Origin of the sequence: Pseudoclavibacter sp. CFCC 13611, from assembly GCF_008831225.1 — a bacterium.
GTDB lineage: Bacteria > Actinomycetota > Actinomycetes > Actinomycetales > Microbacteriaceae > Pseudoclavibacter_A.
The window spans coordinates 1-57,671 of record NZ_WBKE01000001.1 but is presented as its reverse complement, the minus strand read 5'-3'; the positions used below and the strand labels follow the sequence as shown (position 1 = coordinate 57,671).

Below are 57,671 nucleotides of genomic sequence, written 5' to 3'. Positions count from 1 at the left end.
CACACCTGCTCGCGAAGATGCTCGGTGTTGGCCGTGATGCCGACGATGCAGCGATCGGTCAGTGTGCGCAGAGCGCGTTCGAGATGACGAATCTCTTCGAAGAGCGAGTGCGCGATGATCGGCTCGAAGGCATTCAGCTGCAGCTGCCCGCCTTCGGCTGCGAGCGAGATGGTCACGTCGTGGCCGATGATCTCGTACGCGACCTGGTTGACCACCTCGGGAATCACCGGGTTCACTTTGCCGGGCATGATCGACGAACCAGCCTGCACCGGAGGCAGGTTGATCTCGCCCAGGCCCGAACGCGGGCCGCTCGACAGCAGCCGCAGATCGTTGCAGACCTTCGAGATCTTGACCGCGATGCGTTTGAGCACGCCTGAGAGCTGCACGAAACCGCCGACGTCCTGTGTCGCCTCGACGAGGTTGCCGGCGCCCAAGAGACCGAGCCCGGTCAGTCGGTTCAGCTCGACGATCATCGCCGACGCGTACTCCGGTGGAGTGTTGATGCCGGTGCCGATGGCAGTGCCGCCGATGTTCAGCTCTTTGAGCAGCGCACGTGCGGCCGCCAGCACCTTGATGTCAGCGCGGATCATCTCTGCATAGGTGCCGAACTCCTGGCCGAGCGTCATCGGCACGGCATCCTGCAGCTGGGTGCGACCGAGCTTGAGCACATGCGCGAACTCGCTCTCTTTGACCGCGAAGGCATCGGCTGTATAGGCCAACGCCTCGCTGAGCTCGTCGAGCATCAGCAGCAGGGCGATCTTGATGGCGCTGGGGTAGACGTCGTTGGTCGACTGGCAGCAGTTGACGTCATTGTGCGGGTCGATCAGATCGTAGCGTCCCTTTGCGGCACCGATCTCTTCGAGGGCGGCATTGGCCACGACCTCATTGGCATTCATGTTGGTCGACGTGCCAGCGCCGCCCTGGATCATGCCGACGGCGAACTCATCGTGCAGCGCTCCCGAGCGGATGCGCTCACAGGCGTCGACGATCGCTTTCGAGGTGTCGGGTTTGATGAGCCCCAGACGGGCGTTCACCGAGGCCGCAGCCTCTTTCAGCACGGCCAGAGCATTGACGAATTCCGGATAGTTGCCGACTGATTTGTGCGTGATCGGAAAGTTGTGGAGCGCACGTTCCGTGTTGATGCCGTAATAGTGCGAATTGTCGATGTCCAGCGAGCCCAGCAGATCGGTCTCCTGGCGTATGTCCGCAGTGGGCGGGGTGACGGTCTGGGCATCCATGATCTTGCTCATGCGCGGTGTTTTCTCCTTGTGGGAACTGAAGCGGTCGCATGACCTGCGCAGCCGGCCCTCGTCTGCCTGCTGCATGTCGAACAGTCTAGAAGAGCGGCTGTGTCGTCTGTATTAACAGAGACCGGCCGACACGTCAGCCGACGAGACCACGGCGGAGTTCGGTGAGAGACGGCCTTGAGCGGTCAGCGCTGCGAGTCACCCGTCTTGCCCTCAGAGGTGCCGTCTCCGGTGCCCTCACCGGTGTCCTCCCCTGCGGCTGCGTCTGCGGCCTGCTCTTCCTGAATGCGATCGTTGAGCTTCTTGACCCGCTCAGTCTGTGCCTCGATGCGAGCGGCCTCCTGGCGAATCGCTTCGTCGATCTCGCGTTGCCGCCGCTCGCGCTCGATCTCCTGCTTCTCGCTCTGATCGGGTTTCACCGTCAGCGCCAGAGTCGCGAACACGACAAGCACCACGATGAACGCGACGCCGAACGCGGTCGCAGTGAGAGTGACCGAACGGGTTCCGATCATGACGACCACCGCGGCGAAGATGCTGAAGACTCCCGCGAGGCTCACGATCTCGTACGGCTTCGCGCGAGCCTGCATCGGCGGGCGCTTCTGCTCCTGTGCTCTGCGGTTTGCGTCTTCGGGTTCTTTTCTCGACGCGGATTCGTGCTGCTCAGTCATGCGTTGCGCTGCTCCGTTTCAGATTCTTCGCCGTCGACAGCAGCCCTGCGGCCGACGCTGCGCAGTCCGACGCCGGCCAGAATGAGCTGCACGCCGACCAGGGCAGCGTAGAAGCCCAGCAGACCGGCCGCCCAAGTGGTGCCTGCCCCGCCGAAGAACTCCGCAACTGCGAAGAGCACCGTGAGCGCTCCGGCGATGATGTGGTCGGCCCGCATGTCCGACCCGGCCGACAGACGCAGCCCGAGAAAGAGCTCGACCAGCCCGGCCACGATCGCCCAGACGGCAATCAGCGTCGAGATCGGCTGGTCGGTCATTCCCTGCCAGAACGTGCTCAGCACGCCGGCCAGCACCGTGACGCCTGCGAGCACGCCGACGTAGAAACGAGACATCGTCTCGGTGAGGCCTGCGGCGGCGAAACCGACCAGCGAGATGCCGACGCCGACGGCCCAGATCGCGAAGAGCACTGCGGTGAACTGATCGGTGTGGTTCAGGCTCAGAGTGATGATCACGCCCACGGCAGCGCTGACGACGCCGCGAGCGAGCACCCACCACCAGGCTTTGGGCGTCACAGTCGTGATGAGCGCTCGTTCGCTCACAGAGATCTCATTCATATCGACTTGAGTCTAGTCGAGCTGCCTTTCGACCAGCGCCATCGTCTCACCTGCCGCGAGCGAGCCGACGCACGTTCCTGCGACGACCGACCATGGCGGTGAAGAGCCCGGCCAGCGTGACTCCTGCCGCGGCAGCAGCAGCGGCACGCCAAGCCGCCAGGTCAGATCCGGTCTGCGCAAGCTGCTGCGGCTGGTCGCCTGCCGTGCCAGACGAGCTCGGCACACCCTGCTGGTCTTCCGCACCCGCTGATGGCACGGGATTCTGCTGCACGGCAGGTGCCGTCGGGCCAGCCGGAGACGACTCCGGGTTCGCAGGGTCGGAGTCTGTTGGCGTCGTGGGAGACACGGGCGATGCCTCTCCGGGCAGCGGGTGACCTTGCGGCAGCGTGACGTAGGCGGTGCCGTTCGAGCCCTTCAGCCAGACCCGTTCGAAGTTCGCACGGGGATAGATTCGCCGTACATCCGCGTTGGTCGGCGAGTACGGATCGTTCACGATGACATCGCCCGCAGCGGTGAATCCGACGATGACGAGCAGGTGTCCGTTCGTCGAGTACCCTGCCTGGGGCAATTCGGCCTGCGTGAACGCCACCGATGCGACGAGAGGAATGCCTGCGGCGATGTACGTCTCGGCTTCGGCCAGGTTCGGCATCCTGGTCACGAAGCTCTTCAGACCGAATGACGCGGAGTATGCCGTATTGAAGGGCCAGTTCCCCGCCCCTTCGTATGCGAAGTCATAGGTGTGCATCGCCGCCCAGTCGACCTGCGGGTCGCCGTTCGGCGCTGTGACGCCCTGCAGATCTGCCGACGTCGGCCCCTTCTTCCAGTACCCGAGCACCATGCTCGACGAGGTCGGTGAGCACCAGGCTTCGCCGCCGTTGTCGAACTCCGGGTACTCTCCGCGATGGATCTCCTGTGACAGCTGCGGCACGTCGAGCACGGTGTCTTCTGTCATGCTCGACGTGCTGGTCGTCGTAGTTCCCGTGGCAGGACGAGAGGCGACGACGCTGACCAGTGAGACCGACACATCGGCGAGCGCCCCGACCGGCCGCAGCAGGGTCACCCGCGCCTGGTCGCTCACGATCGGTCTGCCGTCGGCGGCTGAGAACGTGTCGGTGTAGACGTCTCCATCGGCGTTCGACTGCCCGTCGACCGAGGTGCGGTGGATGTCGCCGGCGGCGAAGTCCATGCCGCTGGCCCAACGCCCCATCACGAACCAGTCGGTCCATGTTCCGTCGGCATGCCGGCCGCGCATCTCGCTCTGCACCCAGGTGCCGGTCGGAGTCGTCGCGTTCCACGAGACGATGGCGTCTGAGGCCTCGAAGCCGATGTCGTGCACAGGTGACGTCCATGTGCCGGTCTCATACTCGACAGCGGCACGATGATCTGCGAAGGGGTCGGCATACGACGTACGCCCCTCGGGCATCGACGTCAGACTCAGCGTCTCGTCTCGGTCGATTTCGACTCCCGTCCTCTCTCCGAGGCTGAAGTCTGCTGCCGAGTCCCAGGCCTGAAAGTCGGCCGTCCTCGGTTGGGCCTCACTCTGCGGCAGCTCAGCGGCTGTCGCGGTGGGCACCCCGATCATGAGCACGGCCCCGATCGCGGTCAGGGCGGAAAGCGCCGCACGAAGCGTCTGTCTGTTCACGAATCTCTTCCTTCCACGCATGCTGTGGGATGACGGCCGTCTTGCCTCGGCTCAGGACCTAGCGGTGCAGCCTCACGTCATCCCGTTTAATGAAGGCGAGTCTGTGCCCGAGATACACCAAGAGGTATTGGGTGCGCCCCACGATGTCGACATGATCGCCGGGGGTGTCAGGATCGAAGGTCTGCGCGCGGTAGTAGTCGGTCGCCGGTCGGTCGTCGACGACCACATAGCGCTGCCCTCGCCCGAGCCGGTAGACGAGAGGCGGGGCCTCGACCACATCCGCCGCATTCGTGAAGGCCGAGGCCTCTGGGTAGGCGGCACCGAAGACCGCCGTGTCGTCATGCCGGATCTCAGCGACCGTCGGCCGCGACACGACCCGCACGACGGGCCGCTGGGCCGAGTTGCGCAGCCAGCCGAGAGCACCGAGGTACCAGACGGCGATCCAGTCGTCGCGTACGTCGGCGACGACGTAGTCCGTGCCCGCCGAGGCACGAGCGCCGACATCGGCGACGTCGGTGGTGGGGGTGTCATTCGGATGCTGTCCGACGTCGACGAGCAGCGGGGCGTTGTCGTCGGGCGCGGTGCGCAGCGGCACGAAGTTGCACGAGGTCGGCGAACCGTCGAGGGTGCCCTGCGCAGAGCTGCCGGTGATCACCTGCAGGTTCTCCGCGAATCCGGGCAGGATCCGAACGGTGCTGCCCGGGCGCAGACGACGTCCTGCCGGCGTCGTCCCTCGGTCGAGAGGCCTGCCCAACAGGCTGAAGTAGCGTTCCCAGTCCCAGAACGGTCCAGGATCCCAGTGCATGCCACGAATGCCCTCAGTCTTGAGAGCGGGCACCTGGTCATGTCCGAGGATGTGGCCGCGATCGACCGGGATGCGGTACTTCTCGCACAGATACGCGACCAGACGAGCCGACCTGCGGTACATGGCGTCGGTGTACCACTCGGTGCCGCTGATCGCGTACCCCTCGTGCTCGACGCCGACGGCGTGCGTGTTGACGTACCAGTTGCCAGCGTGCCAGCCGATGTCTTTGGTGCGCAGGTGCTGGGCGATCTTTCCGTCTGAGGAGCGAACGGTGTAGTTCCACGCCAAGTAGTTCGGATCCTGTACGAGGTTCATCGCCTGATCGTATGAGCACTCGGTGTCGTGGATGACGACCATGTCGAGCGAGGGGCTGCGCGGCCGGTCGCCGAGGTCATGGTTGCCGTAGTCTCCGGCGCCGGCGCCCGTCTGTAGATATGGCGCCTCGACCCACTCCACGCCGAGGTCGCGCGGCGCGTCGACGGGCGATGCCGACGGCACTGCGTGATGCCACCGGTCGCGGCGTCGGCGCAGCGCCCTGTCGCTCCCGGTTCGGTCGACTGACCGACCCGGCTGGCGCACGACGTCACGGCCGACCTTCAGCGTCGTGCCCTGCTCCAGACGCTCGCGAAGACCGTCAGCGAATGAAGCCTGAGCGTCAAGAGACGGGCGGCCGCTCACCAGCGTCGCCGCCGCGATCCAATCGGCAGGGTCGGTGTCCTGCCCCAGGCTTCCGCCGGACTGTCGCTGAGCGTCGGCGAGCAGCGCTGCAGCAGCCTGGAGGTTGGCAGCCGGATCGCTCACGACCTCTTGTGCAGGTCGGCCGGAGAGCCGAACGGCTTCACCCAGCTGGTCGACAGGTGCCGGCGCGCTGCCGCCGTGCGCTGCGTCTCTTGCCTGACGCGCAGAGGATCCGTCGACCAGGGTCGTCGGAAGGCCCGAATGGGAGTTCGAGCCATCGTGGTTGAGCACGCAGAAGGCGGCGATGACGGATATCGGCACCTGATGGTCTGCGGCCGCCGCTTCGAGGCCGGCGGAGACCTCTGCGGCGACGGCGGCCGGTGGCCGCGAGGCGTTCAGTGTGCTCACGGCAGCAGCCGAACTCAGAGCAAGAAGAAAGTGACGTCGAGAGATGGGCATGTGGGACTCTTTCACGAAGGCGCGACACTACGCACATGTGACTGAGCTGACAGTGACCTTTGGGCAGGCTGTCAGCCCTGGGGGACAAGAGTCACTCTAGGAGCGTGGACCGTGGAGGCACCGCGCATTCACCACTTCGCAACAATCGTTTACCTTGCTGCAATATTGCACATTTGTCGGATATTATCCGACAAAAAACATGAAGTGCAGCAAATGCACCGCCCGTTTAGACCGGCTCTTCGACGTCGCTGTACGCCATGTTCGCGAAACGCGACAGATGCCCCTGGAACGCCACTCGCAGGTTCGCCGTCGGGCCGTTACGATGCTTGGCCACGATCATCTCGGCCTCTCCCAGGCCCGAGACCGCTCCGGGTTCGTAGCTCGACTCGCGGTGCAGCAGAATCACCATGTCGGCATCCTGCTCAATCGAGCCTGACTCGCGCAGATCGCTCAGAGCAGGCCGTTTGTCCTGTCGCTGCTCTGGGCCACGGTTCAGCTGCGACAGGGCGACGACCGGCACGTTCAGCTCTTTCGACAGCAGCTTGAGTGCGCGCGAGAACTCACTGACCTCTTGCTGACGCGATTCGACCTTCTTACCGCTGGTCATCAGCTGCAAGTAGTCGATGACGACGAGCTTCAAGCCGATCTGCTGCTTCAGACGACGGCACTTCGCACGAATCTCGACCAACGTCAGGTTGGGCGAATCGTCCAGATAGAGCGGCGCGTCGTTGATGCGCCCATGCGTCGAAGCGATCGTGGTCCAGTCTTGACCGTCGAGCATGCCCTTGCGCAGCTTCTGCAGCTCGACCCCCGCCTCGGCCGAGAGCAGTCGCATCGCGATCTCGGTCTGCCCCATCTCGAGCGAGAAGAACGCCGTGGGCATATTGTGCGCGATGGCCGCAGAGCGGGCGAAGTCGAGCGCCAGAGTCGACTTTCCGAGACCGGGTCGAGCAGCCACGATGATCAGCTGGCCGGAATGCAGGCCGTTGGTCAGCTTGTCGAGATCGACGAAGCCCGTGGGCACGCCGGTCATCGAGCCGTCACGTCCCTTGGCCGATTCGATCTCGGCGATGGCCTTCTCGACCGCCGCCGACAGCGGGCTCACGTCTTCGGACTGATCTTTGCCGCCGACCCCGTAGATCTCGGCCTGCGCTTCATTGACCAGATCGGTGACTTCGCCCTCGGCGTTGTAGCCGAGCTGTGCGACGTGCGTTCCCACTTCGACCAGGCGGCGCAGCAGCGACTTCTCTTGGACGATGCGCGCATAGTAACCGGCGTTTGCGGCCGTCGGCACGATGGCGGTCAGCGTGTGCAGATACTCGATGCCCCCGGCGCGCGAGATCTGTCCGGTCTTGGTCAGCTCGTCGGTCACGGCGATGACGTCGGTCGGCTCGCCCTTCGAGTACAGGTCGAAGATCGCGTTGAAGATGATCTCGTGCTTCGGCTGATAGAAGTCGGTGGCTTTGACCTCTTCGAGAGCGGTTGCTACGGCGTCTTTGTTCAGCAGCATGCCGCCGAGCACCGACTGCTCGCTCAGATCGTCATGCGGCGGAGTGCGGTCGACTCCGGAGAGCGTGCCTGCGAACCCTTCGCCGCGAGACCCACCACGGCGGTCGTCTTTCCAGTCGCCTTTCGAGCGAGACCCACCAGAGGCGTCGCCCGTGATGTTTGCGATGCTCATCATGAGTGGCCTCCTCCGCCGTGCGATCCGTCGCCGTCAGCATGACAGCACCCTGCGACATCGCTCCTCGTGCGGAGCGCCGCACGGTCACACCGTGGTCAGTCGAGGTGGCTGCCCGCACCTCGTCGAGAGACAGCCCGCACCACTCTATGCACCTCAGGCCGAATTGTGCACCCCTCGGGCTGCAGGTTATCCCCATCCACGAAATCTTTCTGTGGATAACCTGGTGAGAACTCTCCCCAACTTGAGCATAACCATGTGAATAACTCGCCCTTTTGTGCACACCCTTCCACAAGTGCGCCGAACTCCCCCGGAATTCCGGGGATTCTCTTGTGGATAACTTTGCACCACAAGTTCACCTGAAGCTCATGTTGAAGGTTTTCCAGCATTTGACAACACCCCGACCAGCGCACTACGGCCTCATTCCACAACGTTTATCCCCAGGTTATCCACAGGCGGATCTCCGTGATTCCGGGCGACGTGCATCGTGAGGCGCAGATCTGCCGCGCCGGGAGTCGAGCGCTGACGAGCCCCAACGACACGCCCGCCCTCAGGTAACGTGATGACATGACTGTCACTCGACGCGGCGAAGTTCGGCGCCATGAGATTCTTCGGCATGCCATCGAGACAATCGCCGAGCGCGGCATCGAGAACACGCGGTTCCAGGACGTGGCCGCGTCGGCGAATGTGTCAATCGGCACAGTGCAGCACTACTTCGGCTCTCGCGACGATCTCATCGACGCAGCGCTCTCGGCGCACACTCTCGCCACGATCAGCGAGATCTGGTCGAACATTCCCGATGCGGGCGACCCCTGGCAGGGGCTGGTGTCGCTGCTGCACGGGTACCGCGTCTCTGGTGACATTCGTCAGCGCGCACGAATCTGGATCTCACTGTCGAACTCCGCGATGAACAACCCCAGACATCGCACGCTGCTCGAGTCGCTCTACTTCGAGTGGGGGCGCCCGTTCATGACGGTCATCCGACGCGGAACAGAACAGGGAGTCTTTCACCCGCTGATGCCGGTTGAGACCTGCGTCGACATTCTGCTGCGGCTGACAGACGGCTACGCCATGGCCGAGGCGACCAGCCTCACCGGCGGGCCCGCCTTGAGCAGCACGCTCGCCGACCACACCGTTCCCGGGGTCGACGACCGCACAGAAGCGATCTTCGTGGGGCTTGCCGCGGCGTTGGTCGGCAGAAATGCAGCGTGAGGGCCGGCGCCTTCAGGCAGTCCGACCCTCACGTGCAGACAGCGCTCTCGCCGCGCCCCGGCGACGTTACTCGATGATGCGGTTCAGCGGCCGACGCAGCAGCAGAAGCAGGCCGCCCAGAACGATGCCCGCGGCGGCGACGATGGTGAAGTACGTGCCGTTCGGAATCGCGGTGAAGAGCTGGCCCAGCAGTCCCGAGAGCGACGAGCCGAGTGCCAGTGAGAGAAAGTTGAGCCCGACCATCTGCGCCTCGAATGACTTCGGACCGATCTTCGTCGCCAGAGCCAGACCGATCGGCCCGACGAACACCTCTGACGAGCCGGCAAGGCACATGAACAAGAGGATCAGCAGCAGCGGAATCGTCGCGTCGCCGGTGACACTCGAGATGAGCAGCAGATAGGCGTACGCGCAGCCGATCTGCATCAGGCCGATGGCGTACTTCGTCGCCGGCTTCGGCTGCCGTTTGCCCAGCCGCTGCCACAGACGCGCGATCAGCGGGGTGATCAGAACAGCGGAGAGCGGGCTCACCATGGTGATCCAGGCGACCGGGAACGTCCACGACCCGATGTGCAGATCGATGCGTTCGGTCACCAGGATCGAGATCGCGGTGAACTTCTGGAACAGCAGACCGAAGTAGATGCCTGAGAGCAGGAAGAGCGGCAGGAACGCCGCCACCCGGCGCTTCTCGAACGCTGTCACCTTCCGAGACGTCAGCATCACCGCGAAGTACGCGCCAGCGGCGATCAGGGCGATGATCGTCACGATGCTTGAGAGATTCTCAGCATGCAGCAGGCCGGTGAACCAGGCGATTGCGATGACGACGATCGCCGCGGCGATCCATGCGAGGGGAACGAACCGGCGATCGCGCGGCAGCGGATTGTCGACCTGGCCGGCCCGTTCCGGCAGCCGTTTCATGGAGGGAATGTACTGGACAAGGGCAGCGACCATGCCGATCGCGGCCAGACCGAAGCCGTAGTGAAAGCCCAGCTGATTCTGCGCGAGCCCGGTGAGCAGCGGGCCGACCACGGCGCCCACGTTGATCGCCATGTAGAAGTACGAGAAGCCGGCATCCCGACGACTGGTCTCCTCCCCTTCGAGCATGTAGCCGACGATCGTGGTGATATTGGTTTTGAGAGCACCTGTGCCGACGATGATCAGCACCAGCCCCACACCGAGGCCGGTCAGCCCTGGCAACGCTGCCAGAGCGATGTGCCCTGCGGTGATGACGATGCCGCCGATCAGCACCATGCGCTTCGGAGAGATCAGTCGATCGCCGGCCCAGGCGCCGAGCAGCTGCGCGAGGTATACCGAGCCTCCATAGGCGCCGACGATTCCCGCGGCCGCGGCGGGTGCGATCTCAAGACCGCCCTTGTCCAACGAGTAGAGCAGGTAGAACGAGAGGATCCCTTGGAGCCCGTAGAACGAGAATCGCTCCCAGAGCTCGGTGAAGGCCATCTGCCAGATGCCCTTGGGAATGTGTTCTCGGCGCGAGCCGTGAGGCGCGTCTCCCGGCGGCGTCTGGACGTATGGTGCTGTTGTCATCGTGCGTTCTCCTCGACATTCGGTGCTCGGAGAGGTGGGGGAACCGAGCGGATGGTGCGGGCCCGGACGGCGCCCGCATGCCGCGACTCCGCAACAGGAGCGCGGCGAGCTTGAGATGGGACGTGACGCCCGTCAGTACGTCGGGGGCGACATGCCCCAGACCACACGCGCCGGCTGGATGCCGGTGCTCTCGACGACTCGATGCGGCTGGCTGCTGCGATAGTGCACCGAGTCGAGCGCTGCGAGGTGGTGCTTCTCGTCTTCGATGAAGACGTCCACCTCGCCTTCGACGACCAGCAGAATCTCTTCTGAGTCTCCGTGCGTGTACATTTCGGGCCCGGTCGAACCGCCGGGATCGAAGCTTCCCAACAGCAGCTCCAGGTGGTCGAAGCCTCGAGGGTTCAGCCTGATCTTCGAAGCACCCTCGCCATAGTGAATGCCCTGGGCGTCTGCGTGGCGCAGCACGGTTGACGACTGGTCGCTCTCAGAAGGGGCGAAGATGCTTCCCACTTCGAGTCGGAGCACTGCACAGATGCGCTGCAGCGTCGCCACACTCGCGTTCGACTTGCCGCGTTCGATCTGTGAGAGATGCCCCTCGGTGATTCCAGCCTGAGATGCCACGTCGCTGAGGCGCAGGTGAAGCGCCTGTCTGCGTCGACGGATGCGCATGCCGGCGATGAGCGTGGGATCCTGCTGGTCTGTCATGAGCAGTAGTCAATCCCAGATTCTGCTGAGGCTCAAGAGAATATATTTTTGGTAATACATTTTTTACAATTGACGAACCTTGTGTTTATAAGGGAAAGACCTTCTTTTGAGGGAGCACACTCCAACATCGTTTGCCAAATTCTCATACGACGGTATTATGCATATCACCTGCTGCTGCCTGGTTTCTCCCCCCTTCCGGGCAGCAGCAGGCCTTCACCTTCCAGTCAGCTTCTGACAAGGGGAACTCTCACGGAGTCGACCACCGGGGCTGCTCCACCAGCCGAAAGCGAAACGATCATGAAGAACGGACACATCTCCTTCTGGATGGATCGAGATCTCGACGGTCTGCAGACGAAGCGTCCGCGCCTCGAAGCCGACCTCGAAACCGACGTCTGCATCGTCGGCGCAGGATTCACCGGCCTGTGGACCGCGTATCTGCTGCAGAGACACGACCCTGCGCTGCGCATTCACATCCTCGAGAGCGACTTCGTCGGCCACGGAGCATCCGGCCGCAACGACGGATGGGTCTCGGCGCTGCTCAGCGCGAATCGCCGCAAACTCGCAGCAGCATCCGGCCGAGACGCCGTCATCGAGTTTCAGCGCACGATGATCGAAGCCGTCGACGAGATCATCGACATTCTCAGCGAAGAGAACATCTACGCTCATCAGGTCAAGGGCGGGCATCTGCGCGTGGCGCGCACTCCTGCCGCCCTTGCCCGCCAGGAGGCCTCTCAGCGAAGCGCGCTCGACTGGGGATACCGCCCCGAGCACATCACCATGCTCAGCCGACAGGAGGCCGACGAACGCATCCGCGTCGACGGCACCGTGGGCGGCATGTTCAACACGACGACCGCACGCATCGATCCGTCGCTGCTCGTCACCGGTCTGGCTCGGCTCGTCGAACACCGAGGCGCAGTCATTCACGAGAACACTCGTGTCGCCGCCGTGGCTGCACACACCGCGCGCACAGCGCAGGGCCAACGAGTGCGCGCACCGTACGTGCTGGTCTGCACTGAGGCATACACCGGCCAGATCGACGGCATGCCGAAACGCCGAATCGCCCCTGTGAACTCATCGATCGTGATCACCGAGCCGCTCACCGATTCACAGTGGTCGACGATCGGCTGGAACGATGACGAATGCTTCGGCGACTCGGCTCATGTCTTCACCTATGCGCAGCGCACGGCCGACGGCCGCATCGCCATCGGCGGCCGCGGCAAGCCATACCGTTACGGTTCACGGACGGATCACGCCGGCGAGGTCGATGACAAGACCGTGCAGCTGCTGCACAGTCGCCTGACCGAGTACTTTCCCGATGCGGGAGAGATACCGCTTGCACACGCGTGGTGCGGCGTGATCGGCGTCACGCGTGACTGGTGCGCATTCGTCGATCTCGACCAGCAGACCGGCATCGGCACGGCTGGAGGATACGCCGGTCACGGTGTGACCACGGCGTTCGTCGCAGCCAACACCTTGGCCGATCGCATCTGCGGGGTCGACTCCCGATACAGCAGGCTGCCCTGGTTCGGACACCGCCCGCCCCTGTGGGAGCCCGAGCCCGCCAGATGGATCGGCATCACCAGCATGTACGGCCTCTTCGGCGTAGCAGACACCCAAGAGGAGCGGGCGAACGCCGAGCGCACGGCACCTATCGCACGCTTCGCTGCGAAGATCACGGGAATGGACTGATCGTTCCTTCTGCCCGGCCATGAGGCCGTACCGCTGTGCGACGTCACGATGCAGTCAGATAGACCTTTCGCAGTGGTCCTTCCAACACCGTCCACCGCGTCTGCATCCCTGCGCCCAGACGCATGAGCGACCCTGGGCGCAGCTCGACGGTTTCGCCGTGCGGCTGCAGGAACTCGACCCGTGCCGTGCCCGAGACAACGACGAAGAATTCGTCTTGCTCGACGTCTGACATGCAGCCTTCAGACATCTCCCAGATGCCGACGCTCAGCTCGCCGAGCTCGCCGACCGGTCGTGCCCCGGTGGTCGGAGCGCCCGAGACGATCTGTGCCACCGGCACCGGGGAATGGTGAATCGTCTGCGATCCCACATTGATCACACCGCCGACCGGCAGCGCCGCTGTGCCGCTCATGAGTCGAACCCCAGCCCGACAGCGTCCATCGTGCGCAGCCAGAGCCCGCGCTTCCCCTCATGGCGATCAGCACGCGCCATTTCGCTGTAAGAAACCCGAGCCCCGACGAATGCGAACGGATCCGGCGGGAACGGCAACGGCTTCTTCGTGACATAGTCCATACGCGTCAGCTCCGTCGACCGCCCGTCGAGCAGGTCAACCATGACTCCGGCCGCGAAACGTGTGGCGCCGACGCCCAGACCGGTGAATCCGGCGGTGTGCGCGACCCTGCCCTCATGCTGCGTCGCGAAGAACGGAAAGAACCGACTGCAGGTGTCTATGGCACCACCCCACTTATGCGAGAATCCAAGATCGGCCAGATACGGGTATGTAGCCGCGAAGTGTGCGGCGAGCCGTCGGAACGATGCGTCTCGCTGGTCGTACTGCGGTTTCACTCGCCCTCCATAGTGGTAGATGGCGTCGTAGCCGCCGTACAGGATGCGCAGCCGACCGTCGGCGTCGGTGGTCAGTCGGGAGTAATGAAACCGATTGTTGAGATCGGTGATCCCGTACTGTTCGGCCCAGCCCAGCTGTGCCGCCTGCTGCTCGCTCAGCGGGTTGCTCATGAGCGCATAGTCGTACAGCGGAATCGTGTACTTGCGTTCTTTGCGAATCAGCGCGGGAAAGACGTTTGTGCCCAACGCGACTCGCTGGGCGCGCACCACTCCACCCGGCGTCTTGACCGACACCGCAGCCGCGTCTGCGACTATGCGCTCGACAAGAGTGCCCTCGAAGATTCTGACCCCGAGCTCCTCGCACACGCGTGCGAGCTCCCAGGCGAGTTTTGCCGGATGCACGATCGCCGTGCCCTGCGACTCGAAGAGACCGGCCTGGTACAGGGGTGAACGCACCTCGGCGGCGAGGTCTTCTGCACTCAGAAAGCGTGCATGCGCGTCATCTCGCGCCGACGTGCGCAGCCACTCGACCTGGTGCGGTTCGGTAGCCGTGCGCAGCACACCCGACATCTGAAAGTCACAGTCCATCGCATAGCGGCTCACCGTCTCGGCGAGCTGGTCGAGATTCTGCTGCCCCAGCTCTGCAAGCCGTTCGTACTCGTCGGGCAAACGTCGGATGCCATTGGCCGCCCCGTGTGTGAGGCTCGCCTCGCAGAAGCCACCGTTGCGGCCAGATGCCGCCCAGCCGATGCGTTTCGCCTCAAGCAGGACCACATCTCGCTCCGGATCGCGCTCTTTGGCGAGCAGCGCGGTCCACAACCCCGTGTAGCCTCCGCCGACGACGACCAGATCGCAGCGGGCGTCCTCTGCAAGCGGTCTTCTCGCAGCAGGCCGGGATGCGTTTTCAAGCCAGTACGGCGTGCGTCTGGCCCCACCGAGCAGTTCGCGTTCCTGAGCGTCGCTGAAACGAGCCTCAGCGTCTTCGAATACAGTCATGTGTCTTCCTCTTGGTCAGATCACCGCTGAGATGTCAGCGGTCGTGCAAATTGGCGCTGTGAGCGCTCACTTCGGATGGGTCGGACCGGTTGCTCGCCGCAGTGTCGTGATCATGCGTAGTTGCTCCAAGGTTGAGCAGTACGACACCGACCACGGTGAGAACGAGCCCCGCCGTCTGCCAGGGCCGCAGGTGCTGTGAGAAGAAGAACACGCCGATGACGGTCACCGCGATCGTGCCGAGGGCCGACCACGTCGCATAGACCGGACCAACCGGCAGCGTGCGCACCACCAGACTCAGCAGGTAGAAGGCGGCCGCATAGCCGAGAATCACCGCGACACTTGGCCAGAGCCGGGTAAAGCCCTGCGTCGTCTTCAGCATGCTTGTGGCGAAGACCTCTGCCGCGATAGCGCAGGCCAGCAGAATCCAGGGCATATCACTGCTCCTCGTGAGAAGAGCAGATCAGACGACGCCCCAGCCGTAGGCCAGTTTGTGCGCCTCGAGCACGAAGAACGTCTCGGTCGATACCACGCCGGGCGTCTTCTGAAGCCGTTCGAGCAGGTACTCCGTATAGTGCTGCATATCGCGGCACACGACTTCGATGATCACGTCGAACGAGCCGCTGGTGACGACGACATAGCTGGTCTCGTCGTGCTCTGCGAGAAGTCGGCAGACCTGACGAGCCTGCCCCGGCTTGCACGAGATACCGATCATGGCGAGGTGATCGAAGCCGATGTTCAGCGGGTTCGCGATGCCGACGATCTGCAGAATTCCCGCGTCTTCCAGACGCTGCACGCGGTATCGTACGGATGACGCGGGCACTCCGGTCTCCAGAGCAATGTCTTTGAACGACTTGCGGCCGTCTTTCTGCAGGATGGCGATCAGTCGTTTGTCGATCTCGTCGAGATTGTTCACTGCGCCGCCCCGCTTCGGATGCATGATGCCCTGCCCATATCACGTGTGATTTTTCCACACCGGTTGTCCTCTCACAATTCCGCGACCGTCTCCGGTGCCGCTCTGACGGCCATCAGGCCGTGCGGCACCGGAGGAGTCGGCAGGACCGCAGCTTTCCCGCTATCTCACGTGTATGGCCCCGGTGCGCAGGTCGGTCATGTCATGCAGCGTGTACATTCCGCCGATCCGCCCCCACCCGGTGCCCTTGCCGCCGGCTCCGCCGAACGGCATGTTGATATCCCACCAGCCGTTCGAATCGTTGACGATCACCTGGCCGGTCTCAAGCTCTTCGATGAACCGGTAGGCGCGCGAGAGACTCTCGGTGAAGACGGCTGACTGCAGACCGAGAGCGTCGGCGTTCGCAATTCGCAGGATCTCATCGTCAGAGGTCGCGCTGAGGATCGGCAGCACCGGCCCGAACGACTCCTCCTGTGCCAGAAGGCTGTCTTCGGTCACACCGTCGACGATGGTGAAGTCGTAGTAGAGATTCGTGGCGAAGCCTGCGGCACGCCCGCCCCCGAGGAGGATGTCGAATCCACGAGCCCGCGCCTCGTCGAGATGGCGATCCATCTTCGCCGCCACACCCTCATTGTTCAGAGGGCCGAGGTTGACCTCCGAGCTGAAGGGGTCACCGAGTTGCACATGGCGCTGTGCATAGCTCAGTGCGGCTTCGACGAACTGATCGTGCACGGCTTCGTGCACGATCAGACGTTCCGTCGCGCAGCAGACCTGCCCGGCGCAGTAGAAGGCCGAGTCGACGGCGGCCGCGGCCGCACGTTCGATGTTCGCGTCTTCCAACACGACGATCGGGCCGTTGCCTGAGCACTCCATGAGCGTGCGTTTGAGCCCGGCAGTGCGCACGATCTTCGCTCCGGTCGCCGATGAGCCGATGAAGCCGACGGCGTGAATGCCAGGGTGGGCGACCAACTGCGAGCCGAACTCGCCGTCTCCGGGCAGCACGCTGACGAGGCCTTCCGGCACCCCGGCCGCGGTCAGTGCGTCCATTGCGGCGAGCACGGCCAGTGGCGTGTTGCTCGGCGGCTTGACCACGCAGGCGTTGCCGGTGGCGAGGCCGGGCGCGACGAATTCCGTGAACATCAGCAGTGGGAAGTTCCACGGAGTGATGATGCCCCAGACCCCGACCGGGGCATGGAAGGTGAACATGCGTTTGTCCACGTCAGACGAAGGAAGCGTCTCGCCGTACAGACGAAGGGCATCCTCAGCATGCAGGTGGAAGAGCTGTGCGGCCTCTTTGATGTCGGCGACTGATTCGCTGACCGGCTTCCCCTGTTCCAGCGTCTGCAGACGTGCGAGGTCGTCGACGCGCCTCTCGAGCTCGTCACCCACACGGTGCAGGATCTCCGCACGCTGAAAGACGCCGACTCGGCGCCATTTTCGCTGCGCGTCATGGGCCTTTCTGACGGCAGTGTCCAGGTCTTCAGCGGTCGCCGAGGGGATGGCAGCGATCACATCGCCAGTCACCGGGCTGACCACCTCGACTCGTTCGTCTGATGTGCCGTCAGTGAACTCTCCGGCGATGAACAGCTGCGTTCTGGGGGCTTGAGGCAGAGCGTTCACTCTGCACCTCCTTCTGAGTCTCGAGTACTTCTGTCGCTTGTCGTTCACCACCCTAGACCGAATCGATCTTGCGGAAAAAACAAATACCATTCTTGTTACTTGCTAGAAACACGTAATAGTTAGCTTTAGATCGTTGTCGAGTTTGATTTACCACCTCAACCTTCACTTCATACCAATTGGGCACTCGCCCCATCCTGAAGGAGACTCAATGTCCACGGAACAATTCGCAGCTGTGGCCGAGGCCGAACAGCTGCCGAAGCGCATGCGCTGGTTCGACGGGTTCGCCCTGGCGATGACCATGCCCGCCGCACTGATCGCCACACTGGGAGCCTCGATCGCCGGCCTCGGCGGCTGGGGCGCAGCGGTGCTCTGGGCCATTTCGATGGCCATCTCTTTGGGTGTCAACTGGCTCTACACCGAGCTGGCCACGATGTTCCCGAACTCGTCCGGAGGCATCGCTCACTACGCAGCCGAAGCCTGGAAGAGTCGTGCTCCGTGGGTGGCTCCGCTTGCCGGCGTCGGATACTGGCTTCCTTGGGGAACGAACCTCGCCACCTATGGCGCCGTCACGGGTGCTCTTGTCCAGGCACAGTGGTTTCCCGAACAGACCTGGGAACTCGCGCTCGGCCCGATCACCCTGAGCCTGCCAATCGTAATCGGCCTCGGCGTCATCGTCTTCATGTACCTGATCAATCTGATCGGAGTGCGCATGACCATGTCATTCGTCTATGTCACCGCTGCCATCCTGATGATCCCCCTGTTCGTGTTCATCGTCTTTCCTCTCTTCAGCGCAGATTGGGCCCCGCTCGATCTGACGTGGAACCTGCACGGCCTCGAAGGCCTGCACACGGCGGTCGTCTGGCTCTACATCATGGCCTGGACCACCTTCGGCATCGAGGTCTGCGCCACCTTCGCCCCGGAATACCGTGACTCAGTGAAAGACACGTCGAAAGCCATCAAGGCCTCGGTGCTGTTCTGCCTCGGCGTGTTCTTCGTCGTGCCGCTCACTCTTGGCGGATACGCCGGAGAAGCCGCCATCGCAGAGGATCCTGCCACCTTCTTCGTCGCAAGCTTCGCCTCGCTCGTCGGTGGCGCCTCAGACGTCATGGTGCTCTGTCTGATCGCCTCTCTGCTCCTCATCATGACCACCTCGGTGGCCGATGCGTCCCGCGTGCTGTTCAACATGGGCAAGGAGCGTGTGACCGTTCCGGCTCTGGGCGTGCTGAATCGGCGCGGAGTGCCGGTTCGAGCACTCACCGTGATGCTCGTGCTGAACATCGTCATCCTCGTCGTGCTGCAGAACCCGCTGGCGATCATCGTGACGGGCAACCTCGGGTACATCCTGACCCATCTTCTGGCCGTGTCCGGGTTCTTCCTGCTGCGCCGTGACCGCCCTGATGCGGTACGCCCCGTACGGCTGCCGAACTTCTTCGTTCCGCTGTCGATCATTCTGAGTGTGGTTCTGGTGGTCATTCTGGCCGTCGGGGCAACCGGATTCTCCGTCACCGGGTACGGCGGCTTTCTCGAACTCGGCATCGCGCTCGGGCTGCTTCTGCTCGGTATCGTGATCTGGTGGCTGGTGCAGTCGTCAGCGCGAGCACACGCACCAGCGCCGACATCTGCGTCAGAAGACCCTTCCGGCACCTCGGCGTCTGAGAGCGAACGACCATGACAGACTGAGGCGTGGGACGGCGCGAGCCGCCCCACGCCTCGCCCCATCGCGCGCCTCGATGAGCAGCCCGACACCCATGACCACGCCTCAGAAGGAGCAGACCATGACCGCAAACCGCCTCCAGAATTTCATTCATGGCGCATTCGTGCGCAGCGAGGGCGAACGGGTGCTGCCGATCGTAGACCCCGCCTCCGAAGAGATCATCGCCACGATGCCGGTGTCGACGGCCGGTGACGTCGACCGCGCGTTTCAGAGCGCCGCAGTGGCACAACGCACCTGGGGCACGACCACTCCTACGCAGCGGCAAGAGGCCTTGCTGGCGATCGCTGACGAGCTCTATGAGCATCGTGACGAGTTTGCCGACCTCGAAAGCGCCAACACCGGCAAGGTCCGAGCCTCACTGGTCGAAGACGAAGTGCTGCCCACGGTCGACCACCTGCGCTATTTCGCCGGCGCCGCACGGCACCTCGAGGGCGCAGCCACCGCCGAGTACTCCGACAGAGACCACACGTCGTCGATTCGGCGCGAGCCACTGGGCGTTGTCGGGCAGGTCACACCATGGAACTACCCGCTCAACATGTTGGGGTGGAAGATCGGACCGGCGCTTGCCGCAGGCGACGCGACCGTGGTCAAACCCTCAGACACCACGCCGTTGACCACCCTGCGGCTGGCCGAACTGGCTTCTGCCCATCTGCCTGCGGGCACGTTCAACGTCGTACTGGGCGACGCGAGCACTGGCAATGCCCTGGTGGGCCACCCAGTGCCCCGGCTCGTCTCGCTCACCGGCTCGGTGCGAGCCGGGCGCGAGGTCGCGCAGACGGCCAGCGACGATCTCAAACGACTGCATCTCGAGCTGGGGGGCAAGGCACCGGTCATCGTCTTCGCCGACGCCGACCTCGACCGTGCGGTCGAGACGCTGGCCACTGCGGCATTCTTCAACGCCGGGCAAGACTGCACGGCTGGAACTCGACTGCTCGTCGAGGCATCGGTGCACGACGCATTCGTGCAACGTCTGGTCGAGCACATCGAACGACACGTGCACACAGGCGACCCTCGATCGGCCGACACGTTCTACGGGCCGGTGAACAACATCAACCAGTTCGAGCGGCTGCTTGGCATCTTCGACCGCGTGCCTAGCCATGCCACAGTGCGCACAGGTGGACATCGGGTAGGCGAGCTGGGCTTCTTCATCGCGCCGACGGTCATCACCGGAGTGCACCAGCAAGACGAGCTCGTGCAACAGGAGATCTTCGGCCCCGTCATCACAGTGCAGTCGTTTCGTGATGAGTCCGAAGCACTCGAGCTGGCCAACGGAGTCGACTTCGCCTTGGCGGCTTCGGTCTGGACGCAGCAGCATGGGCGGGCCGTTCGGTTTCAGAGAGACCTCGACTTCGGCTGTGTCTGGGCGAACACCCACCTGCCGTTCGTCTCAGAGATGCCTCATGGTGGGTTCAAACACTCTGGGTACGGCAAAGACCTCTCGCACTACGCCTTTGACGAGTACACACGGGTCAAACACGTCATGAGCTACACCGGCCGCTGAGCACGACAGGTGGGTCGACTGCAGCCATCCGCGATGACTGCAGTCGACCCACCGTCAGCATCTCGCGTCAGCAGTCACGGCGACGAGGTACCAGCGCAATGCCGAAACCGCCGAAGGCCACTGCAGCCACACCTAGACCGAGCATCCATTCCAGATTGACGCCGGTCTTGGCCAAGGAGGGGTCAGCAGTGCCGCTCTCACCGGGCTGTGCGCCGGTGTCGGCCTGCTGAGCGTCTCCCGCGCCCTGCTGCACATCGCCAGTCCCATCCGGATCAGTCGGATCAGTCGGATCAGTCGGATCAGTCGGATCGGTCGGATCAGTCGGATCGGTCGGATCAGTCGGATCGGTGGGATCAGTCGGATCGGTGGGATCAGTCGGATCCGTGGGATCAGTGGGATCCGTGGGATCAGTGGGCGTGCTCGACTTCTCTCCGATTGAGAACGTCGTGGCCACCGCACGATGATCGCTCGGCCAGGCGTTCGAGGCCGGATCCGCATCACTCGGGAAGCCGGCGACGACGGTGCTCGAATCCTCGACCGTCAGGCGGCTGCCTGCGAACCAGACGGCGTCGACCCGATCCTGTGGCTCCGCTGCGGCATGCTCTTCGTTTTCGGTGACGAACGCAGACCAAGTGTCACCGGCATCGGCCATCGGGTCTGGATGCACCACACGATACGAATCGGTCAGCTGCGTGCTGCCGGTTCCCACTGCACGCAGTGCAGCCGTCACCGGCCAGTCAACTGCACCGACGCCGCAGTGCTGAGCGGCCGTCGCAGCCGTCCAGTCCTGCCCCGAAGGCGACTCCAGATCGCCGAGCAGCATGAGCGGCGTCTCGTCTGATGCCTTCACATCGTCGGCGAGGCGCGCTGCAACAGCCTGTGCCTGCGCAAAACGTGTGGTTTGTCTCTCTGCCTGTACCAGCGCCGCAGGATCGTGCACACCATCGAAGCAGGCACGGTACGGGCCATACTGCTCATCGCTCAGACCGGCCACCCACACACGCACCTCTGTGCCAGCGATGTCTGCGGTCGCGGCTGCGGCAGGGGCATCCGCCGTCGCGTCGGCTTCGTCTGACAGCGGCCAGGCCGACACGAGGCCAAGCCCGTCACTGGCCTGCGAGTGATACCATCCCAGCGCGTCGGCCAGCTTCGTGGCGACGGTGCCGTCGTCCTCTTGCACACCGACGACGGAAAGGCTGTTGTCGGCGATCGCTTTCAGCTCTTTCGACAACGCATCGTCAACGTTCGCACCGGCGTCCCAGAGATTCCAGGTCGCCGCGACGACCTCGGGGCGCGCATCGGCGGCGATCACCGGCACTGTGACCGTGATCTCGCTGGTGCCGTCGCCGAGCTGCGCGCTGACCGTGGCATCCACGTAGCTGCCGACCTCGTCGGCCGGGGCAGTGCCGCTGACCACGCCGTCGTCGCTCACCGACAGCCAGTCCGGGCCGTCAGTCTTCTCGAACTTCGCCGGAGCCTCGCCATGCCACAGTCCTGCGGCACGCAGTCGCACCTCGCTGCCAGCGGGAGTCTGCGGGGTATAGAAGGCGTCGGTCACGAAACCGTCAGGCAGTTGCGTGCCGGCGTGTGGGCCGGTGCTTGCCTTCACCTGGACGTTGTCGATCATCCAGTACCAGTTGTTGCTGCTGTTCAGATACTGCCAGCCGAACTTGACGGTGTGTGCCCCGGCACCGAGCTCGACGTACTTGGTCACGGTCTCGTTGAAGCGATCGGCTGAGTAGTCGTCAATGCTGACCGGTTGCGCACCATCGATGCTCGCCACCAGGTGTGCCGGCGAGTTCTGTCCGCTTCGGTACTGGCTGTCGAAGGTGATCTGCGCGTACGGCTTCTTGCCGTCGAACTGATAGGTGGGCGACCACAGCGTCGAGCTGAACTTGCCGCTGGTCGGTTTGTTGCCGTCCGACTCGACGACTGCGACCGACCCCTGAGCCTTGGTGAACTCCGAGAATCGACCGTTCGACCCCCAGGTGGAGTCGATCTCGTCGAGGCTGTGCGCACTCCATCCGTCCCAGCCGGGTTTCATGCCGTCTGTGTTGACGTCGTTCTTCGTCCAGCCACCCACCTGGTTCGGCATGGCCGGCGTGAAATCGGCGACCTTCGTGCTGGACAAAGGCTTGACGTGCACATTGTCGATCATCCAGTACCAGTTGTTATTGCTCTTGAGATACTCCCAGCCGAACTTGACCCTGTGGGTGCCGGGAGCAAGGTTCACCGTCTTGGCGACGGTCTCATTCGAACGCGTGTCGGCGAACTCGTCCAGAGCGGTCGGATCGCCGCCGTCGACGCTCACCAGCAGATGCGCCGGCGGGTTCTGTCCCTGACGATACTGACTGTCGAAGGCGATCTGCACCGCTTCGACATCAGTGAAGCTGTATTCGGGGCTCCACAGAGTGGAGCTGAAGGCACCGCTCGACGGCGAGTTTTGATCCGATTCGACGATGGCTACCTGTCCCTGTGCTTTCGTGAAGTCGGTGTACTTGCCGCCCGCGCCCCACTTCTTGACCGTCTCGTCCAGCGTGTGGAACGTCCATCCGTCCCAGCCGTCCTTCATCCCGGCGGTGTTGACGTCGGTCTTGGTCCAGCCTGCCGGCATCTGCGTGGCGGCAGGAGTAGTGAAGTCCTGATCGAGTGAGGGGTCGGCCGAGGCCGTCGTGCTGGGGGCGAGGAGCATGCCGAGCAATGCGGCGAGAGCTGCCCCGACCACGCTCAGGCGCGTGGCCTGGTGCGTTCGTCGGCGTTTGGTGAGTGAGAATTGCATTTCAGAGTTCTCCTGGTTCGCTGTCGTGATTCGTGGGATGTCCGCGGATGCGAGCTCAGGCCGAGATCTCGGCGACACGGCCCGCATAGCGGTGCTTCCACCCGGTGCCGCTGTCTGCGGTGATGACGACGTCGTAGTAGCCGTTCTTCGTGGGCCAGGTGATGGTCTGGCTCTGGTCATGTGCGACACGCACCGACTGCGTGCGCCCGTCGTAGTCGTTCGCAGTGAGCGTGAACTTCACTGGGCGACGTCCGTCATTGTGCAGAGTGATGCGCACACCGGCTTTTGCACCCGACACGAGTTCGACGTCTGCGCGCGGTACGCCTCCCGTGTTCTGGCCGGCCGGGATGACCGTGCCCGCATGCGAGCGCACGAAGCCGTCGGGGCCGTAGACGCTGAAGGCGTATCGGCCATCAGACTTCGACACATCCACCTTGTGAGTGCGCGGCTGGTCAGCCGTGACCGTGTATGGGGTGTTCGAGAACTCCGCATACTTGTCGGGGAAGGCCTGCAGGCTGACGCCCTTGCCTCGGGCTCCGCCTGCGAACGACAGGTTCGCCTGAACGGTGCCGTGTGCACGATCCTCGCTGAACGTACCGTGCGCCTGAAACGCCAGCGGACGATGCTGCAGCTCAGCGACCGCCGACCACTTGTGCTCTTCGGGAACCTGCTCGGTGAAAGTCGCCTTCGGGTCGTTGTCCGCGATGTAGATCAGTGCCGAGGTGTCTGGCAGCGACGGGGTGTCGACGATCGGGTGGGCGAAGTCGATCGCACTGGTCAGGTCGCCGCTGATGGTACGCCGCCAGTCGGTGATGTTCGAGCTCTTGGCCGGCTTGCCTCGCGAGGCCGTCCACTGCTCGAGAAAGCGGATGACCGAAGTGTGGTCGAAGACCTCGGAGCAGACCCAGCCGCCGCGCGTCCAGGGCGAGACGAGGATCATCGGCACTCGCGCACCGTATCCGATCGGCGTGGTGTCCGAGAACTCGCCCTTGGTGCCGGGCTCAGGCCGCGGCGGCAGCACGTGATCGAAGTAGCCGTCGTTCTCGTCGAAGGTCAGAATGAAGAGCGTGCTCTTCCAGAGCTCGGGATTGCTCTGCAGCGTCTGGATGACCTTGTTCGTGAAGTGTGCTCCGTGCTCGGGGTTGGCCGAGGGATGCTCGCACCACTTGTACGGGGCTACCACCCATGAGACCTCGGGCAGTGGGAACTCGGCGTCGGGTTTGCAGGCGTCGATGAATTTCTTCAGCACGCCGTTCAGGTTTTCGTCCGAATCGTTGTTGGGCGCGCCCGACGCCTTGTACGGCTCGCCGCCGGCACGCCAGATGATGCCCTCACCGGGCTTGTTCTTCTCGGCGTCTGCCCGATTCGCGAGATCCTTCGCGCTGCTGCCGTTCGTGGTGAAGTTCGCGAAGCCGCGAATCGGGTTGTCGGTATAGTCGCCGACCCAGCTCGAACCGTTGCCGCTGTTGTCGACGTAGATGCGCCAGCTGACCCCGGCTTTCTGCAGCTGTTCGGGGTAGGTCTCCCACGCCTTGTCTCCGTTCGATTCGCCGCCGTTTCCAGTGCCGCCGTTCGACATTCCGCTCCAGAGGTAGAGACGGTTCGGCGTCGTGGGGCCGGCCACAGAGCAGTGGTTCATGTCACAGATCGTGTACGCGCTGGCGAGTGAATACTGCCAGGGCATCTCATCACCGGTGAGGTAGTTCATGGTGCTGTCGCCCTTGGCGGCGATCCACCCGTTGTATCGGCCCTCGTTCCACGCCTTGGTGCCACCGGCATACGAGTGATCGAGTCCGGTTTCCATCCCGGCCACAGTCGTCACATGTGTGGGCCTCACGAATGACGTTCCCTTGGGCTGCGAGAAGACATCTGTGCCGTTCTGAAAGCGCAGCGCCTGCTTGTCGTCATGCCCGCGCACACCGGGCAGCGAACCGTAGTAGTGGTCGAACGAGCGATTCTCCTGCATGAGGATCACCACATGTTTGAGATCTGACATGTCTCCGGCGAAACCGGTGGGCAGCTGGTATCCCTCGGCAGCCTGAGCGAGCGGCGATCCGACACCGCCCAGGCGCCCCATGACCGCAGCACCGCCCATCAGGCCGAGCGTCTGCAGCACTTGACGTCGTGAGAACCCGCGCTTCAGCAGATTCTCGGGAACCAGCTCGGGGCGATCGAAGGGTTCTGGCTCGAAGGGAACAGGGGTCGAAGACACGGGTACTCCTTGGGGATGGATGACTCAGTGCGCAGCTTCTGCCGCACGAACGCTATGCAAGAAGTCGCGGATGAAGTCGCGGTGAACATGCGGTTATGCCTCGGTACCGTTCGGGTGCTGCAGCCGCAGATGAGGGTCCGACTGCGCACAGCAGGCCTGATCGCCCCGACTCTGGGGGTCTTCTCGACAGCGATTCGGCGGATGTCGCGTGTCGTCGCGTCGTTCGCCACGCGTCGTCCGTCTGCCGGTTCGGTCGGCGGCCTAGGCTGTTGTCATGACAGGTTCTGGCCGCCCCTCTCCCACAGACACTCCGCCCCTGCACGAGCAGGTCTATCTGGTGCTTCGCGAACGCATCCAGAACGGCACCTGGGCCGAAGGCGAGCGTGTGCCGACCGAGAAGGCACTGATGAGCCAGTTCGGTGTCTCTCGCGCGACCATTCGACAGGCGTTCAGCCAGCTGCGTGCCGAGGGCGCCGTCGTGGGCGGTCGAGGTGCACCGCCACGTGTGCACCGTGTGATCCCGGGGCAGTCGTTCGATACGTTTATGTCGTTCACTGAGTGGGCGAACAGCCTGGGGCGCACACCAGACCAACACGTGGTCGACACCGCACGGCGACCGGCAGGCGAGACAGTCGCCCGCGAACTCGGCATCGCCGTCGGTGACTCCGTGGTGACGAACATCCGGGCACGATACCTCGACGGCGAACCTGCCATGCTCGAGCGTTCGTGGTTTCCTCTGCGCGTCGGGCTGCATCTGCTGACCGCAGACCTCGACCATGCCAGCATCTACCAGACCCTGCGCGCGGTGCGCATCACTCCGGTGCGGGCTCGACATCGCATCGATGCCGTCGCAGCACACCAGCTCGACGCCGAGTGGCTTGAGATCGACCGTGGAGCTCCACTGCTGCGATCACGTCGAGTCTCATACGATGGGCAGAACCGCGCCATCGAATACGCCGACGATCGCTATCTGCCCGCGACGGCCGCCTTCGTCATCGAGAACTCGGTCGATCGCAGCTCACCGTCGACGCACCTGGCCACCGCCGGCTGAGCCTGGGCGCCCACTGAGCTCAGGCGTCCAGTGCACTGAGCGTCTCATCGAGAGTCGTGCATGCCCGGTCGATGTCGCGCATGTCGAACACCAGCGGTGGCCGCAGCTTCAGCACGTTGCCGGCGGCACCGGCCACCGAGGTGAGCAGCCGACGCTCTCGCAACCCTTCAAGCACAGCTAGGGCGAGCGCACCGTCGGCCGTCTGCCCATCAGCCGGTGACACAATGTCGACACCGGTGTAGAGACCGACCCCGCGCACGTCGCCGACGCCGACATGACGCTCGGCGACGCGACGCAGCTCGGTGCGCAGCCGCTCGCCGACCTGCAGCGCGTGCTGCTGCAGGTCACGGCTCTGAATCTCGTGCAGCACTGCGAGTGCCGCGGCCATCGACACCGGGCTGCCGCCGAAGGTGTTGAAATAGGGCAGCCGGTCGCTGAACGCCGCAAGCACCTCGTCGCGAGCGAAGAGCCCGGAGACCGGAATGCCGTTGCCCATCGGCTTGCCCGTGGTCACCAGGTCGGGCACCACGCCGTGACGGGCGAATCCCCAGAACGCCTCACCGGTGCGTGCGAATCCGGGCTGCACCTCGTCGGCGATGAACACGCCGCCGTGTCGGTGCACGACGTCGACGGCCGGCGCCAGCCAGCCGGCCTGGCCGGGGTGCACGCCGTCTGACGAGAAGATCGAATCAGCCAGAAATCCGGCGAACCGCACACCGTGCGATTCGAGGTCGTCGATCGCCTTCTCAATCTCGTGGGCGAAGGCCTGCCCCGAGTTCTCTCGGGCCAGTGAGCCGGGGCCGCCCATGGCATCCGCTGACGGCACGCGCACCCGACGGCACGCAGCGTCGAGCGGCTGCCCACCGCCCAGCGCCGGCGAGTGCCGAGAAGTGAGATCGGTATTGCCGTGATAGGCCTCGGACGACACGATGATGCCGGTGCCGCCGCTGTATTCGCGTGCGACCCGAATGGCCAGATCGTTTGCCTCTGAACCGGTGCACATATACATTGCGCGCGTGATCTCACTCGGCATCGTCGCCAGAATCTGCTCGGAGTAGTCGACGATGTTCTCGTGCGCATAGCGAGTGTGCGTGTTGATGCGCATCATCTGGTCAGCGACGGCCCGCGCGACCGTGGGGTTCGCGTGGCCGACGCTCGCGACGTTGTTGTACATGTCGAGGTACTTCGCCCCGGCGGCGTCCCAGAGATACTGGCCCTCTCCGCGAACGAGATGCACCGGGTGCTGATAGAACAGCCGGTAGGCTCCTCCGAGCACGGTCAGGCGACGCTCAACCAGCTGGCGGGTCTCGCCGTCGAGCAGGTCAAGGGCGTCGGCGCTGAAGCTGTTCGTGTCCATGATGGTCGATTTGCTGGTCATGAGTCTCTCTCTCGGCGGGCCGCGGGCTCAGATGAGCACACACGCCGACCAGTCAACCGAGCGCCGATGTCTGGCAGGTGAACGAACGCCGACCGACGGGCATCCGATGCTCTGCAGCGGCCCGTCAGTGGGGCCAGGTGTGCGCATCAGGCCGTTGCGGCTCCTGCGGCCGCGATCTCGAACACGATGGTGTCAGGCAGGTAGCGGTCTTCGCCCACCTCGACAACACGACCGTCTCGCGAGAACGTGACGCGACGCACCTGCAGCAGCGGGCTGCTTCTGCGCACGCCGAGCAGTCTCGAGTCTGCGCTCGAGGCCGCGACCGCCTCGATGCGGTGCTGCCCGTAGACGACATGGAGACCATGGTCGCGCAGCGTCGCAGTCGTCGATACGACGTCGTCGGGGACGTCGCGAATCAGGGGCAGCACCCACGGCGCCCACGTCGAACGCTCGATCATCACAGTGCGCTCCTGGAGCGTGCGCACACGGGTCATGCGAAGCACAGAGTCATCGATGTGCGTGCGCAGCATGCGTGCCTCGCGCACGTTCGCCTTTGTCTGCTCACGACTGACGATGCGTCCGCCAGGAGCGAGTCCACGATCTCGCGCCCACTGCGCGAACGAGCGCATCTGATCGAAGCCCTGTGTCTGCTGCGTCTGGGCGACGAACCAGCCGCTGCCGCGTCTGACCATGATGAGCCCACGACGTTCCAGTGCCGCCAAAGCATTGCGCACGGTCTTGCGCGAGACACGATAGTCATCACCGAGCGTCTGTTCTGAGGGCAGCCGGCTGCCGACCAGGAATTCACCGTCAAGAATGCGCCGACGAAGATCTGCGGCGACGCCTGAATACCGAGACATGAGTCGATCGCGACCTTCTGAGATGGGCGGGACGATGCACTGTGCGTCGTTCAATTGGTCTTTCCCCGAGCCTGCGCGGCCAGAGTATCACCGCTGCGTCCGCCGTTTGAAAACGACGCAGGGCCCTGCCCCCTCGAAAGGGTGCAGGGCCCTGCGCACCACGTGAAGCGGGCAGTCAGCTCAGTCAGAGCATCCTGCGGCGCTCACCACGGCGAGGTCACTTCTTGGCGATGACCTGCAGCGTGATGTCTGCGACGACGTCCGGGTGCAGTTTGAGCTGCGCCTTGTGGTCACCGGTCGCCTTGATCGGATCGGCGATGACGATGCGCTTGCGGTCGACCTTGCCGATGCCGGCGGCTTCAATCGCCTCGGCGATGTCGGCGGGCTTCACCGCACCGAAGAGACGGCCTTCGCGGCCGGCCTTCGTCTCGAGGCGCACGCGCACGTTCTCGATGCGCAGCTTGAGGTCTTTGGCCTCTTCGATGGTCGCGAGCTCGCGAGCGGCACGAGCCGCGCGAATCTGCTCGACCTGCTTGGCGCCGCCGGCGCTCCAAGCGACGGCGTAGCCGTGCGGCAGCAGGTAGTTGCGCGCGTAGCCAGCCTTGACGTCGACGATGTCACCGGCAGTGCCGAGTCCGTCGACTTCCTGGGTCAGAATGAGTTTCGACATTGTGTTTCAGTCCCTTTCGCTTCTCGCGCCTCAGTGGCGGCCCGCGCCGGAGTACGGCAGCAGAGCGAGTTCACGGGCGTTCTTGACAGCGCGTGCGATCAGGCGCTGCTCCTGCACGCTCACACCGGTGATGCGGCGTGAGCGAATCTTGCCGCGCTCCGACACGAACTTGCGCAGGGTGTTGACATCTTTGTAGTCGACGACGTCGACGCGAATCACCTTGGAGGGCACAACCTTCTGGTTGAGCTTGGCGTTGCGCGCGGCCTTGGCGCGCGCTGCTCCCTTACCAGCCATTTTCTACTTCTTTCTGAGTTCTTGAAACTGTGTGTTGCGGATGCCGGGTCGCCCCTGCCTCCGCGCTGTCGGCCCGCCGATCGGCTGCCCGGTCGTCTGGCCTGCCTGTCGAGACATGGCAGATGTCGGATTCTCGCGCCGAAACATGCCACATGGCATGACTCGATGTGGGAAGTGCCCGACCGCCCTGTCTGAGACCGGCTTAGAACGGAGTGTCGTCGAGGTTGACGCCCGGCTGATTCCAGCCGTCGCCGCTCGAGACGGGCTCGCCCCATGCGTCGCCGCCGGGCTGACCGCCGCGGTTCTGACCACCCGGGTTCTGACCGCCTTGACCGCCGGCAGGCTGTGCCGACTGACCGCCGAAGCCGCCCTGACCGCCCTGCTGGCCGTAGCCGCCCTGACCGCCGCCGACTTGGCCGCCGCCCTGGTTGCTCTGGCCGCCGCCGAAGCCGCCCTGGCCACCACCACGAGCGACGCGCTCGACCTGAGCCGTCGCATAGCGCAGCGACGGACCGACCTCATCGATGTCGAGTTCGTAGCTGGTGCGGTTGTTGCCTTCACGATCCTGGTATGACCGCTGGCGCAGCCGACCCTGGGCGATGACGCGCATGCCCTTGGTCAGGCTCTTCGCGACGTGCTCTGCGAAGTCACGCCACACGCTCGCACGAAGGAACAGCGCGTCGCCGTCCTTCCACTCCCCCGAGGCGCGATCGAAGCTGCGCGGGGTTGAGGCGATCGTGAATGACGCCACTGCGACACCGTTCTGGGTGTAGCGCAGCTCAGGGTCGCCGGTCAGGTTGCCGACGACCGTGATGACGGTCTCGCCAGCCATGGTCAGCTGGCCTTCCGGGGCTGACGCAGCACGACACGAGCGTCTTCGGCGCGCAGCACCTTGGTGCGCAGCACGGAGTCTGACAGACGCAGCAGACGGTCGACCTCGTTGATGGTGTCAGGAGTCGAGCTGATCTGCACGAAGGCGTAGCTGCCCTCGGTCTTCTTCTGAATGGGGTATGCGAACTGACGACGACCCCAGATGTCGACGTTGTCGACGGTGCCGCCCTCTTTCGGGACGACAGCCAGGAACTTCTCGATGGTCGTGGCAACCTTTCGGTCATCCACCGACGGATCGAGAATCACGGCCAGCTCATACTTGTTGATGTTCTGAGACATGAATCACCCACCTCCTTCGGACTCGAACGGCCGCAGAGCTCTTCTGCAGCAGGAGGGTAATCTCACTGTCCGGTCGTCGGCACACGGATGCGACGGCACAGACCGGCCAATCATATCAGCAGCAGGAGCAGTTCTGCCAGAGTCACCTGAGCAGATGCCGCCGGATGTCCTCGCCGACCGCACGCATCTGCGCCAGCGCCTCTTCGCGCCGGTCATCGCCGCGACGCCAGTTCGCGAGCACCGCGTAGGCGACTCGACGTGTCTGCGACATCGCGACGCCGATGTCGGCGCGGGCGCAGCCGATCGTGCCCGTCTTGTTCCAGAGCCACACCTCAGGGTCGTAGTAGTAATGCGAGAGCGGGTCGACGTTGAATGCGCTGGCAACCATCGAGCAGTCCATGCCGGCGCCGAGCCACCGGGTGAAGACGTCGATGCTCGACGATGTGAGCGTCTCGCCGCGTGCGATGCGCGCCACGAAGTCCGCGAGCTCTCGCGCACTGCCATGCGAAAGCGTCGGCGACTGCCCTGGCTGCATGGGCCAGCGCACGATGTCGTCGAGACCCGAGTCACGATAGCCCAGCCGCTCGGTATGCTGCTGCACGGCATCCAGCCCCACCACTCGACACAGCGTGTTCGTGGCGGCGTTGTCACTTACCGCGCCGATCAGCGTGCAGATGTCGTAGACGCTGAGCGTGTCAGCCTGCAGCAGATACCAGAGCCCGGAGTTGTCGATGACCTCCGACGGGCGACGTGTGATCCGCTCTTCAAGCACCCGCTCGCCGCGATCGACCTGATCGAGCACAGTGTGCAGCAGAAAGACCTTGCCGACGCTCGCGGTGTTGAGCACTCGATCGACGGAGTGCTCCAGCAGCACCTCGCCGGTGTCGATGTCGAACACCTTGGCCGACCACTGCATGGTCTCATCGTCGTACACCTGCATCAGATCTCCTCCTGCTCGCCCCGAACGAAGGCGCTCAGACGCCCTGTCCACGCCTTCGTCGACGCCTGCACCGTGATGCGATCGTCAGTGACGTCGGCCACCGCGGTCGCCAGCGTATAAAGGTCGTCACGCCGGTTCAGCACACCGGGCGCGCGCAGTGCCGCCAGCACACCGGCAGCATCCACCGTGCCCGACGACGTCTCAGCGCTCTCGACCGCCGACGACAGGGCACGACGCCGAGCGCGGCTCTCGACGAGCCACTCGTCGTCATCGGCGACGCTCAGCCCGGCCTGAGTGCCGTCGACGAGACGCAGATGGTTGGTGTGGCAGAACACGGCGGATGCGGCGGAGACCTCGCTCACCCGCCCGGCCGCGTTCTCGATCACGTCGGCTCGACCGGCGAGGGCATCTGCGATGTCGAACGAGAAGCCTCCGGCGCACGGAGTCTCGCGCACCACCCGGCGCGCTGCCTCCCCGTCAGACTGGCGTTGGGCATGACGCGCCACGAAGTGCCGCCCACAGCCGTTCACGGCGGGGGTCGTCACGGGAACGTGGTCGAGGCCGAAGACGAGACCCGCCGAGGTCGCGACGAACGAATTCGCGGGCAGCATTCCCGGGTACCAGATCACGGTGCAGCTGGGGTCGCCGTCGATGTCGAGCGTGATGAGGCGCACGTCGTCGCGAAGATGGGCGTCTCCGTCTTCGTTGTGGCCCAGTACGACATGGCCGTCGTTGGCGGTGCAGACGTCTGAGCACCCAGTGCCGTCGCGGCCGAGATCACCGCGCAGGTTGTACACCCAGAGATCGAGTTCGTGCTGACCGGCCCCTGCAGCGATCCAGGCGAGCTCCTGGGCCTCAACGGGCAGCTGTCGAGTGGTGCTGTCGATGATGCGGCTCAGTCGTTCGGCCCATTGCGGGTCGTCGATTCGGCTCATCAGCGACTGCCACTGCTGATCGACGCGGCTGCGCACCGAAGCGATCAGCTCGGCATGATGGCGACCGAGGGCGAGAAAGACCGACTCGCGATCACCGCGAAAGACCGTCCATGGCAGACCCGCGACAGTCGGCAGCGACTCGACCTGGGCGGTCATGCAGGCAGCCCGGTGACATGCTCGCGAATCTGCTCGCCGATGGCATGCATCGCCCGCAGCACAGGAGCACGCAGATCGTCGGGCTCGCCCTTCCAGTTGGCGGCGACCGCATAGGCGACGCCTGACTGCGGCCCGCTGACGACGCCCACATCGATGCGGGCGAAGTCGGTGCTGCCGGTCTTATGACGCAGCACCATCTGCTGGTACTCGGGTTCGACGTGTGCGAGAGGGTCAAGCAGGAACGCATCGGCGACCATCGAGGTGTCGACGTCTGCGGCAAGCCAGTCGAGCACCTGCTCGCTGACGGCAGCCGAAATGATCTCGCGACGCCCGAGCCGCCCGATCACGTCGCTGAGCTCGGCGGCGGTGCCGTACGACGGCGTCCAGGGCAGATCGGGGGTGCGCTCGTTGCGAATGTAGTCATGCAGTGACGTGCGCGCATACCCCAGCGCCGGTGCGACCGCGCGCACTGAGTCGAGGCCGCACAGATGGATGAGCGCGTTGGTCGCCAGGTTGTCGCTGACCGCACCGACCAGAAGAGCGGCGTCATGCACGGTGATGCGCTGATCGTGCATGCGATACAGCAGACCTGAATCGGCGACACGCAGCTCGTCGGGAATCTCGATGCGCTGCTCCGCGACCAGGCTGCCTTCCTCGAGTCGGCGCGCAGTCTCGATCAGCAGAAAGATCTTGCCGATGCTTGCGGTCTCACACTGCGTATCGGGCTGGTATGAGGCGAGCACCTCGCCGGTCTGCGCATCGGCGGCCTGGATCGACCAGGTCACACGTGGATGCAGCTCGGGAATCTCGATGGTCACTGCGGCTCCTTGTCGGTCGTTGCGGGGTCGGTCGTTGCGGGGGCGATCGTTGCGGGGGCGATCGTTGCGGTGTCGGTCATGGGCTGCGCTCCCGTCGGCGTGGCGGCCAGCTGTTCATGGCGATGTTCGAAGGGCGTACTCAGAATGATCGTGGTTCGAGTTGTGACCCGGGCATGAAGACGGATGCTGCCGATCAGCTGTTCCAGCGCGTCGGGCCCTGCTACGCGCACGAACAGCACGTAGCTGGCCGCGCCTGCCACCGAGTAGCACGAGACAATGCCCTCGACGTGATGCAGCCGCTCGGGGGCGTCGTCCGGCTGCCCGGGATCGACCGGGGTGATCTCGATGAGGGCGGTCAGCGAGCGCCCGAGCCGGTCGTAGTCGACTCGTGCCTGATAGCCCGTGATGAGGCCCGTGCTCTCGAGCCGGCGCAGGCGCAGCTGCACGGCCGACGTCGACAGCCCGGTCGCATCGGCCAGTGCGGCGAGACGCGCCCGCCCATCGCGCATCAGCAGATCGATGATGATGCGGTCGATCTCGTCGACTCTCTCAGTCATCAGCCACCACCTCTCTGCGTCTCAGATCGACTCGACGACCAGACGGGGATGCTCCGTCGCGGGAGCGCACAGCCGGGCAGTCGCGCCCATGGGAACGCTCGGCGCTTCGGGATCATGCCCGATGCCCAGCTCCCAGGCCACTGGAACACCCAGATCGCCCACGTAGTGCATCATGAGCGCACGAACGTCGTCGGACGGAGCGCAGTCGTGCCATGAGCCGAACACGATGCCGGCGGCCGCACGCAGCCAGCCGCAGCGCTGCAGCTGGATCATGAGGTTGTCGAGTCGGTAGAGGTCTTCTTCGATGTCTTCGAGAATCGCGATGCCTCCCGTGGGCAGCGTGAACTCAGGGGCACCGATCGATGCCGCGATCAGACTCAGATTGCCGCCGAAGGTACGCCCTCGCACCTCGCCGGCGACGAGCGTCTCGGCCTGAGGCCCGGCGATCACCCGACCGCCCCACGGCTCCATCATCCAACGATGCACATCGGCTCGAATGAACGACGAATCGTGAAACACCGCGTTGGCCGGCATCGGGCTGAACAGCGTGGGAACGCCGACGTGCGCGCCCCAGGCCTGATGCAGGGCGGTGACGTCGGATGACCCGGTGAGCAGCTTGGCTCGCCCGGCCGCGCTGATGCGTGCGTCACGCATCGCCGACCAGTCGATCTCGTCGAGCAGCCGCATCGCACCATACCCGCCGCGCAGGCAGACCACCGCCTGCGCCTCCGGGTCGAGCCATGCCTCGACGAGGTCGGCCCGGCGATCGTCGTCGGTGCCCGCAAGGTAGGGCAGCTGCCGGTCGGTGTCGTGGGCGTGGCGACCGACGACGGGACGCAGCCCCCAGATGCTCAGCTGCTCGACGGCATACGCGATGCTGGCCGCGCTGCTCGGGCCGGAGGGTGCCACCAGGCGCACGCGATCACCCGGGCGCAGCGGCGCCTCGCTGAGAAAGGCGTCGTCGAGAAAGCCCGCATCCGTGCTGGCATGGCCATGGTCGGCAACGCCGACGGTCTGGGGTGCCGCGCTCACGCCGTCACCCGCTCGATCTGCGGAGCCGCCTGCAGCAGCTTCTTGGTGTAGTCGTCCTGCGGGTCGAGCAGCACCTGTTCGGTCGTGCCGTGTTCGACGATGCGCCCCTGGTGCATCACGGCGACGGTGTCGGCGATGTTCCAGGCCAGACCGAGGTCGTGCGTGATCACCAGTGCAGAGAGCCCCAGGCGACGACGCAGCCCCAGCAGCAGGGCGAGAATCTCGCCGCGAACCGACGCGTCGAGCGATGCGACCGGCTCGTCAGCGATGAGCATCGACGGATGCAGCGCGAGCGCGCCTGCGATCACGACCCGCTGGCGCTGCCCGCCCGAGAGCTCCTGTGGAATCGCTCCCAGATAGCGCGATGCGGGGCGCAGCTCGGCGTTCTCGATGCTCTCGACCACGCGTGCGTGCTCGTCACCGCCGTAGCCCTGGATGCGCAGCCCCTCGGCCACTGACTCGTAGACGCTGAGCTTGGGGTTCAGCGCCGCCGATGGATCCTGCAGCACCAGCTGCACCTGCTGGCGAAAGCGCCTCAGCTCTTTCGACCGCGTCGGAATGGGGCTGCCCGAGTAGAGCACCTCGCCGCCGGGATCGACGGGCTGCAGACCGAGCAGCGCACGGGCGAGACTCGTCTTGCCCGACCCCGACTGGCCCACCAGTGCGAGAATCTCGCCGCGATGGCAGGCGAGGTTGACATCGTGCACAGCCGTGTGCGGGCGTTTGCCGGTGCGGTACGTGATCGACACGTTGCGCGCTTCGAGCAGCACCTCATCGGTCATCTCGTGGTTCAGCCCGTCATCGGGTTTGTCTCGATGCTGGCGCGTCACCGGATGCATGCGCGATGCAGGGTCGCCGATCGTCGGGAAGGCGTGTGCGAGCTGCTGAGTGTACGGCTCACTGGGCTCTGTGCAGATGCGGTGCGACTCGCCCACCTCGACCAGTTCGCCGCCGCGCATCACGGCGATGCGCTCGCACGCGGTGGCGAGCACAGAGAGGTCGTGACTGATCATCAGCAGTGAGATGCCCCGCTCGGTGACGAGGTGGGCGATCATGTCGAGAATCTGCTTCTGAACGATCACATCGAGCGCGGTCGTCGGTTCGTCGGCGATGATGATCTGCGGTTCGCAGGCCAGTGCCATGGCGATCATCACGCGCTGCTTCTGCCCACCCGAGAGTTCGTGCGGGTAGCTGGCGGCCTTGGCCTTGGCCAGGTCGACCGATTCCAGCAGCTCGTGCAGACGGGCACGCCGTGCCTCTGCGGTCTTCCATTTGCCCTTGGTGTGCAGTTCGAGGGCCTCGAGAATCTGCTGCCCGACCGTGCGCACGGGGTTGAGCGAGTGCATGGCTCCCTGAAAGACGATCGAGGCCTCGGCCCAGCGCACGGCTCGCAGCTCGCCGAAGCTCAGCTCGTCGACTCGCTTGTCGCCGAGCAGCACTTCGCCATCGATGCGGGCGTTCTTGGGCAGCAGCCTGAGCGCGCTCATGGCGAGCGTCGACTTGCCCGAGCCCGATTCGCCGGCGAGACCGAGGGTGCCGCCTTCCGGAAGAGCGAGCGAGACCCCCTTCACCGCGGCGACGGTGCCTCGGTCGTTGCGACCCGAGGTGCGATAGGTGATCGAGACGTTGTCGAAGACGAGATCCGGCATGGTCAGCGGCTCCTCAGTGTGGGGTTGACGATCGACTCGACGGCGCGGCCGACCAAGGTGAAGGCGAGCACGACCAGAAGAATCGCGATGCCGGGAACGAGCACGTACCACCAGTACCCGCTCGTCGCAGCCGAGACGTCCATGGAGTTCTTCAGGATGGTGCCCCAAGACTGCTGGTTCGGGTCGCCGAGGCCCAAGAACGCCAGCGTCGATTCCGAGATCACGGCAGACCCGACGGTCAGCGTCGTGTTGGCCATCACCAGCGGCATGACTGCGGGCAGCACGTGCTTGAAGATGACGTGCCAGTGCCCGGCGCCGAGCACGCGCGAGCGCTCGATGTAGGCGCGCGACTCGACCGACAGCGTCTGCGCCCGCACCACTCGGGCGGTCGAGGCCCATGAGGTGATGCCGATGGCGATCACGATCGTCAGCACGCCGCGCGACAGCACGGTCGAGAGCACGATCGCAAGAATGAGCGACGGCAGAACCAAGAAGAAGTCGACGATGCGCATCAGCAGCCCGCCGGTGAACCCGGTGAAGTGGCCGGCCGCCATACCGATCACGGTGCCGATGATCATCGACATCGCAGTGGCGGCGAACGCGACGATCAACGAGACTCGGGCGCCCCACAGCATCCGCACCCAGAGCTCACGGCCCTGATGGTCGGTGCCGAGAGGATGCGCCAGTGACGGCGGTGCGAAGCGTGGCTGATCCATGAGCTGCGTGACGTCGAGCATGCGCGCAGGAGCGATCACGGGAGCGAGAATGGCCAGCAGCACGATGACGACCAAGAAGATCAGACCGACCATGCCTGAACGGCTGTGGCTGAACAGTCGGAACGAGTCGCCGATGGCCTGAGTGCGGCGGCGCCAGGCCAGCCGTCTGGGTGATGTGGTGGATGCCATGGTGGTTTCGGTCGTGGTGGTCATGCCCGCCTCACTCTCGGGTCAAGCTGCCGGTAGATGAGGTCGGCGATCAGGTTCATCAGGATGATGATCGCTGAGAAGACGACGAAGGTGCCCTGCAGCAGCGGCAGGTCAGGACCGCTGATCGCCTCATAGGTGAGTTTGCCGAGACCTGGCCATGAGAACACCGTCTCGACGGTGACGGCGCCGGCGATCAGACCGCCGAGGTGCATGAAGACCAGTGTCACCGTCGGCAGCAGCGCGTTCGGCACTGCGTGACGGCGACGAACGAGATCTTCGCGCAGGCCTTTGGCACGTGCGGTCGTGAGGTAGTCGGCCGACATCTCTTCGAGCAGCGAAGCGCGCATCACCATGACGTACTGGGCGTAGATGACCGCGACCATGGTGATCACGGGAAGAATCATGTGGCTGATCACGTCGAGCACCAGTCCGAAGCCGCTCGAAGGTGCGTTGGGCGAGACCATGCCGCCGGTCGGGAACCAGTGCAGCGTGCCCCCGAAGACCATCAGCAGAATCAGGCCGAGCCAGAAGGTCGGCACCGACCAGAACACCAGCGACGTGCCGGTCGTGATCTTGTCGAACAGACCGCCGGCCTGCCAGGCCGCCTTCTGCCCGAGCCAGAGGCCGAGTGCGATCGCGATGACCGCAGAGGTCGCCGTGAGCAGCAGCGTCGGGCCGAGATACTGCACGATCAGCGATGACACCGACTGGTGGTACACATAGCTCTCGCCGAAGTTGCCCGAGAACACGTTGACCAGATAGTCCCAGAACTGCGCGAGCAGCGGTTTGTCCAGGCCGTACTCCTGCCGCAGCTGGGCGATCTGCTCGGCGCTCATCTGCTTCTCACGCGCCATGGCACGCACCGGGTCGCCGGGCAGGATCTTGAACGCGAAGAATCCGAGCACGATGACCATGGCGAGGCTGATGAGCGCCCCGCCGACCTTGTTCAGCAGATACCGCAGACCTGAGCCGCCGCCAGCGACGCTCTCTTCGTCTGCCTCGTTCTGCAGCACCGCCCCGACGGGCGCCACGACATCAGGCATGTCGACTCCTTGAAATCTCGACTGTTGCAGTTGTGTCTGCCGACCGTCGCGAGACGGCCGGCAGACGAAGCGGGGTGCGCCCGACCTCTGCGAGCGCACCCCTATGAAGCATTCTCGACCTATTCGACGTCGTCAGCGCGCTTCTTGCGACGAGCGAAGAAGATGACGCCGCCGATGATCACCACGACGAGCACTCCTGCGCCCACCCACAGACCGACTGCGGTGCCTGACCCGCTGCCTGCCTCTGACGCCGGCTCGACGTTGATGTAGCTCCAGTAGCCTGCCTGACCGGCGATCATGCCGTTCGAGGCGGGCTGCGTGCCGAATCCGGTGAATCGATCCGAGCGGTAGGCCTCAAGCGCCTTGCCGTACCACAGCGCGACCTGGGCGGTGTCGTCGTAGTTCAGACGCAGCATGTCGCGAACGATCTCGGTGCGCTTGTCATGATCCTGCTCTGAGCGCTGCTGTGCGTACAGCTTGTCGAACTCAGGGTTGCAGTAGCCGTCCTGCGTGGTGCCGTTGTTTCCTTCGGCATCGGGCAGGTTCTCACACGTGTTGATGCCGAGCTGGTAGTCGGGGTCGGGGTTCACGCTCCAGCCGCTGAAGTACATGTCGTAGTCGCCCTTGGCCGCGCGATCGCTGATCGTGTCGGAGTCAGACGACTGCACGTCGACGGCGATGCCGATCGACTGCATCCACGGCTTGAAGTACTCGGCGATCGACTGCTCGGTCGGTTCGTCGGCGTCGACGAGCAGTCGCAGCGACAGCTTCTGCCCGTTCTTCTCGCGGATGCCGTCGGCGCCGGCCTTCCAGCCGTCGTTTTCGAGCAGCTGCTTGGCGGCGTCCGGGTCGAAGCTCTTGATCACTGAGTCGTCATCCGGCAGGTGCCACTGGTCGAAGGCCGAGGGGATGAAGCTGGTCGCCACAGTGCCCTGACCGTCGAGCACCTGCTTGAGCAGTGCCTCGGAGTCGGTGCCCTGTCGAATGGCCTGTCGCACGGCTTTGTCCTGCAGCGCCGGTGATCCGGTGCCGTAGGCCTCGCCCTCGGGCGTCTTGAGCCCGGAGTTGATGCTGATCGAGGTGTACCTGCGGCCCTCGCCCGAATGGGTGGTGACGCCGTCGGCGCCGTTGAGCGCGTTGAACTGCGTCGGGCTCAGCCCGGTCACGAAGTCGATGTCGCCTGAGCGCAGCGCCTGCACCTGTGCGTCTGAGTTCGTGTAGTAGACGTACTGGATGCCGTCGATCTTGGGGCGACCCTGCCAGAAGTTGTCATTGGCCTTGAGCGTGATCGACTGGTTGGCCGAATAGCTCGAGAGCAGGAACGGCCCTGACCCCACGACATCGGTGTCGTTGGCGTAGTCGCCCTTGTCGGCGATGCCCTCCCAGACGTGCTTCGGCACCACCGGAATCTCGAGGCCGGGGTTCGGCGCCTGGGGGGTCTTGAGGTTGATGACCAGAGTCTGGTCGTCGGGGGCCTCGACGCTCTCGAAGTTCGAGACCAGGTTGCCGTTGGCCGTGCCGAGCTTTGAGTCGTTCATCATCTGCTCGTAGGTGAACTTCGGGTCTGCCGAGGTGATCGGCTGGCCGTCAGACCATTTCAGGTCGGACTGCATCTTGTAGACCCAGCGTTTGCCGTCCTCTTCGACCGTCCATGAGTCGGCCAGGCCCTTGGTCGGAGATCCGTCCTGCTGATCGTTCTGCACCAGGTTCTCGTAGACATTGCGCAGAATCTGCGTGGGCGTCAGGTAGATCGAGGTGAACGGGTTGAAGCTGTCGACGTGGCCCGACGTGGCGATGCGCAGCACCTGTTCGCTGCCCTCGCCCTCTGCCTGCGTCGTCACAGACGACTGCGCCGGCTCGGCGAATGCCGCAGCGCCGATGCCGAAGGCAGAGCCCATCACCAGTGCCGCGGTCGTGAACGTTGCGGCCAGCGGTCGCACCCGTCGAGAGATTTTTCCAGATCGCATAGTAGCTGTTCCTTTGTTCAGAGATCGATGATCATGACGGGATCATCAGCTCGCTAACATGATGCAAGCCGATGGCCCGACACACGTCAAACCGAAACAGGGCTTTCGTTGATCTTTTTACGTATCGGAAACAATGTTGTGACTTAGCAGAATCGCTCGTTGAATTCATGCGCCCTTGCATGAATCATGGATCTTTTCCAGCGCCATCGCTTCCCACTGCACCAGTTTACTCGTCTGGCCGGGCATATGCCGAACGATGGCGCAACGTATATATGATGCGTATCATGCCAGAATCCCCTCACGCCCCTCATAGTCTTCTGCACCGGATGACCGGCCCTCTCGCCATCGAGGGCCAGTGGATCTCTCCGTGGGTGACATTCGACTTCGAAGCCACCGAGATCGTGCCCTCCTGGAACCTCTCGGCTCCGCCCGAGGCGACGGTCGTCGTCTCACTGGAGGCTCGTCTCGACGACGGCACCACCACCGGCTGGCTGCCGACAGCCCACTGGAACGACCTGCCTGCCGACATCACCACGCCGTCGGCGACGACGCGTTCCAGCGAATCCTCCGACACCTCCGCACAGACGACTTCGCAGATCGTGTCTCTGCAGGTCGACACGCTCACGGCCTCAGCCCCCAGGCGCCTGAACGCCGCACGGCTGAAGATAGAGACAGATGCGCAGCCAGCCGGTGAGGCGGCCGTCCAGGTCGTGCTGCATCTTGCCGCGCTCTCCGGTTTCGCGCCCGGCAAGTGCCAGCATCACGAGCAGGGCCAGAATCACGAGCAGGGTGCGAACGAGCAGGGTGCGAACGCCTCTCGGAAGCCCCCGACAGCACCGCTCGCCGTGCCGGTGCGATCACAGATGCTGCACGCCGACACTCACCGAGCGGTCGGCGGCGGCGGCGAATCGTGGTGCTCGCCGACCTCGATGGTGATGCTGCAGGAGTTCTGGCGCGGTCGTCCCCTCGACGCCGAGACGAAAGAGCATCCGGTGCCGTGGACGGCGCTGCGCACCTACGATGCCGCATACTCGCGCGCAGGAAACTGGTCGTTCAACGTCGCCCATGTCGGCCGCCGCGAAGCCGACGGTCAGGGCCTCGAGGCTCTCGTGACTCGGCTGCACAGTCTGGCCGAGGCGCAGACGCTGACCGACGGCGGCATTCCCCTGGCGGCCTCAGTCTCGTTCACCAGCGACGAGCTGCCAGAGGCCGGCTACGAGACCGACGGGCATCTGCTCGTCATCGCGGGTTTCACAGCGAGCGGCGACGTGGTCGTGAACGACCCGGCCGCACCGGACGACGCCGGCGTGAGGCGCACATACCCTCGCGGAGTCTTCGACCTGGCATGGCGGCGCAGCAACCGAACCGTCTATCTCGTGCACCCGACCGACGTGCCGCTTCCGCCCGCGCCCGCCGACGAGCCGACCTGGTAAGCGGGGCGGCTCACTCCGACAGCAGCACCGCCAGCATTTCGATGCGCTGGTACAGCGTCGGCAGCACGATGTGTTCGCTCACCGCATGCGCTCCGCCGCCCAGCGGGCCGAATCCGTCCACGGTCGGCACGCCAAGCGACCCGACCAGATTCGTGTCACCGGCGCCGGCGGCCGGTCGGCCTGAGATCTCGACCCCCATTGCCGCACCGGCCCGCGCGACCCGATCGCAGAGCGCCGCGTCGGCATCCCCCGCCAGCCATGCCGGGCGGTGACTGAGCACCTCGACCTCGACCACTGCTCCCTCGCGAACCGGAGTCAGATGCTGCAGGGCGTCGAGCACGGTGCGCTCCGACTCGCCGTCGATGAAGCGCAGCCCCAGCTCGGCTTCGGCCTGCGCCGCCACCACGTTGGCGCGGGTACCGCCGCTGATCGTGCCCGAGTTGCACAGCACCTCGGTATGCTCGCTCGCTGCCGCCACGATGCCACGCACCCGCACGAGCTGGTCGACCAGCTCGTCGATCGCGCTGATGCCCTTCTTCGGGTCGAGCGCGGCGTGGGCGGCACGCCCGGTGACCGCGATGCGCACTCGCGTGCTGCCGCGACGACCCACTTTCAGCGCTCCGTCGGGGTGCGGCGACTCGAACCCGATCGCTCCGGCGACGCCCTGCAGCGCACGCCGCATCAGCTGCTGTGAGGTCGGCGACCCGACCTCTTCGTCGGCCACGATGATGATGCGCACGGGGCGATGCTCACGATCTCGCAGCACCTCGAGCGCGGTGAGCATGCAGATCACACCGCTCTTCATGTCGTAGACGCCCGGCCCCCGAACGACGTCGCCGTCGACGGCCCACGGCACGTCGCCCTGCAGCGTGCCGAAGGGCCAGACCGTGTCGGAATGGCCGATCAGCAGCAGCGGCCGCAGGTCGGCCTCGCCCGGCGCGCCCGAAACGGCGGATGCTGCGGCGACGGGGGCGCCAGGTGCGGATTCGGCGGCCTGCGCGTCGAACCGGCCGGTGCCTGGCACCTCGATCAACAGGTGTACGCCGGCCTCGGTCTCGACACGCTCGACCGTGCCGCCGACCGCCTCGAACCAGGCGCCGAGCAGATCGGTGATCTGCCGTGACGCTTCGAGGGCGAACGAGGGAGTCTCAAGCAAGACCAGCTCGCGCAGCCGTTCGAACACCTGCTCTCGGCCGTTCTGCACTCGCTCGTGGATCTCATTGCTCGTCGTCACCGCGTTCATCGTCGCTTCCCCTAGTCTCTCGTTCTACGATCGCCATGCGTGCCCTGCACGCATGCTGTGCTCCCTGCGACTTCTGCACTCTCGAACCGCGCGGCAGTCGCACGGCCGCTCTCGGCACTGCCACTGTCACACTCGGCACTGCCACCGCCACTCTCGGCACTGCCACCGCCACTCTCGGCACTGCCACGGCCACACTGATGTGCAACAAATGTGGCGAAATCCGACGTTCACCACATTCATTGCACCTCAGATACAGCGCTCGGTACGAATTACACCAGAACGCTGCACGACCCGGCAGCACCTGACCGACCGGGTTCGACCGCCGATGCAGTGCGTCGTCGCGCCTTCATCACCGGTGACGCGACACATAACCATCACCGACGATGTGACACATAAACCGAGGATACCTTCCCTGAAGTAATGCGGGAGTCACCGTATATCTTGCTAACAAACCTGAAACATAGGATACGTATACTCGTCTTTTGTGAACACTTGCACGACTTCTCAGCCCGACTCGAAACGAGCGGCCGAGGCCGCGGGCCCGCATGACCTGGCGCTCTGGAGCGGCACGCTCTCGGAGCACGCCGAGTTCATCGAGGCCAGCGCGCTCTACAACCGCGTCTTCCGCTACGGCGACAAAGGGCTGGCCCTCAACAGCAACCTGCTCAGCGCCTTGGTGCACAACGGCGGCTCCGCGGTGGGCGTGCGGGCTCCCTCGGGCGACCTGATCGGCTTCGCCTACGGTTTCCCAGGAACCGACGGGACTCATTCTTTCCATTACTCTCAGGCAGCCGTCGTCGATCCGGCATTCCAAGGGCACGGCATCGGCCGCATGCTCAAAGAGCAGCAGAAGCAGGTGGCGCTGGGCTGGGGCTCTCACCGCATGCACTGGACGTTCGACCCGATGCTCTCACGCAACGGGCACTTCAACTTCAACTCGCTGGGCGGCGTCGGCGTGAAGTTCGTCGAAGACTACTACGGCCGCGAGCGCACCGACCGCGTGCTCGTCGAGTGGATTCTGGACGACCGCCCCGACCCCTATGCCCGATACCGCAGCCTCGCCCCGCAGACCGCACTGGGCGAGAGCGACTGGGGGCACGTGATCGCCGACGGCGATCGACGCTGGGTGCCGATCGATGCGGGCATCAGCTCTGGCGACGACGAGACAGAGGCGATCAGCTGGGGCCGGGCCAACCTGCGGTCGAGCCTGCACGACCTGTACGACCAGGGCTTCGTCATCGTGAGCTGCCGGCGTCTGACCGCTGAGACGTCGGTCTACCTCGCGGTGGAACGAGCCGATGATGCCCCGACGCCTGCACCGAAGAAGGCCGCAAAGTGACGCCAGACACCCCACAGGAACGAGCCGAGCGCCTGCACGACCGCGCCCTCTCATCACCGCACGACCGGTTCGGCGAACGTCTCAAGACGAACGCCACCGCAGAGGTGCTGCAGACCCGTCTGATGCAGGCTGAGGTCGCCTCGCTCAACACCACGTTCGAGCATCTGACCGAATCGGGCGCTCTGCCGGCGGCCGCTGCCGCCCTGCTCGGCGCTCGTCGTCGCTATATCGTGGGCGCAGGCAAGTCGGCGACCTACGCCGCGCTGCTCGCCGCCGACCTCTCGGCGGCACTCTCGAACGTGTTCAGCGTCGACGGCCAGTCGTTGACCGAGCTCACCGTGCTCACCGACGTGCGCGCCACCGACGTGCTCGTGGTCTTCTCGCTGCGTCGCTACCGCGCCGAGAGCGTGCGCTTCGGTCGCCTGTTCGCCGAGGCCGGCGGCACACTGGTGGTCGTCACCGACTCGGCGGATGCCCCGCTTGCGTCGCTGGCGTCATGCCTCGTGATCGTGCAGACCGGTTCGGCCTCCTATGCCGACTCCCCCACATCCGTGGCAGCCGTCTGCCACGTGCTCAGCGCGCTCACCGCCGCGAGCGCCAAAGGCGCCCGACGACGGCTGACCCTGCGCGATCGCATCAGCGCCACGCTGGGGCTGTATCATGCAGAGCCGGTCGCAACCGACGCATCCGCCGCCGACAGCGACCCCGCAGACAAGGGCGACCGACGCGCGGGCGCGCGGCGCAGCGCAACCCGAAAGCACCGCAAGCACGACCACCAGAGAGGGAACTCCGACCGATGAAGATCACCCGCATCCAGCTGCACGAGGTGCGTCTGCCACTCGTGCACAGCTTTCAGACCAGCTCGCATCGCAAGTCGAGTCTCGATCACATTCTGGTCGAGCTGACCGACGACGCAGGTCGCACCGGCTGGGGTGAGATCGCCTCACCCGCCGACCCCTTCTACTGCCCAGAGACGACCGACACCGCCTGGCTGATCTCAGAGCGCTACCTCGTGCCCCGTGCGCTGGATGCCGACTGGGCGACGCCTGCCGAGCTCGAGACCGCCTGGGCGAAGATCCGCGGTCACGAGTTCACCAAGGCCGGCTTCGTCGGCGCGGCCTGGGACCTGTGGGCGAAGGCCGAGGGCGTCTCGCTGGCATCGGCGCTGGGCGGCACCCGGCACGAGGTGCGCGCGGGCGTGTCTCTCGGCATCGAGCCGACCATCGACGCGCTGCTCGAGCAGGTCGAGAAGCAGCTGGTCGCCGGTTACCACCGCATCAAGCTGAAGATCGCACCGGGGTGGGATCTCGAGCCGGTTCACGCAGTGCGTGCCGCGCACCCCGACATCGATCTGCACGTCGACGCCAACGGCGCGTACACCAGCGACGACCAGACGATCGACTACCTGTTGGGCCTTGACGCGGCGCATCTGACGATGATCGAGCAGCCTTTCGCCCCACGCGACTTCGTGGGGCACGCCCGACTGCAGCAGCGTCTGCAGACTCCGGTGTGCCTCGACGAGTCGGTGGTCTCGCTCGACGATCTGCAGACCATGATCGCGCTCGACGCCGGCCGCGTGCTCAACATCAAGGTGTCGCGCATGGGCGGGCTCACCGTCGCGAAGGCGGCACACGACCTTGCGACCGAGCATGGCATCCCCGTCTGGTGCGGCGGCATGCACGAGTTCGGCGTGGGGCGCGCTGCCAACGTGGCCATCTCGTCGCTGCCAGGCTTCACGCTGCCCTCAGACGTCTCAGGCTCGGACAAGTACTACGCTCGCGACGTCATCGTGCCGCCGGTCGTCGCGCACGACGGCACCGTGGCCGTGCCGTCGGCCCCGGGCATCGGACACGAGGTCGACGCCGATTGGGTCGCCGAGAACCGGCTGCGCCACCTCGACACCGATCTGGCGGAGTCGGCTCCGCACGGATCCGCTGAGATGCACACGGTTCCGCTCACATCGGCCTGATCCCAGCGAAACCGCGTACATCTCGACGGAACCGCGTACAGCTTCCCCCGCCCTGTCTCCCACCACAAGCACACCAGCACCCGCACGAAAGAAGTCACAATGTCAGCACCAGTCCTGTTCTTCGTCGACGAACTCGCCGAAGGCGTCAGCGCTGAACAGCGGTTCCACCAGGCCGATCCTGATGCGCCGCACATCAACGTCATGGATCTGAGCGTCACCCGCGGTGACGGCATCTTCGAGACGGCTGGCGTCCAGCACGGCATTCTGATGGCCATCGACGCGCATCTCGCCCGCTTCGCGCACTCGGCCGCCATGCTCGATCTGCCGAAGCCGCGGCTCGACGTCTGGCAGGCGGCCATCGAGGCCGCCGTCGCCGCACACGAGCCGGCTGATCTGCTCTCGGCGAAGTTCATCATGACCCGCGGAATCGAAGGCACCGGGGTGCCGGTCGGCTGGGTGTACGTCTTCGAAGGCGATGAGCACGACGGCGAGCGTGAGCATGGCATCTCAGCCGTCACTCTCGACCGCGGCTACCGTCACGACGTGGCGAAGACTTCGCCCTGGCTGCTGCAGGGCGCGAAGACTCTGTCGTACGCGGTCAACAAGGCTGTGCTGCGCGAGGCCGCGCGGCGCGGCGCCGACGACGTCATCTTCATCAGCAGTGACGGCTTCGTGCTCGAGGGGCCGACCTCGAGCGTGATCCTGCTCATCGACGGGCGCTTCGTCACCCCGTCGACCGACCAGGGCATCCTCGCGGGCACCACGCAGGCCGACGCGTTCGCCGTGCTCGAGTCACTGGGCCATGAGACCGAGTACCGTGAGGTCACCGCCGACGAGCTGGGTCGTGTCGACGGCCTGTGGATGCTGTCGAGCACCCGGTGCGCGGCTCCCGTTCGCGAGCTTGATGGGCAGGCCATGCCGATCGCTCGTGAGATCACCGATCAGCTGAACGACGCGCTGCTGGTGCGCACGAAGTAGCACGCGCAAGCACAGCAGCACACGCGCAAGCACAGCAGCACAGAGGAGCACCATGTCGTCACAGAGCCTCACTGATTCCGCATCAGCGGCATTCCCCGCAGCAGCCGAGCTGCCGCTCGTCTTCGACGGGCACAACGACCTTGCCTGGGCCTGCCGCGAGCACCACGACTACCGTGTCGACGGAGTCGGAACGGGTCTGCCAGATCTGCACACCGACCTGCCACGGCTGAGAGCCGGTCGCGTCGGTGGCCAGTTCTGGTCGGTCTGGGTCGACGACGAGGCGCTGCACGGCGCCGAGCAGGTGACCGCGACGCTGGAGCAGATCGACTTCGTGCATCGGCTGGCGGCGCAGTATCCCGACGATCTGCAGCTGGCCCGCACTGCGGCAGACGCTCGGCAGGCCATGCAGCGCGGCCGTATCGCATCGCTGATCGGCATCGAGGGCGGCGACCAGATCGACGAGTCGCTTGGCGTACTGCGCTCGTACGCCCGGCTCGGCGCCCGCTATATGACGCTCACCTGGGCTCAGACGATTCCGTGGGCAGACTCGTCAACTGACGAACCGCGCAGTCATGGGCTGAGCGAGTTCGGCCGGGAGGTGGTCGCCGAGATGAACCGCATCGGCATGCTGGTCGACCTCGCCCACGTCTCGGATGCGACCATGAGTGACGCGCTCGACGCATCCACCCTGCCCGTGCTGGTGAGCCATTCAGGAGCGCGCGCCCTGTGCGACCACCCGCGCAACGTGCCTGACGAGCTGATTCGGCGCATCGGTGCCACCGGAGGCTTGCACATGGTGGCCTTCGTGCCCTCGTTCGTCAGCCAGGCGCGACGCGACTGGGTCATCGGCGGCGAGCAGGGAGAGCCGCCGATGGTGACCGTCGCCGACGTCGCCGACCACATCGAGCACGTGCGCGATCTCGCAGGCGTCGACGCCGTCGGAATCGGCGCTGACTACGACGGCACGGGCAGCATGCCCAGCGGACTCGACGACGTCAGCGGCTACCCCCGGCTGCTCGCCGAGCTCGCCGACCGTGGCTGGTCGAACGCAGATCTCGACAAAGTCGCCCACGAGAACGTGCTGCGCGTTCTGGAGGCCTCAGACGCGAACCACCTCGCCTTTCTCGCAGGCGAGCGCTGAGGGCACGCCCGCGCGGCATCCCACGACCAGCATTCATCGACAGACCACCTGCACCGACAGACCGGCTCCATAGGCAGACCGGTTGCACTTACAGACCAGCTGCACCAACAGAAGAGAGCGACCATGACCACCACCGACCGTCTGACAGCCCGCACCGCACCTCGTGTGCTCGTCGTCGTCAACTCCACGTCGAGCGGCCTGCGACGGCTGGAGCGGTGGCTTGAAGAGGCCGGACTCGACCTCGACCAACGGATCGGCAGCGAGGGCCTGCCGGCGGGCCTCGACGGGTACGACGGGCTCGTGATGCTCGGCGGGGGGCTCATGCCCGACGATGACGAGCGTGCGCCCTGGCTCGCTCAGGAGCGTCGGCTCGCCGCTGAGGCCATCGACCGTGACCTGCCCACCCTCGGCATCTGCCTCGGCGGTCAGGTGCTCGCCCAGGTGTGCGGCGGCACAGTCAAGGCCAAGACGGGTGTGCCAGAGCGAGGGATGACCCGCATCAGCACCACATCGGAGGGAACGGCAGACCCGGTGATCGGCGTCTTGGCCCCCTCTGCGCCCATGATCGAGAACCACGAGGATCGCATCACCGCGCTCGGCGATCAGGCCGTGCTGCTGGCCAGCAGCGCCGACTGCGAGTTCCAGGCCTTCCGACTCGGTCGGCATGTGCGCGGCCTGCAGTTTCACCCTGAGGTGAATGCCGAGCGGCTGCGCACTTGGGATGACGCAGCGCTGGCAGAGCAGAACTTCGACCTGGCCCACATGATCGCCGAGGCCGACGCCCACGACGGCGAGAACACCGCGATCAGCCGCGCGCTGGCCGACGCCTTCGCCAGCGAAGTGCGCGAGCACGCCGAGGTCTCGCGATGAGTCTGCACGTCGATCATCTGCGACCTGATCGCGACGCGCTGGCGGCTGCCGGTGCGGCGGCGCTCGAGCAGCGTCTCGATGCGGCAACACTGCGCATGGCGCCCTCGTTCAGCGCTGCGGTGTTCGACGCGGATGGTGTGGTCGCCTGGATCGGCCGAGGTCACCAGCGACGAGATGCGGCCACGCCGACACGTGACACGATCTATCGCATCGCCTCGATGTCGAAGAGTTTTCTGGGCGCTGCGGCGCTGGTGCTGCGAGATGAGGGCCGCCTCGACATGCACGCACCGGTCACCGATTATGTACCCGAGTTCGCAGCGGCGACTTACCAGGGTCGACCGGTGCACGTGACGCTCGACATGCTGATGTCGAACCGCGGCGGCCTGGCCGAAGACAACCCCTGGGGCGACAACCACCTCGGCGCCTCTCGGGCCGAGATGAGCCGGGTGCTGAGCGACGGACTTCGTCTCGCCCTGCCTCCGGACGAGACCTACCAGTACTCCAACCTGGGCATCTCGCTGATCGGGCGCGCCATCGAGCAGGTGACCGGGCAGCCCGTCGAACGGTTCGTCTCAGAGCGGCTGCTGCGCCCCCTGGGCCTGCACCACACCGCCTACTCACTCGACGACATTGCGACGGAGTCTGCTCGGCCTGACGCCGCGACCGGCTGGCGCACCTTCGATTCCGGCGCGTCGTGGGCGAACGAGCCCTATGTCGGCTGCGGCGCGCTCGGCTGCATCGGGGCGCTCTTCAGCACCGTCGACGACATCGCCGCATGGGGCCGTTTTCTGCGCTCCGCCTTCACAGACCACCCGCTGAGCGAAGACGTGCTCTCGGCTGCGGCGCGTCGCGAGCTGCAGCGAGTGCACACCATCATCGCCGGCACTGACGAACGGCTGTCGAGCCGGCCGCTCACCGGTGCCGGATACGGCTACGGTCTGGTCGTCGAACACCATCGACGTCTCGGGCGCATCGTGCAGCACTCGGGAGGGCTGCCCGGGTTCACCTCGCATATGCGCTGGCACGTCGACAGCGGCGTGGGTGTGGTCGTCTTCGGCAACAGCGACGCCACCAGTGCCGCAGCCATCGCGATCGACGTGCACGACCGGCTGCTCGACGAGGTCGTGCTCACATCAGCTGCCGAGCCGAGCCGAGCCGAGCCTGCCGGTGTGCTCGGGGCTCAGCTGCGCCCATGGCCCGAAACGCTGCGCGCCGCCCGGCTGCTCGATGCGCACGTGCGCACCGGCGAGCAGTCGATCGCATCGCTCAGCGATCTCTTCGCACGAAACGTCCTCACTGACGAGCCCGTCGATGTGAGAGACGCCGCTCTGAACGCTGCCAGGGCGCGCGTCGGGGGCGTGCCGACCGCAGCATCCGCCCTCGAAGCCCGCCTGATCGACGCGCCCACTGAGGCCGTGCTGCGCTGGCGTGTGCCGGGTGCAGCCGGCGAGCTGATCTGCACGCTGCGGATGGTCGGGCTGAGTCACCCGCTCGTCCAGGCATTCAGCGTGGTCGCGGGAGACGCCGGTGCCGACGATCGGCCGAGTGCCATGCGCAGCCTGCCGGTGACTGCCGAACCTGGTCGGTGAGGCAGCCACCCGGCAAGGTCAGGCGAGCGCGCCCATCGGATCCCACGCGTCGAGCACGATCGGCTCGGCGCTGATCGCGGCCTGCAGCTCGGCGGGCAGACGGTCTTTGCGAACGACGACCTCGAAGACGTACTCGTCGAACCAGGAATCGTGCATGGTGCAGAAGCCCTTGTCGAACTTCTCGATGCCCCAGCTGTTCTCGACTCGCCAGCGACGGGGTGCGCCGGGCTGCTCTGCATCGTCGCTGGCCAGGTCGACGCCGGTGAAGAGCATCGCGTGCGTCATCTCGCTGTCGCCGTAGCGAATGCGGTCTTCTTTCGTCGTGCTCAGATCAACGCCGTACACGCCGGAGTAGTCGAACAGGTCGGCAGCCCAGACGCCGTCTTCCCGGTAGAACTGCGGGTCGACGTCGCAGCCGAACCAGACCGGCTCGCCGTCGGCGATCGTGGCCGCCGTGACGCTCTTGATCGTGTCGATGTCTGCGTTGAGGTAGAGCACCGGGTCTCCGCCGACGACGTTGCCCAAGTGGGCGACGGTGAGCGTCGAGCCTTTGGGATGCTCAGGGCGCGGGTCGTCGACGAGGCAGATGTAGTCGCGCAGGTCGATGTCGGTGTACTCCGCGAGGAACTGCTGGGGGGTGAACACGCCCGCACGATGGAACTCGTTCTTGTCGTCGTTCCACTGCCATTCGAACTCGGTCGGCGGCACACCGAGGTGAATGGTCAGAATGGTGTGTGTATCGGCCAGCAGGCGGTCTTTGAACGCACGGGCGTCGTCGAGGCTGGCGCCGGATCGCACGAGTTCGCGCAGCTCTTTGGCGCCCTTGCGCAGCAGGGTGCTGAGCGATGAGTTCATGCGGCTCGTATTGCCCGACGACTCGGTCTCTGGCATGACCTCTTTGGGCACCACGCCGTGCTTCAGAAAGACGCTGACCTCCATGTTCCACTGCCCGCCGTCGCTCAGCAGGTTCTTCAGCAGAAACGACATGAGGCGGTCATCCGGCTCACGGTCGGCCAGGGCGATGACGTCTTCGAGAAAGTAGTTGGCTCGCTCGATCTTGTCCCAGTACATGGCATGGTTCTGGCTGAACTCGAAGTTCTTGACCCCCAGCTTCTTTCGCGTGTCGCTGCGCAGCAGGTTGAGCGCGGCGAAGAGCCAGCATCGCCCGCTGTTCTTCTGGTTGGCGGCCTCCCAGTCGTCAAGGCGATTCGACATGCTGCGAGGCGTGTCGATCAGACGCTGACGATTCAGCGCGATGTCGTCGATCTTCGACTTGGTGACGGCGTTCTCCGCGCGCACACGTGCGGGGTCGGCGAGAAACTGCTGTCGGAGCTGACCGAGCAGATCAGGTGAGAGGGAGGATTCGGGAATGGACACAGTTGCTTCTTTCATCTCTGGTGGAGTTGGCGGTGCGAGGTCACTCGCGGCTTCTCGGGGTCGAGGCAAGGGCGGCCCAGGTGAGTCCGAGTGCCGTGTCGATCATCGTCTCATAGGCGACGATCGTATCGGCTGCCGCGCAGAACCCCTGAGAGTGCAGTGGATGCTGCACTCCCGGAATGCTGACCCATGGGTGCAGGCTCGGGATGCGCTGGGAGACATTGCCCATGTCTGTGGAGCCCGGCACCGGCAGCCGGTCGGGCAGCAGCGATCGACCGAACCGGGACATCACCTCGTTCCAGGCATCGGCGAGCGCCGGGTCTTGTGCCAGGGGTTCGTATGTCGGCTCGGTCGAGGTGATGGCGAGTTCGACGTTCGCCGCATGCGCGGCGCCCTCGAGGCAGCGCGTCACGCGCGCTGACAACGCTGCAAAGCCCGTGAGCGTGTCACTTCTGAACTCGAAGTCGAGAACTGCATGGTCAGAGATGACGTTGGTGGCGCATCCCCCGTCTCGCGCGATGAGCGACATGCGCTCCTGCGGCCGAATCTGCTGACGCAGCAGCCCTGCCGCGACCTGCGCGATGACTGCCGCATCATTGGCGTTGCGGCCCAGATGAGGTGCTGCCGCTGCGTGTGCTGAGACTCCGGTGAACTCCGCGCGGAAGCGCCCGATTGCGAGCGATCGGGCACTGTGGGCGTCGTAGCTGTATCCGTCTGGCACGGGGTGGGCCATGATCGCGATGTCTGCGTCGTCGAAGGCGCCCTGCTCCAGCAGCAGAATCTTGCCGCCACCGTGCTCTTCGGCGGGGCAGCCGATGACGACGACCCGTATGCCGGTCTCTTCGGCGACTGCTGCCAGCCCGACAGCGGTCAGGAGCCCCTGCCCCAGAATGATGTTGTGCCCGCACGCATGGCCGATCTGCGGCAGTGCGTCGTACTCCAAACAGACGGCAACCGTGAACGGATCACTGCCCGCGGGTTCGCCTGCGTCGTACACGGCGGTGAAGGCTGTGGGCAGATCGGCGACGTCTTCGACGACGAACCCGCGCTGGCCGAGAAAGTCACGGGCTCGCTGCGCGCTTCGATGCTCGTCGAACGCGGTCTCAGGGTCGTCGTGAACGACCTGCGACAGGCTGTGCACCGCACTCAGCTCTGACAGCATGCCTGCCACGCTGCGTCGCTCGGCGTCGGTGGCGGTGCTCTCTGCCAGCCGCCTGCGCAGGTGTTCGGTCAGCAGATCATGCATGAGCAGCCTCCGTTCTGCGGTCGAGCACGCTCCCGGCCCGCGCGCCCGTGGGGCGTCCGTCGTTGAGAGCGGTCACTCCGGCGACCAGCACCCGTTCGATGCCCACTGACAGCTGCCATGGGCTCTGGTAGGTCGACCGGTCGGCCACCGTGATCGGGTCGAACATGACGAGATCGGCGATCGCTCCGGTGGCGACACGTCCCCGCCTCGCCAGCCCGATCCGAGATGCCGGCAGTGACGTCATCTTGCGCACGGCCTCGACGAGATCGAGCACATCCGTCTCACGGGCGTAATGCCCGAGCACACGGGTGAACGTGCCGAAGCTGCGTGGGTGCGGATTGCCCTCGCGACTCATGTCGAGTATCCAGCCGTCACTGGCGACGGCAGTGATCGGATGCCGCAGAATGGTGCGCACGTCGGCTTCGGCCATCGAGTGGTTGATGATCGAGACGGCCGCATGGTGGTGTTCGAGAACCCGCAGGGCCGCCTCCTGCGCAGTGCACCCTTCGCGAGCTCCGATGTCCACGAGCGAGTGTCCGACGGCCCAAGAGTAGCGCCCGGCCGGGAGGTCGGCGATGATGACTCCGGCCGGGTCGATATCGTGCCCGAAGCGAGCAGCCAGCTCACCCGCGATCTTGGCGCGCGTCTCGGTGTGACCGAGTCGGCGCACCAGTGCCTCAGGCCCGCCGTCCATGGCCCACGGCGGCATCCGCGATGTCAGCGTGGTGCTGGATGCCGTATACGGGTAGACGTCGGTGGTCGCATCGACGCCCTCCGCTCTCGCTGCCTCGATACGGTCGAGCGCATCGACGACTGTTCCGTGGTTCTCGGGCCCCATGGCCTTCAGGTGAGAGATCTCGAGTCGAACCCCTGTGGCACGGGCGACGTCGAGGGCTTCGTCGACGGCATCGACCAGACGGTTCGTCTCGTTGCGCATATGCGTCGAGTAGAGCATGCCACTTCTATGCGCAGTCGCCGCGAGCGCCCGCAGCTCTTCGGCGTCGGCGAAGACGCCCGGGGTGTAAATCAGCCCCGAGGTGAAGCCGAAGGCGCCATCGCCAGCCGCCTGCTCCAGCATGGCCTGCATGAGTGCGAACTCAGGTTCTGTCGGCGGTCGTCGTTCCATGCCCAATGCGGCGATGCGCAGCGCATTGTGTCCGACCTGTGGAGCGATGTTGACAGCGGGCTGCGCGGCATTGATCGCACGCCGGAAGCCACGCAGGTCCGTCCAGTCGAACGTCGTCCCAGACGTATCCATGAAGCCGATGGATTCGCGCATCATGTCGAGATCGATCACGGGAAACGGCGAGAAGCCGCAGTTTCCCGTCACCAAAGTGGTGACTCCCTGTGTGAGCTGTGTCTCTGCCGAGGCCGCTCCCTGAATCGAGAAGTCAGCGTGCGAATGCAGATCGATGAATCCCGGGCACACGACCTTTCCCACTGCGTTGACGTGCTCTCGTGCTGCGAGCGGCTCTGTGGTGATCGCGACGATGATTCCGTCGCTGACGCCGACGTTGGCGGTGAACGGCGCGCGCCCCGTTCCGTCGATGACGGTCGCCGAATCGAAAGAGAGATCGCATTCAGCCATGGGTTCCGACTCCTCAGTTCGTGATTGTCGCGTAATTGTCGATTGTGCAGATGGTCATTGATACGGGCGATGAGTCTGCACCGCGACATGGTGTCAGAGGCGGCGCAGACTCATCGCTGATCAGCGAGAGAGACTCATCGGGTCTCGAAGAAGAGAATGACCAAGTACATCAGACAGGTCGGCACAAGCAGCAGCCATCCGGTGATGATCATGTTCTTCAGGTTTCTCGACCCTGCGAGACCCATGGCTCCGATCATGTTGCCGTTCGGGAACGGACCATAGGTGTCGGCCTTCGAGGCGAAGAGCAGCACGATGACCCAGGCGCTGGCCGGAACGCCGAGGGCGGCTCCGATGCCCCCGAACACTTTGTCGATGAGCACCACCTGTGCTGCGGTTCCTCCGGGAACCCCGACCCAGCCGAGCAGCGCGATGATGATGGTGAACGCATAGGCCGATCCGCTGGCGAGGCTGTCGCCGAAGCTGTCGAGGATGACCTGGAACGGAGCCAATGCGTCGATCTGTGCGAAGAGCACGGCCAGCAGCCAGAACAGTGCGAACATGCTGATCATGCCCGACATCCCGTCGTACATGCGCTTGAGCACACCGACGAGCGACAGGCCGCCGGCCAGGCCCGTGGCCACGGCGATGACAGGCAGGGCCAACAGCGGGAACGTCGTTCCCGAGTTCGAGACGATCGCATAGGCGACGCTGACGACCAACGTGATCACGAAGGCAAGAGTGGCCGCGCCCACACGGCGCTTCTCACCGGGTTCGCTCTGAACCGGCTCGATCGTCTCGTAGTAGTCGCTCGCATCGTCTTTCGTGCGCTTCTGCATCCAACGCACGACGAAGACGCCCAAGATCATGGTGAGCAGAGCAAGCGGGCCGGCACCGTAGATGACGAAGTCGAGATACCCGACCTCGGCAGCCTCCATGATGACCACGTTCGAACCGGCGAACGGAGCGAGAGCGAGACCGGCGCATCCACCGGTGAACATCATCGATGCAGTCGCAGACTTCGTGAAGCCCACGCGAGCTGCGATCGGAATCAGCACGGGTGCTGCGATCGCCAGCGCACCGGCCAGTGTGCCGAGGCTCAGCACCAGAACCAGGCATGACACCATGATGCCGATGCTGATCGCAGTCTGGCCACGGCCGCCGACCAGGCCCATGATGCTTCGCACGATCTTCTCGGCGACTCCCGTCTCGCGCAGCACCTCGCCCACACCGGCACCAAGCATGATGATGAGACCGATGACGACGAGCGAGTCTGCCAAAGAGTCCCCGAGCATGACCCCGGCGTCTTTCGGGCTGGGATGCAGCATGGCAAAGCCTGCGATGATCGCCGCGACCGTGGCGATCACGACGTCCATGCCCATCAGGCAGAGCACGGCGTAGAGAACGATCGGCAGCACTCCCCAAAGCGTGGGAGCGCTGTTGAACGCGCCGAGTATGGCAGAGGCGACGATACCGACCAGGGCGATCACATAGGTGATGCGCTCTTTCGTCGAGAGCGGGCCTCTCTTCTCGAGGTGGGCATGCAGCGCTGTGGACATCAGGTTCCTTCCGCGGGGGGATCTACAGCCGAGCTCAGGCCAAGCTAATGCAAGGATGTTGCAGTTGTGTTTCGAATCCTAAAGACGACAGCGAACGCTCGTCACCGATCTCGGGCGCAAATATACGATTACGGGCGCATTTGCCCGATGCATCAAGGCAGGCGACGTGCCCGACGAGGACATTCTCGCTACATATGAGCCACACCTGAGTGATCATATGAATCGTATAGCTTCTTCGAGTCCTGCTGATGCCGCTCAGAGGCCGAACTTTCCCGAACGTGAGCCGGACCGGTCGCGACGGCCTGGCGGGTCAGGGCCGCGGTGTGATGCCCGCAGAGAACCGACTTAACGAGAGAGCCGCGGTCACAGACACATGATGTGT

47 protein-coding genes and 1 pseudogene (1 of these 48 running past the window's edge) are annotated in these 57,671 nt (G+C 64.9%); 13 read left to right on the top strand and 35 right to left on the bottom strand.

Annotation, left to right across the window (positions count from 1 at the left end; translation table 11 throughout):
* The 6 genes from F8O08_RS00240 to dnaB form a co-directional block, all read right to left on the bottom strand.
* Nucleotides 1-1,250, bottom strand: partial view of an aspartate ammonia-lyase gene (locus F8O08_RS00240; RefSeq protein ID WP_158042263.1) — the 5' portion only. The gene continues 202 nt to the left of window position 1, outside the view; the window shows 1,250 of its 1,452 coding nt (coding positions 1-1,250); its start codon is at nucleotides 1,248-1,250; the stop codon falls past the left edge of the window.
* 182 nt (nucleotides 1,251-1,432) lie between these two features.
* Nucleotides 1,433-1,915: a hypothetical protein gene (locus F8O08_RS00235; RefSeq protein WP_158042262.1), complete on the bottom strand. Its 483-nt coding sequence runs from the start codon at nucleotides 1,913-1,915 to the stop codon at nucleotides 1,433-1,435.
* A complete protein-coding gene (locus tag F8O08_RS00230) occupies nucleotides 1,912-2,526 on the bottom strand; it encodes an HdeD family acid-resistance protein (protein ID WP_158042261.1) in 615 nt (204 codons plus the stop codon). Before F8O08_RS00230 ends, F8O08_RS00235 begins: the two co-directional genes overlap by 4 nt.
* A 46-nt stretch (nucleotides 2,527-2,572) precedes the next feature.
* Nucleotides 2,573-4,168 carry a peptidase C39 family protein gene (locus F8O08_RS00225; protein WP_192497666.1) on the bottom strand — a complete coding sequence of 532 codons (1,596 nt, stop codon included), beginning with the start codon at nucleotides 4,166-4,168 and terminating at the stop codon, nucleotides 2,573-2,575.
* A 58-nt stretch (nucleotides 4,169-4,226) separates the two neighbouring features.
* Nucleotides 4,227-6,059 carry an N-acetylmuramoyl-L-alanine amidase gene (locus F8O08_RS00220; RefSeq protein WP_192497665.1) on the bottom strand — a complete coding sequence of 611 codons (1,833 nt, stop codon included), beginning with the start codon at nucleotides 6,057-6,059 and terminating at the stop codon, nucleotides 4,227-4,229.
* 277 nt (nucleotides 6,060-6,336) lie between these two features.
* Complete coding sequence (gene dnaB, locus F8O08_RS00215; protein ID WP_158031742.1) at nucleotides 6,337-7,791, bottom strand: replicative DNA helicase; 1,455 nt, start codon at nucleotides 7,789-7,791, stop codon at nucleotides 6,337-6,339.
* Between the two features lie 567 nt (nucleotides 7,792-8,358).
* Here dnaB and F8O08_RS00210 point away from each other — a divergent pair.
* Nucleotides 8,359-9,003, top strand: coding sequence for a TetR/AcrR family transcriptional regulator (locus F8O08_RS00210; protein WP_158030528.1), 645 nt, complete (start codon nucleotides 8,359-8,361; stop codon nucleotides 9,001-9,003).
* A 66-nt stretch (nucleotides 9,004-9,069) separates the two neighbouring features.
* Here the strand turns inward: F8O08_RS00210 and F8O08_RS00205 are convergent, their stop codons facing one another.
* Both F8O08_RS00205 and F8O08_RS00200 read right to left on the bottom strand, forming a co-directional pair.
* The gene (locus tag F8O08_RS00205; protein ID WP_158042258.1) at nucleotides 9,070-10,545 is read right to left on the bottom strand and encodes a peptide MFS transporter; all 1,476 of its coding nucleotides are present in this window, start codon (nucleotides 10,543-10,545) and stop codon (nucleotides 9,070-9,072) included.
* Between the two features lie 132 nt (nucleotides 10,546-10,677).
* Nucleotides 10,678-11,250 (bottom strand): cupin domain-containing protein, encoded by a 573-nt coding sequence (locus F8O08_RS00200; protein ID WP_158042257.1) that lies wholly within the window; start codon nucleotides 11,248-11,250, stop codon nucleotides 10,678-10,680.
* Nucleotides 11,251-11,547: 297 nt separating this feature from the next.
* Between F8O08_RS00200 and F8O08_RS00195 the strand changes: the two genes are divergently transcribed.
* Nucleotides 11,548-12,939, top strand: a complete 1,392-nt coding sequence (locus tag F8O08_RS00195; protein ID WP_158042256.1) for an NAD(P)/FAD-dependent oxidoreductase — start codon at nucleotides 11,548-11,550, stop codon at nucleotides 12,937-12,939.
* Between the two features lie 43 nt (nucleotides 12,940-12,982).
* Here the strand turns inward: F8O08_RS00195 and F8O08_RS00190 are convergent, their stop codons facing one another.
* The 5 genes and pseudogenes from F8O08_RS00190 to F8O08_RS00170 all read right to left on the bottom strand — a co-directional run bounded on the left by F8O08_RS00190 (nucleotide 12,983) and on the right by F8O08_RS00170 (nucleotide 17,308).
* On the bottom strand, nucleotides 12,983-13,348 hold the full coding sequence (locus F8O08_RS00190; protein ID WP_158042255.1) for a cupin domain-containing protein: 366 nt from the start codon (nucleotides 13,346-13,348) through the stop codon (nucleotides 12,983-12,985).
* Nucleotides 13,345-14,778, bottom strand: a complete 1,434-nt coding sequence (locus F8O08_RS00185; protein WP_158042254.1) for an NAD(P)/FAD-dependent oxidoreductase — start codon at nucleotides 14,776-14,778, stop codon at nucleotides 13,345-13,347. The genes F8O08_RS00190 and F8O08_RS00185 overlap by 4 nt, the downstream gene beginning before the upstream one ends.
* Before the next feature lie 127 nt (nucleotides 14,779-14,905).
* A pseudogene (locus F8O08_RS00180) lies at nucleotides 14,906-15,211 on the bottom strand (DMT family transporter); the annotation flags it as partial.
* A 27-nt stretch (nucleotides 15,212-15,238) separates the two neighbouring features.
* Nucleotides 15,239-15,715 (bottom strand): Lrp/AsnC family transcriptional regulator, encoded by a 477-nt coding sequence (locus tag F8O08_RS00175; protein WP_158042252.1) that lies wholly within the window; start codon nucleotides 15,713-15,715, stop codon nucleotides 15,239-15,241.
* A 135-nt stretch (nucleotides 15,716-15,850) separates the two neighbouring features.
* Nucleotides 15,851-17,308: an aldehyde dehydrogenase family protein gene (locus tag F8O08_RS00170; RefSeq protein ID WP_225733516.1), complete on the bottom strand. Its 1,458-nt coding sequence runs from the start codon at nucleotides 17,306-17,308 to the stop codon at nucleotides 15,851-15,853.
* A 208-nt stretch (nucleotides 17,309-17,516) separates the two neighbouring features.
* Here F8O08_RS00170 and F8O08_RS00165 point away from each other — a divergent pair, with 208 nt between their 5' ends.
* Together F8O08_RS00165 and F8O08_RS00160 are read left to right on the top strand one after the other, a co-directional pair.
* On the top strand, nucleotides 17,517-18,980 hold the full coding sequence (locus F8O08_RS00165; RefSeq protein ID WP_158042250.1) for an APC family permease: 1,464 nt from the start codon (nucleotides 17,517-17,519) through the stop codon (nucleotides 18,978-18,980).
* Between the two features lie 103 nt (nucleotides 18,981-19,083).
* A complete protein-coding gene (locus F8O08_RS00160) occupies nucleotides 19,084-20,523 on the top strand; it encodes a gamma-aminobutyraldehyde dehydrogenase (RefSeq protein ID WP_158042249.1) in 1,440 nt (479 codons plus the stop codon).
* Nucleotides 20,524-20,590: 67 nt separating this feature from the next.
* Here F8O08_RS00160 and F8O08_RS10910 read toward each other — a convergent pair whose 3' ends face one another.
* Entirely contained in the window at nucleotides 20,591-23,302 is a 2,712-nt protein-coding gene (locus F8O08_RS10910; protein ID WP_158042248.1) for a hypothetical protein, read from the bottom strand.
* Nucleotides 23,303-23,357: 55 nt separating this feature from the next.
* Nucleotides 23,358-25,514 (bottom strand): alkaline phosphatase family protein, encoded by a 2,157-nt coding sequence (locus F8O08_RS00150; RefSeq protein WP_158038650.1) that lies wholly within the window; start codon nucleotides 25,512-25,514, stop codon nucleotides 23,358-23,360.
* A gap of 274 nt (nucleotides 25,515-25,788) precedes the next feature.
* On the opposite strand from F8O08_RS00150, the gene F8O08_RS00145 reads away from it, so the two are divergent.
* Nucleotides 25,789-26,565: a GntR family transcriptional regulator gene (locus F8O08_RS00145; protein WP_158042247.1), complete on the top strand. Its 777-nt coding sequence runs from the start codon at nucleotides 25,789-25,791 to the stop codon at nucleotides 26,563-26,565.
* Nucleotides 26,566-26,584: 19 nt separating this feature from the next.
* On the opposite strand, the gene F8O08_RS00140 is transcribed toward F8O08_RS00145, so the two are convergent.
* From F8O08_RS00140 to F8O08_RS00070, 15 genes are all read right to left on the bottom strand, one after another.
* The gene (locus tag F8O08_RS00140) at nucleotides 26,585-27,943 is read right to left on the bottom strand and encodes an aspartate aminotransferase family protein (RefSeq protein ID WP_158042246.1); all 1,359 of its coding nucleotides are present in this window, start codon (nucleotides 27,941-27,943) and stop codon (nucleotides 26,585-26,587) included.
* Between the two features lie 146 nt (nucleotides 27,944-28,089).
* On the bottom strand, nucleotides 28,090-28,803 hold the full coding sequence (locus tag F8O08_RS00135) for a GntR family transcriptional regulator (RefSeq protein WP_158038653.1): 714 nt from the start codon (nucleotides 28,801-28,803) through the stop codon (nucleotides 28,090-28,092).
* A 217-nt stretch (nucleotides 28,804-29,020) separates the two neighbouring features.
* Nucleotides 29,021-29,473, bottom strand: coding sequence for a 50S ribosomal protein L9 (gene rplI / locus F8O08_RS00130; protein WP_158030522.1), 453 nt, complete (start codon nucleotides 29,471-29,473; stop codon nucleotides 29,021-29,023).
* A 30-nt stretch (nucleotides 29,474-29,503) separates the two neighbouring features.
* Complete coding sequence (rpsR, locus tag F8O08_RS00125; RefSeq protein ID WP_158030521.1) at nucleotides 29,504-29,767, bottom strand: 30S ribosomal protein S18; 264 nt, start codon at nucleotides 29,765-29,767, stop codon at nucleotides 29,504-29,506.
* 202 nt (nucleotides 29,768-29,969) lie between these two features.
* Complete coding sequence (locus tag F8O08_RS00120) at nucleotides 29,970-30,599, bottom strand: single-stranded DNA-binding protein (RefSeq protein ID WP_158038654.1); 630 nt, start codon at nucleotides 30,597-30,599, stop codon at nucleotides 29,970-29,972.
* A gap of 2 nt (nucleotides 30,600-30,601) precedes the next feature.
* On the bottom strand, nucleotides 30,602-30,937 hold the full coding sequence (gene rpsF / locus F8O08_RS00115; RefSeq protein WP_225732897.1) for a 30S ribosomal protein S6: 336 nt from the start codon (nucleotides 30,935-30,937) through the stop codon (nucleotides 30,602-30,604).
* A 142-nt stretch (nucleotides 30,938-31,079) separates the two neighbouring features.
* A complete protein-coding gene (locus F8O08_RS00110) occupies nucleotides 31,080-31,877 on the bottom strand; it encodes a serine hydrolase (protein ID WP_158042245.1) in 798 nt (265 codons plus the stop codon).
* On the bottom strand, nucleotides 31,877-32,968 hold the full coding sequence (locus tag F8O08_RS00105; protein WP_158042244.1) for a C45 family autoproteolytic acyltransferase/hydolase: 1,092 nt from the start codon (nucleotides 32,966-32,968) through the stop codon (nucleotides 31,877-31,879). Before F8O08_RS00105 ends, F8O08_RS00110 begins: the two co-directional genes overlap by 1 nt.
* Nucleotides 32,965-33,786, bottom strand: coding sequence for a serine hydrolase (locus F8O08_RS00100; protein ID WP_225733515.1), 822 nt, complete (start codon nucleotides 33,784-33,786; stop codon nucleotides 32,965-32,967). Before F8O08_RS00100 ends, F8O08_RS00105 begins: the two co-directional genes overlap by 4 nt.
* Nucleotides 33,783-34,343, bottom strand: a complete 561-nt coding sequence (locus F8O08_RS00095) for an Lrp/AsnC family transcriptional regulator (protein WP_158042243.1) — start codon at nucleotides 34,341-34,343, stop codon at nucleotides 33,783-33,785. Before F8O08_RS00095 ends, F8O08_RS00100 begins: the two co-directional genes overlap by 4 nt.
* Nucleotides 34,344-34,364: 21 nt before the next feature.
* Nucleotides 34,365-35,375 carry a S66 peptidase family protein gene (locus F8O08_RS00090; protein WP_158042242.1) on the bottom strand — a complete coding sequence of 337 codons (1,011 nt, stop codon included), beginning with the start codon at nucleotides 35,373-35,375 and terminating at the stop codon, nucleotides 34,365-34,367.
* Nucleotides 35,372-37,024 carry an ATP-binding cassette domain-containing protein gene (locus tag F8O08_RS00085; protein ID WP_158042241.1) on the bottom strand — a complete coding sequence of 551 codons (1,653 nt, stop codon included), beginning with the start codon at nucleotides 37,022-37,024 and terminating at the stop codon, nucleotides 35,372-35,374. Before F8O08_RS00085 ends, F8O08_RS00090 begins: the two co-directional genes overlap by 4 nt.
* A 2-nt stretch (nucleotides 37,025-37,026) precedes the next feature.
* Nucleotides 37,027-37,953, bottom strand: a complete 927-nt coding sequence (locus F8O08_RS00080; RefSeq protein ID WP_225733488.1) for an ABC transporter permease — start codon at nucleotides 37,951-37,953, stop codon at nucleotides 37,027-37,029.
* Nucleotides 37,950-38,993, bottom strand: coding sequence for an ABC transporter permease (locus tag F8O08_RS00075; protein WP_158030514.1), 1,044 nt, complete (start codon nucleotides 38,991-38,993; stop codon nucleotides 37,950-37,952). Before F8O08_RS00075 ends, F8O08_RS00080 begins: the two co-directional genes overlap by 4 nt.
* A 119-nt stretch (nucleotides 38,994-39,112) precedes the next feature.
* The gene (locus F8O08_RS00070; protein WP_158038660.1) at nucleotides 39,113-40,960 is read right to left on the bottom strand and encodes an ABC transporter substrate-binding protein; all 1,848 of its coding nucleotides are present in this window, start codon (nucleotides 40,958-40,960) and stop codon (nucleotides 39,113-39,115) included.
* A 326-nt stretch (nucleotides 40,961-41,286) separates the two neighbouring features.
* Between F8O08_RS00070 and F8O08_RS00065 the strand changes: the two genes are divergently transcribed.
* Nucleotides 41,287-42,393: a C39 family peptidase gene (locus F8O08_RS00065; protein WP_192497664.1), complete on the top strand. Its 1,107-nt coding sequence runs from the start codon at nucleotides 41,287-41,289 to the stop codon at nucleotides 42,391-42,393.
* Between the two features lie 10 nt (nucleotides 42,394-42,403).
* On the opposite strand, the gene F8O08_RS00060 is transcribed toward F8O08_RS00065, so the two are convergent.
* Nucleotides 42,404-43,627, bottom strand: coding sequence for a M20/M25/M40 family metallo-hydrolase (locus F8O08_RS00060; RefSeq protein ID WP_225733514.1), 1,224 nt, complete (start codon nucleotides 43,625-43,627; stop codon nucleotides 42,404-42,406).
* A 493-nt stretch (nucleotides 43,628-44,120) separates the two neighbouring features.
* Here F8O08_RS00060 and F8O08_RS00055 point away from each other — a divergent pair, with 493 nt between their 5' ends.
* The 7 genes from F8O08_RS00055 to F8O08_RS00025 all read left to right on the top strand — a co-directional run bounded on the left by F8O08_RS00055 (nucleotide 44,121) and on the right by F8O08_RS00025 (nucleotide 51,522).
* On the top strand, nucleotides 44,121-44,975 hold the full coding sequence (locus F8O08_RS00055) for a GNAT family N-acetyltransferase (protein ID WP_192496941.1): 855 nt from the start codon (nucleotides 44,121-44,123) through the stop codon (nucleotides 44,973-44,975).
* The gene (locus F8O08_RS00050; protein WP_225733489.1) at nucleotides 44,972-45,775 is read left to right on the top strand and encodes a MurR/RpiR family transcriptional regulator; all 804 of its coding nucleotides are present in this window, start codon (nucleotides 44,972-44,974) and stop codon (nucleotides 45,773-45,775) included. The genes F8O08_RS00055 and F8O08_RS00050 overlap by 4 nt, the downstream gene beginning before the upstream one ends.
* Nucleotides 45,772-46,944, top strand: coding sequence for an o-succinylbenzoate synthase (menC, locus tag F8O08_RS00045; RefSeq protein WP_158038664.1), 1,173 nt, complete (start codon nucleotides 45,772-45,774; stop codon nucleotides 46,942-46,944). Before F8O08_RS00050 ends, menC begins: the two co-directional genes overlap by 4 nt.
* Before the next feature lie 99 nt (nucleotides 46,945-47,043).
* Entirely contained in the window at nucleotides 47,044-47,922 is an 879-nt protein-coding gene (locus F8O08_RS00040) for an aminodeoxychorismate lyase (protein ID WP_158038665.1), read from the top strand.
* Nucleotides 47,923-47,974: 52 nt separating this feature from the next.
* Nucleotides 47,975-49,063, top strand: a complete 1,089-nt coding sequence (locus F8O08_RS00035; protein ID WP_225733490.1) for a dipeptidase — start codon at nucleotides 47,975-47,977, stop codon at nucleotides 49,061-49,063.
* A gap of 123 nt (nucleotides 49,064-49,186) precedes the next feature.
* Complete coding sequence (locus F8O08_RS00030; protein ID WP_158038666.1) at nucleotides 49,187-49,933, top strand: type 1 glutamine amidotransferase; 747 nt, start codon at nucleotides 49,187-49,189, stop codon at nucleotides 49,931-49,933.
* Entirely contained in the window at nucleotides 49,930-51,522 is a 1,593-nt protein-coding gene (locus F8O08_RS00025) for a serine hydrolase domain-containing protein (protein ID WP_158038667.1), read from the top strand. Before F8O08_RS00030 ends, F8O08_RS00025 begins: the two co-directional genes overlap by 4 nt.
* Before the next feature lie 18 nt (nucleotides 51,523-51,540).
* Here the strand turns inward: F8O08_RS00025 and F8O08_RS00020 are convergent, their stop codons facing one another.
* From F8O08_RS00020 to F8O08_RS00005, 4 genes are all read right to left on the bottom strand, one after another.
* Nucleotides 51,541-52,899, bottom strand: coding sequence for an aminopeptidase C (locus tag F8O08_RS00020; protein WP_225733491.1), 1,359 nt, complete (start codon nucleotides 52,897-52,899; stop codon nucleotides 51,541-51,543).
* Between the two features lie 40 nt (nucleotides 52,900-52,939).
* Complete coding sequence (locus tag F8O08_RS00015; RefSeq protein ID WP_158042238.1) at nucleotides 52,940-54,145, bottom strand: amidohydrolase; 1,206 nt, start codon at nucleotides 54,143-54,145, stop codon at nucleotides 52,940-52,942.
* On the bottom strand, nucleotides 54,138-55,733 hold the full coding sequence (locus tag F8O08_RS00010; RefSeq protein WP_158038670.1) for an N-acyl-D-amino-acid deacylase family protein: 1,596 nt from the start codon (nucleotides 55,731-55,733) through the stop codon (nucleotides 54,138-54,140). The genes F8O08_RS00015 and F8O08_RS00010 overlap by 8 nt, the downstream gene beginning before the upstream one ends.
* A 134-nt stretch (nucleotides 55,734-55,867) precedes the next feature.
* On the bottom strand, nucleotides 55,868-57,289 hold the full coding sequence (locus F8O08_RS00005) for a Na+/H+ antiporter NhaC family protein (RefSeq protein ID WP_158042237.1): 1,422 nt from the start codon (nucleotides 57,287-57,289) through the stop codon (nucleotides 55,868-55,870).
* Between the last annotated feature and the right edge of the window lie 382 nt (nucleotides 57,290-57,671).

What these genes read in the sequence shown, in the direction of transcription:
- F8O08_RS00235 (WP_158042262.1), bottom strand. Translation starts at nt 1,915, where the DNA reads ATGACTGAGCAGCACGAATCCGCGTCGAGAAAAGAACCCGAAGACGCA.
- F8O08_RS00230 (WP_158042261.1), bottom strand. Translation starts at nt 2,526, where the DNA reads ATGAATGAGATCTCTGTGAGCGAACGAGCGCTCATCACGACTGTGACG.
- dnaB (WP_158031742.1), bottom strand. Translation starts at nt 7,791, where the DNA reads ATGAGCATCGCAAACATCACGGGCGACGCCTCTGGTGGGTCTCGCTCG.
- F8O08_RS00210 (WP_158030528.1), top strand. Translation starts at nt 8,359, where the DNA reads ATGACTGTCACTCGACGCGGCGAAGTTCGGCGCCATGAGATTCTTCGG.
- F8O08_RS00205 (WP_158042258.1), bottom strand. Translation starts at nt 10,545, where the DNA reads ATGACAACAGCACCATACGTCCAGACGCCGCCGGGAGACGCGCCTCAC.
- F8O08_RS00200 (WP_158042257.1), bottom strand. Translation starts at nt 11,250, where the DNA reads ATGACAGACCAGCAGGATCCCACGCTCATCGCCGGCATGCGCATCCGT.
- F8O08_RS00195 (WP_158042256.1), top strand. Translation starts at nt 11,548, where the DNA reads ATGAAGAACGGACACATCTCCTTCTGGATGGATCGAGATCTCGACGGT.
- F8O08_RS00190 (WP_158042255.1), bottom strand. Translation starts at nt 13,348, where the DNA reads ATGAGCGGCACAGCGGCGCTGCCGGTCGGCGGTGTGATCAATGTGGGA.
- F8O08_RS00185 (WP_158042254.1), bottom strand. Translation starts at nt 14,778, where the DNA reads ATGACTGTATTCGAAGACGCTGAGGCTCGTTTCAGCGACGCTCAGGAA.
- F8O08_RS00175 (WP_158042252.1), bottom strand. Translation starts at nt 15,715, where the DNA reads ATGCATCCGAAGCGGGGCGGCGCAGTGAACAATCTCGACGAGATCGAC.
- F8O08_RS00165 (WP_158042250.1), top strand. Translation starts at nt 17,517, where the DNA reads ATGTCCACGGAACAATTCGCAGCTGTGGCCGAGGCCGAACAGCTGCCG.
- F8O08_RS00160 (WP_158042249.1), top strand. Translation starts at nt 19,084, where the DNA reads ATGACCGCAAACCGCCTCCAGAATTTCATTCATGGCGCATTCGTGCGC.
- F8O08_RS10910 (WP_158042248.1), bottom strand. Translation starts at nt 23,302, where the DNA reads ATGCAATTCTCACTCACCAAACGCCGACGAACGCACCAGGCCACGCGC.
- F8O08_RS00145 (WP_158042247.1), top strand. Translation starts at nt 25,789, where the DNA reads ATGACAGGTTCTGGCCGCCCCTCTCCCACAGACACTCCGCCCCTGCAC.
- F8O08_RS00140 (WP_158042246.1), bottom strand. Translation starts at nt 27,943, where the DNA reads ATGACCAGCAAATCGACCATCATGGACACGAACAGCTTCAGCGCCGAC.
- F8O08_RS00135 (WP_158038653.1), bottom strand. Translation starts at nt 28,803, where the DNA reads ATGTCTCGGTATTCAGGCGTCGCCGCAGATCTTCGTCGGCGCATTCTT.
- rplI (WP_158030522.1), bottom strand. Translation starts at nt 29,473, where the DNA reads ATGTCGAAACTCATTCTGACCCAGGAAGTCGACGGACTCGGCACTGCC.
- rpsR (WP_158030521.1), bottom strand. Translation starts at nt 29,767, where the DNA reads ATGGCTGGTAAGGGAGCAGCGCGCGCCAAGGCCGCGCGCAACGCCAAG.
- F8O08_RS00120 (WP_158038654.1), bottom strand. Translation starts at nt 30,599, where the DNA reads ATGGCTGGCGAGACCGTCATCACGGTCGTCGGCAACCTGACCGGCGAC.
- rpsF (WP_225732897.1), bottom strand. Translation starts at nt 30,937, where the DNA reads ATGTCTCAGAACATCAACAAGTATGAGCTGGCCGTGATTCTCGATCCG.
- F8O08_RS00110 (WP_158042245.1), bottom strand. Translation starts at nt 31,877, where the DNA reads ATGCAGGTGTACGACGATGAGACCATGCAGTGGTCGGCCAAGGTGTTC.
- F8O08_RS00105 (WP_158042244.1), bottom strand. Translation starts at nt 32,968, where the DNA reads ATGACCGCCCAGGTCGAGTCGCTGCCGACTGTCGCGGGTCTGCCATGG.
- F8O08_RS00095 (WP_158042243.1), bottom strand. Translation starts at nt 34,343, where the DNA reads ATGACTGAGAGAGTCGACGAGATCGACCGCATCATCATCGATCTGCTG.
- F8O08_RS00085 (WP_158042241.1), bottom strand. Translation starts at nt 37,024, where the DNA reads ATGCCGGATCTCGTCTTCGACAACGTCTCGATCACCTATCGCACCTCG.
- F8O08_RS00080 (WP_225733488.1), bottom strand. Translation starts at nt 37,953, where the DNA reads ATGACCACCACGACCGAAACCACCATGGCATCCACCACATCACCCAGA.
- F8O08_RS00075 (WP_158030514.1), bottom strand. Translation starts at nt 38,993, where the DNA reads ATGCCTGATGTCGTGGCGCCCGTCGGGGCGGTGCTGCAGAACGAGGCA.
- F8O08_RS00070 (WP_158038660.1), bottom strand. Translation starts at nt 40,960, where the DNA reads ATGCGATCTGGAAAAATCTCTCGACGGGTGCGACCGCTGGCCGCAACG.
- F8O08_RS00065 (WP_192497664.1), top strand. Translation starts at nt 41,287, where the DNA reads ATGACCGGCCCTCTCGCCATCGAGGGCCAGTGGATCTCTCCGTGGGTG.
- menC (WP_158038664.1), top strand. Translation starts at nt 45,772, where the DNA reads ATGAAGATCACCCGCATCCAGCTGCACGAGGTGCGTCTGCCACTCGTG.
- F8O08_RS00040 (WP_158038665.1), top strand. Translation starts at nt 47,044, where the DNA reads ATGTCAGCACCAGTCCTGTTCTTCGTCGACGAACTCGCCGAAGGCGTC.
- F8O08_RS00035 (WP_225733490.1), top strand. Translation starts at nt 47,975, where the DNA reads ATGTCGTCACAGAGCCTCACTGATTCCGCATCAGCGGCATTCCCCGCA.
- F8O08_RS00030 (WP_158038666.1), top strand. Translation starts at nt 49,187, where the DNA reads ATGACCACCACCGACCGTCTGACAGCCCGCACCGCACCTCGTGTGCTC.
- F8O08_RS00025 (WP_158038667.1), top strand. Translation starts at nt 49,930, where the DNA reads ATGAGTCTGCACGTCGATCATCTGCGACCTGATCGCGACGCGCTGGCG.
- F8O08_RS00015 (WP_158042238.1), bottom strand. Translation starts at nt 54,145, where the DNA reads ATGCATGATCTGCTGACCGAACACCTGCGCAGGCGGCTGGCAGAGAGC.
- F8O08_RS00010 (WP_158038670.1), bottom strand. Translation starts at nt 55,733, where the DNA reads ATGGCTGAATGCGATCTCTCTTTCGATTCGGCGACCGTCATCGACGGA.
- F8O08_RS00005 (WP_158042237.1), bottom strand. Translation starts at nt 57,289, where the DNA reads ATGTCCACAGCGCTGCATGCCCACCTCGAGAAGAGAGGCCCGCTCTCG.